Annotated in this window: 58 protein-coding genes and 1 pseudogene (2 of these 59 cut by a window edge); 30 read left to right on the forward strand and 29 right to left on the reverse strand. The window is 72.5% G+C overall.

Going from position 1 to position 56323, the window contains the following annotated elements; translation table 11 throughout:
- From ptsP to H0S66_RS14610, 5 genes are all read left to right on the forward strand, one after another.
- Nucleotides 1–75, forward strand: partial view of a phosphoenolpyruvate--protein phosphotransferase gene (ptsP, locus tag H0S66_RS14590; RefSeq protein ID WP_179616025.1) — the 3' portion only. 1617 nt of this gene lie to the left of the window's left edge; 75 of the gene's 1692 nt are visible here — the last part of the coding sequence; the start codon falls outside the window, past its left edge; the stop codon is at nt 73–75.
- Between the two features lie 136 nt (nt 76–211).
- Nucleotides 212–451 carry a DUF6458 family protein gene (locus tag H0S66_RS14595; protein ID WP_179616026.1) on the forward strand — a complete coding sequence of 80 codons (240 nt, stop codon included), beginning with the start codon at nt 212–214 and terminating at the stop codon, nt 449–451.
- A gap of 177 nt (nt 452–628) precedes the next feature.
- The gene (gene rpsO / locus H0S66_RS14600; RefSeq protein WP_179616027.1) at nt 629–904 is read left to right on the forward strand and encodes a 30S ribosomal protein S15; all 276 of its coding nucleotides are present in this window, start codon (nt 629–631) and stop codon (nt 902–904) included.
- A 288-nt stretch (nt 905–1192) separates the two neighbouring features.
- Nucleotides 1193–3430 carry a polyribonucleotide nucleotidyltransferase gene (locus H0S66_RS14605; RefSeq protein WP_218876333.1) on the forward strand — a complete coding sequence of 746 codons (2238 nt, stop codon included), beginning with the start codon at nt 1193–1195 and terminating at the stop codon, nt 3428–3430.
- Nucleotides 3431–3510: 80 nt separating this feature from the next.
- Nucleotides 3511–4845, forward strand: coding sequence for a M16 family metallopeptidase (locus H0S66_RS14610; RefSeq protein WP_338037210.1), 1335 nt, complete (start codon nt 3511–3513; stop codon nt 4843–4845).
- A 26-nt stretch (nt 4846–4871) separates the two neighbouring features.
- Here H0S66_RS14610 and H0S66_RS14615 read toward each other — a convergent pair whose 3' ends face one another.
- Entirely contained in the window at nt 4872–5597 is a 726-nt protein-coding gene (locus tag H0S66_RS14615) for an NADPH-dependent F420 reductase (RefSeq protein ID WP_179616028.1), read from the reverse strand.
- Nucleotides 5598–5667: 70 nt separating this feature from the next.
- Nucleotides 5668–6189, reverse strand: coding sequence for a class I SAM-dependent methyltransferase (locus tag H0S66_RS14620; protein ID WP_179616029.1), 522 nt, complete (start codon nt 6187–6189; stop codon nt 5668–5670).
- 154 nt (nt 6190–6343) lie between these two features.
- On the opposite strand from H0S66_RS14620, the gene dapB reads away from it, so the two are divergent.
- Together dapB and H0S66_RS14630 are read left to right on the forward strand one after the other, a co-directional pair.
- Complete coding sequence (gene dapB, locus H0S66_RS14625) at nt 6344–7093, forward strand: 4-hydroxy-tetrahydrodipicolinate reductase (RefSeq protein ID WP_219633718.1); 750 nt, start codon at nt 6344–6346, stop codon at nt 7091–7093.
- 158 nt (nt 7094–7251) lie between these two features.
- Nucleotides 7252–8940 (forward strand): M4 family metallopeptidase, encoded by a 1689-nt coding sequence (locus H0S66_RS14630; protein ID WP_179616031.1) that lies wholly within the window; start codon nt 7252–7254, stop codon nt 8938–8940.
- 78 nt (nt 8941–9018) lie between these two features.
- On the opposite strand, the gene H0S66_RS20850 is transcribed toward H0S66_RS14630, so the two are convergent.
- From H0S66_RS20850 to H0S66_RS14650, 4 genes and pseudogenes are all read right to left on the reverse strand, one after another.
- The gene (locus H0S66_RS20850; RefSeq protein ID WP_338037254.1) at nt 9019–9612 is read right to left on the reverse strand and encodes an AzlD domain-containing protein; all 594 of its coding nucleotides are present in this window, start codon (nt 9610–9612) and stop codon (nt 9019–9021) included.
- Between the two features lie 14 nt (nt 9613–9626).
- Nucleotides 9627–10061 (reverse strand): annotated as a pseudogene (locus tag H0S66_RS20620) (AzlC family ABC transporter permease); the annotation flags it as partial.
- A 10-nt stretch (nt 10062–10071) separates the two neighbouring features.
- Complete coding sequence (locus H0S66_RS14645) at nt 10072–10272, reverse strand: hypothetical protein (RefSeq protein ID WP_179616033.1); 201 nt, start codon at nt 10270–10272, stop codon at nt 10072–10074.
- 115 nt (nt 10273–10387) lie between these two features.
- Nucleotides 10388–10942 (reverse strand): GNAT family N-acetyltransferase, encoded by a 555-nt coding sequence (locus H0S66_RS14650; RefSeq protein WP_179616034.1) that lies wholly within the window; start codon nt 10940–10942, stop codon nt 10388–10390.
- Between the two features lie 61 nt (nt 10943–11003).
- Here H0S66_RS14650 and H0S66_RS14655 point away from each other — a divergent pair, with 61 nt between their 5' ends.
- Complete coding sequence (locus H0S66_RS14655; protein ID WP_179616035.1) at nt 11004–12011, forward strand: aldo/keto reductase family protein; 1008 nt, start codon at nt 11004–11006, stop codon at nt 12009–12011.
- On the opposite strand, the gene H0S66_RS14660 is transcribed toward H0S66_RS14655, so the two are convergent.
- Complete coding sequence (locus H0S66_RS14660) at nt 11985–12848, reverse strand: hypothetical protein (RefSeq protein WP_179616036.1); 864 nt, start codon at nt 12846–12848, stop codon at nt 11985–11987. The two genes, H0S66_RS14655 and H0S66_RS14660, sit on opposite strands and share 27 nt — an antisense overlap.
- A 9-nt stretch (nt 12849–12857) precedes the next feature.
- Nucleotides 12858–13463 (reverse strand): DUF3043 domain-containing protein, encoded by a 606-nt coding sequence (locus H0S66_RS14665; RefSeq protein WP_246305158.1) that lies wholly within the window; start codon nt 13461–13463, stop codon nt 12858–12860.
- Nucleotides 13464–13655: 192 nt separating this feature from the next.
- Here H0S66_RS14665 and H0S66_RS14670 point away from each other — a divergent pair, with 192 nt between their 5' ends.
- The 5 genes from H0S66_RS14670 (at nt 13656) to H0S66_RS14690 (ending at nt 17642) form a co-directional block, all read left to right on the forward strand.
- On the forward strand, nt 13656–14438 hold the full coding sequence (locus H0S66_RS14670; protein WP_179616037.1) for a PspA/IM30 family protein: 783 nt from the start codon (nt 13656–13658) through the stop codon (nt 14436–14438).
- Entirely contained in the window at nt 14435–14713 is a 279-nt protein-coding gene (gene pspAA / locus H0S66_RS14675) for a PspA-associated protein PspAA (RefSeq protein WP_179616038.1), read from the forward strand. Before H0S66_RS14670 ends, pspAA begins: the two co-directional genes overlap by 4 nt.
- Before the next feature lie 43 nt (nt 14714–14756).
- A complete protein-coding gene (gene htpX, locus H0S66_RS14680) occupies nt 14757–15680 on the forward strand; it encodes a zinc metalloprotease HtpX (protein WP_179616039.1) in 924 nt (307 codons plus the stop codon).
- Nucleotides 15681–15687: 7 nt separating this feature from the next.
- A complete protein-coding gene (gene pspAB, locus H0S66_RS14685; protein WP_179616040.1) occupies nt 15688–16266 on the forward strand; it encodes a PspA-associated protein PspAB in 579 nt (192 codons plus the stop codon).
- Between the two features lie 131 nt (nt 16267–16397).
- Nucleotides 16398–17642 carry a sensor histidine kinase gene (locus H0S66_RS14690; protein ID WP_218876334.1) on the forward strand — a complete coding sequence of 415 codons (1245 nt, stop codon included), beginning with the start codon at nt 16398–16400 and terminating at the stop codon, nt 17640–17642.
- Nucleotides 17643–17743: 101 nt separating this feature from the next.
- Here H0S66_RS14690 and nadA read toward each other — a convergent pair whose 3' ends face one another.
- Both nadA and H0S66_RS14700 read right to left on the reverse strand, forming a co-directional pair.
- Entirely contained in the window at nt 17744–18928 is a 1185-nt protein-coding gene (gene nadA / locus H0S66_RS14695) for a quinolinate synthase NadA (protein ID WP_179616041.1), read from the reverse strand.
- 22 nt (nt 18929–18950) lie between these two features.
- Nucleotides 18951–19844, reverse strand: a complete 894-nt coding sequence (locus tag H0S66_RS14700) for a GNAT family N-acetyltransferase (RefSeq protein ID WP_258016934.1) — start codon at nt 19842–19844, stop codon at nt 18951–18953.
- Nucleotides 19845–19894: 50 nt separating this feature from the next.
- On the opposite strand from H0S66_RS14700, the gene H0S66_RS14705 reads away from it, so the two are divergent.
- Nucleotides 19895–20986: a glycerate kinase family protein gene (locus H0S66_RS14705; RefSeq protein WP_179616042.1), complete on the forward strand. Its 1092-nt coding sequence runs from the start codon at nt 19895–19897 to the stop codon at nt 20984–20986.
- Nucleotides 20987–21089: 103 nt separating this feature from the next.
- Complete coding sequence (erpA, locus tag H0S66_RS14710; protein ID WP_218876335.1) at nt 21090–21452, forward strand: iron-sulfur cluster insertion protein ErpA; 363 nt, start codon at nt 21090–21092, stop codon at nt 21450–21452.
- Between the two features lie 198 nt (nt 21453–21650).
- On the opposite strand, the gene H0S66_RS14715 is transcribed toward erpA, so the two are convergent.
- On the reverse strand, nt 21651–21962 hold the full coding sequence (locus H0S66_RS14715) for a hypothetical protein (RefSeq protein WP_246305159.1): 312 nt from the start codon (nt 21960–21962) through the stop codon (nt 21651–21653).
- A gap of 150 nt (nt 21963–22112) precedes the next feature.
- On the opposite strand from H0S66_RS14715, the gene H0S66_RS14720 reads away from it, so the two are divergent.
- Entirely contained in the window at nt 22113–23054 is a 942-nt protein-coding gene (locus H0S66_RS14720) for a carbohydrate kinase family protein (RefSeq protein ID WP_179617431.1), read from the forward strand.
- On the opposite strand, the gene H0S66_RS14725 is transcribed toward H0S66_RS14720, so the two are convergent.
- Both H0S66_RS14725 and H0S66_RS14730 read right to left on the reverse strand, forming a co-directional pair.
- Nucleotides 23051–23293, reverse strand: a complete 243-nt coding sequence (locus H0S66_RS14725; RefSeq protein ID WP_219633578.1) for a sulfurtransferase TusA family protein — start codon at nt 23291–23293, stop codon at nt 23051–23053. The genes H0S66_RS14720 and H0S66_RS14725 overlap by 4 nt on opposite strands.
- A complete protein-coding gene (locus H0S66_RS14730) occupies nt 23290–24438 on the reverse strand; it encodes a cysteine desulfurase family protein (RefSeq protein ID WP_258016935.1) in 1149 nt (382 codons plus the stop codon). Before H0S66_RS14730 ends, H0S66_RS14725 begins: the two co-directional genes overlap by 4 nt.
- Nucleotides 24439–24522: 84 nt before the next feature.
- Between H0S66_RS14730 and ctaC the strand changes: the two genes are divergently transcribed.
- The 4 genes from ctaC (at nt 24523) to H0S66_RS14750 (ending at nt 28931) form a co-directional block, all read left to right on the forward strand.
- Nucleotides 24523–25455: an aa3-type cytochrome oxidase subunit II gene (gene ctaC, locus H0S66_RS14735; protein ID WP_258016936.1), complete on the forward strand. Its 933-nt coding sequence runs from the start codon at nt 24523–24525 to the stop codon at nt 25453–25455.
- A 44-nt stretch (nt 25456–25499) separates the two neighbouring features.
- Nucleotides 25500–27206 (forward strand): aa3-type cytochrome oxidase subunit I, encoded by a 1707-nt coding sequence (gene ctaD / locus H0S66_RS14740; RefSeq protein ID WP_179617434.1) that lies wholly within the window; start codon nt 25500–25502, stop codon nt 27204–27206.
- Nucleotides 27206–27622, forward strand: coding sequence for a cytochrome c oxidase subunit 4 (locus tag H0S66_RS14745; protein WP_179616044.1), 417 nt, complete (start codon nt 27206–27208; stop codon nt 27620–27622). Before ctaD ends, H0S66_RS14745 begins: the two co-directional genes overlap by 1 nt.
- 91 nt (nt 27623–27713) lie before the next feature.
- The gene (locus tag H0S66_RS14750; RefSeq protein WP_179616045.1) at nt 27714–28931 is read left to right on the forward strand and encodes a L,D-transpeptidase; all 1218 of its coding nucleotides are present in this window, start codon (nt 27714–27716) and stop codon (nt 28929–28931) included.
- A 60-nt stretch (nt 28932–28991) separates the two neighbouring features.
- On the opposite strand, the gene qcrB is transcribed toward H0S66_RS14750, so the two are convergent.
- From qcrB to ctaE, 4 genes are read right to left on the reverse strand one after another with little or no spacing between them, the layout of a single operon-like run.
- A complete protein-coding gene (gene qcrB, locus H0S66_RS14755) occupies nt 28992–30740 on the reverse strand; it encodes a cytochrome bc1 complex cytochrome b subunit (RefSeq protein WP_179616046.1) in 1749 nt (582 codons plus the stop codon).
- Nucleotides 30737–31858 (reverse strand): cytochrome bc1 complex Rieske iron-sulfur subunit, encoded by a 1122-nt coding sequence (gene qcrA / locus H0S66_RS14760; RefSeq protein WP_338037211.1) that lies wholly within the window; start codon nt 31856–31858, stop codon nt 30737–30739. The genes qcrB and qcrA overlap by 4 nt, the downstream gene beginning before the upstream one ends.
- Complete coding sequence (gene qcrC, locus H0S66_RS14765; protein ID WP_179616047.1) at nt 31855–32724, reverse strand: cytochrome bc1 complex diheme cytochrome c subunit; 870 nt, start codon at nt 32722–32724, stop codon at nt 31855–31857. The genes qcrA and qcrC overlap by 4 nt, the downstream gene beginning before the upstream one ends.
- 38 nt (nt 32725–32762) lie before the next feature.
- The gene (gene ctaE / locus H0S66_RS14770; protein ID WP_218876337.1) at nt 32763–33341 is read right to left on the reverse strand and encodes an aa3-type cytochrome oxidase subunit III; all 579 of its coding nucleotides are present in this window, start codon (nt 33339–33341) and stop codon (nt 32763–32765) included.
- A 134-nt stretch (nt 33342–33475) separates the two neighbouring features.
- Here ctaE and H0S66_RS14775 point away from each other — a divergent pair, with 134 nt between their 5' ends.
- Genes H0S66_RS14775 through trpD form a run of 3 tightly spaced genes read left to right on the forward strand, consistent with a single transcriptional unit; the run spans nt 33476 to nt 35908 of the window.
- The gene (locus tag H0S66_RS14775; protein ID WP_258016937.1) at nt 33476–34450 is read left to right on the forward strand and encodes a cytochrome c oxidase assembly protein; all 975 of its coding nucleotides are present in this window, start codon (nt 33476–33478) and stop codon (nt 34448–34450) included.
- Nucleotides 34451–34460: 10 nt separating this feature from the next.
- On the forward strand, nt 34461–34883 hold the full coding sequence (locus H0S66_RS14780) for an Rv3143 family two-component system response regulator (protein WP_179616050.1): 423 nt from the start codon (nt 34461–34463) through the stop codon (nt 34881–34883).
- Between the two features lie 2 nt (nt 34884–34885).
- Nucleotides 34886–35908 (forward strand): anthranilate phosphoribosyltransferase, encoded by a 1023-nt coding sequence (gene trpD / locus H0S66_RS14785; RefSeq protein WP_179616051.1) that lies wholly within the window; start codon nt 34886–34888, stop codon nt 35906–35908.
- A 213-nt stretch (nt 35909–36121) separates the two neighbouring features.
- Here the strand turns inward: trpD and H0S66_RS14790 are convergent, their stop codons facing one another.
- The 3 genes from H0S66_RS14790 to H0S66_RS14800 are packed head-to-tail and all read right to left on the reverse strand — an operon-like array spanning nt 36122 to nt 38864.
- Nucleotides 36122–36757: a hypothetical protein gene (locus tag H0S66_RS14790; protein WP_219633579.1), complete on the reverse strand. Its 636-nt coding sequence runs from the start codon at nt 36755–36757 to the stop codon at nt 36122–36124.
- An 8-nt stretch (nt 36758–36765) separates the two neighbouring features.
- Nucleotides 36766–37044: an Lrp/AsnC family transcriptional regulator gene (locus H0S66_RS14795; RefSeq protein WP_179616052.1), complete on the reverse strand. Its 279-nt coding sequence runs from the start codon at nt 37042–37044 to the stop codon at nt 36766–36768.
- Nucleotides 37045–37049: 5 nt separating this feature from the next.
- The gene (locus H0S66_RS14800) at nt 37050–38864 is read right to left on the reverse strand and encodes a DEDD exonuclease domain-containing protein (protein WP_179616053.1); all 1815 of its coding nucleotides are present in this window, start codon (nt 38862–38864) and stop codon (nt 37050–37052) included.
- Between the two features lie 118 nt (nt 38865–38982).
- Here H0S66_RS14800 and H0S66_RS14805 point away from each other — a divergent pair, with 118 nt between their 5' ends.
- The 5 genes from H0S66_RS14805 (at nt 38983) to H0S66_RS14825 (ending at nt 44439) form a co-directional block, all read left to right on the forward strand.
- Nucleotides 38983–40338, forward strand: a complete 1356-nt coding sequence (locus tag H0S66_RS14805; protein ID WP_179616054.1) for an NYN domain-containing protein — start codon at nt 38983–38985, stop codon at nt 40336–40338.
- Between the two features lie 96 nt (nt 40339–40434).
- Entirely contained in the window at nt 40435–40641 is a 207-nt protein-coding gene (locus H0S66_RS14810; protein ID WP_179616055.1) for a hypothetical protein, read from the forward strand.
- A gap of 291 nt (nt 40642–40932) precedes the next feature.
- Nucleotides 40933–41925 (forward strand): C40 family peptidase, encoded by a 993-nt coding sequence (locus H0S66_RS14815; RefSeq protein ID WP_258016938.1) that lies wholly within the window; start codon nt 40933–40935, stop codon nt 41923–41925.
- Nucleotides 41926–41974: 49 nt separating this feature from the next.
- Nucleotides 41975–43207: a hypothetical protein gene (locus H0S66_RS14820; protein ID WP_179616057.1), complete on the forward strand. Its 1233-nt coding sequence runs from the start codon at nt 41975–41977 to the stop codon at nt 43205–43207.
- A complete protein-coding gene (locus H0S66_RS14825) occupies nt 43204–44439 on the forward strand; it encodes a M48 family metalloprotease (protein WP_179616058.1) in 1236 nt (411 codons plus the stop codon). The genes H0S66_RS14820 and H0S66_RS14825 overlap by 4 nt, the downstream gene beginning before the upstream one ends.
- Before the next feature lie 19 nt (nt 44440–44458).
- On the opposite strand, the gene H0S66_RS14830 is transcribed toward H0S66_RS14825, so the two are convergent.
- The 9 genes from H0S66_RS14830 to H0S66_RS14870 form a co-directional block, all read right to left on the reverse strand.
- The gene (locus tag H0S66_RS14830) at nt 44459–44662 is read right to left on the reverse strand and encodes a Flp family type IVb pilin (protein ID WP_179616059.1); all 204 of its coding nucleotides are present in this window, start codon (nt 44660–44662) and stop codon (nt 44459–44461) included.
- 146 nt (nt 44663–44808) lie between these two features.
- A complete protein-coding gene (locus H0S66_RS14835) occupies nt 44809–45462 on the reverse strand; it encodes a response regulator transcription factor (RefSeq protein ID WP_179616060.1) in 654 nt (217 codons plus the stop codon).
- Nucleotides 45459–46697, reverse strand: coding sequence for a sensor histidine kinase (locus H0S66_RS14840; RefSeq protein ID WP_179616061.1), 1239 nt, complete (start codon nt 46695–46697; stop codon nt 45459–45461). The genes H0S66_RS14835 and H0S66_RS14840 overlap by 4 nt, the downstream gene beginning before the upstream one ends.
- A gap of 379 nt (nt 46698–47076) precedes the next feature.
- Complete coding sequence (locus tag H0S66_RS14845) at nt 47077–48003, reverse strand: type II secretion system F family protein (RefSeq protein ID WP_179616062.1); 927 nt, start codon at nt 48001–48003, stop codon at nt 47077–47079.
- 1 nt (nt 48004) lies between these two features.
- The gene (locus H0S66_RS14850) at nt 48005–49921 is read right to left on the reverse strand and encodes a type II secretion system F family protein (protein WP_179616063.1); all 1917 of its coding nucleotides are present in this window, start codon (nt 49919–49921) and stop codon (nt 48005–48007) included.
- Complete coding sequence (locus tag H0S66_RS14855; RefSeq protein ID WP_179616064.1) at nt 49921–51366, reverse strand: TadA family conjugal transfer-associated ATPase; 1446 nt, start codon at nt 51364–51366, stop codon at nt 49921–49923. The genes H0S66_RS14850 and H0S66_RS14855 overlap by 1 nt, the downstream gene beginning before the upstream one ends.
- A complete protein-coding gene (locus H0S66_RS14860; protein WP_179616065.1) occupies nt 51363–52592 on the reverse strand; it encodes a CpaE/TadZ family protein in 1230 nt (409 codons plus the stop codon). Before H0S66_RS14860 ends, H0S66_RS14855 begins: the two co-directional genes overlap by 4 nt.
- 5 nt (nt 52593–52597) lie before the next feature.
- Nucleotides 52598–53344 carry a Flp pilus assembly protein CpaB gene (gene cpaB / locus H0S66_RS14865; RefSeq protein WP_179616066.1) on the reverse strand — a complete coding sequence of 249 codons (747 nt, stop codon included), beginning with the start codon at nt 53342–53344 and terminating at the stop codon, nt 52598–52600.
- 190 nt (nt 53345–53534) lie between these two features.
- Nucleotides 53535–55337 (reverse strand): AMP-dependent synthetase/ligase, encoded by a 1803-nt coding sequence (locus H0S66_RS14870; protein ID WP_179616067.1) that lies wholly within the window; start codon nt 55335–55337, stop codon nt 53535–53537.
- 200 nt (nt 55338–55537) lie between these two features.
- On the opposite strand from H0S66_RS14870, the gene H0S66_RS14875 reads away from it, so the two are divergent.
- A complete protein-coding gene (locus H0S66_RS14875) occupies nt 55538–55987 on the forward strand; it encodes an SRPBCC family protein (RefSeq protein WP_179616068.1) in 450 nt (149 codons plus the stop codon).
- A 13-nt stretch (nt 55988–56000) separates the two neighbouring features.
- On the forward strand, nt 56001–56323 hold the 5' portion of the coding sequence (locus H0S66_RS14880) for an ArsA family ATPase (protein ID WP_179616069.1). 916 nt of this gene lie beyond the right edge of the window; 323 of the gene's 1239 nt are visible here — the first part of the coding sequence; it begins with the start codon at nt 56001–56003; the stop codon falls past the right edge of the window.

Consider the following 56323-nt stretch of genomic DNA (forward strand, 5'->3'; position numbering starts at 1 on the left):
GCGTCCGACCCGGCCGGTGCCCGCGCCGCGGTGCTCCAGGTGCTGGATGCCGGGGAGGGGTCCGCCCCGGCCTGAGGCCCGGGCCCACCCGCGTGGGGGTGGTCCGCTCCACCCGTGCGTAGGAGTTTGAGGGGCGGACCAGGTGGACACCATGGTCCGAGGCGCCCACGCTCCCTCCCCTGACCGGGCGCCACCGACGAAAGGACACACCATGGGTTACGGACTCGGAGCCTTCCTGCTGGCGGTCGGCCTCATCCTGGCGCTGGCCGTGCAGGACGCCGTCGACGGCGTCGACCTCCAGATGATCGGCTGGATCCTCACGATCGTCGGTCTCGGCGTCATCATCCTGTCCGCGGTGACGCTGAACTCGGGCCGTCGCAAGGGCACGGTCGCCACGACCACGCACGCCGACGGCTCGGTCACCGAGCGTCGCACCGAGCACGACGTGTGAGCACCTCCCGCTGAACCGGCCACGAGCGGCGCCCGACCCGGGATTTCGGGTTGGGCGCCGCTCGTCGCTATTGTTGCCCGGTTGCCGTAGAACGGCCGCGGACCAAGAGTGCCCGGGTGAACAGGCCCCGGCGCGCCGCGCAGCGAGAGCCCCAGCAGGGGCGAGAAGGGAGCCCGCATGTCGATCGGTACCGACGCGGAGACCAAGAAGAAGATCATTGCCGAGTACGCCGTCGCCGAGGGCGACACCGGCTCGCCCGAGGTCCAGATCGCGCTGCTGAGCCACCGCATCAGCCACCTCACCGAGCACCTCAAGCAGCACAAGCACGACCACCACAGCCGTCGTGGCCTGCTGCTCCTGGTGGGCCAGCGCCGCCGGCTGCTGAACTACCTGAACAAGTCCGACATCAACCGGTACCGCTCGATCATCGAGCGCCTCGGTCTGCGTCGCTGACCTCGCACCACTCGTGATGGGCGGAGCGGCTGCCCGACAGGGGCAGCCGCTTCGTCGCATTCCGGGCCCGGAGCACTAGGCTCGGGCCTGCACAACTGAAGAACCCACACCAGGAGCGACCCGCGCGCACCGGCCCGGTCCTCGGTAGTGGCCCTCAGCACCGCGAGCGAGCGGTCTGCGGGCCTCGATCGAAGACCGGCCCCCGCACCACCGGCGGGCCCTGGGCATCGCCCCCCGCCCCGCAGCGGGACGCGGCGGATCGCTCCGTGAGAAGGACAAGGATCCCTTTTGACTGAGAACAACACGGCCGAGCCCGTCATCTCCGCTGTCGAGACCGTCCTCGACAACGGCAAGTTCGGCACCCGCACCATCAAGTTCGAGACCGGGCTGCTGGCCCGCCAGGCGGCCGGTTCGGTCACCGCCTACCTCGACGACGACACGATGCTGCTCTCGGCGACCACCGCCGGCAAGCACCCCAAGGACCACTTCGACTTCTTCCCCCTGACGATCGACGTCGAGGAGCGGATGTACGCCGCGGGCCAGATCCCCGGCTCGTTCTTCCGCAGCGAGGGTCGCCCGGGCGAGGACGCCATCCTCACCTGCCGCCTCATCGACCGCCCGCTGCGCCCGACCTTCAAGAAGGGTCTGCGCAACGAGGTCCAGGTCGTCATCACCGTGATGGCGCTCGACCCCGACCAGCCCTACGACGTGCTCGCGATCAACGCGGCCTCGATCTCCACCCAGCTCTCCGGCCTGCCGTTCTCCGGCCCCGTCGGCGGCGTGCGCGTGGCGCTGATCGAGGGCCAGTGGGTCGCCTTCCCGACCCACAGCCAGCTCGAGGACGCCGTCTTCGACATGGTCGTGGCCGGTCGGGTCACCGACACCGGCGACGTGGCCATCATGATGGTCGAGGCCGAGGCCACCGAGCACGCCTGGACCCTGATCCAGGGCGGCGTCCAGGCGCCGACCGAGGAGGTCGTGGCCAGCGGTCTCGACGCCGCGAAGCCCTTCATCAAGCAGCTGTGCGAGGCCCAGGCCGAGCTGGCCAACGTGGCCGCCAAGCCGGTCCAGGACTTCCCGGTCTTCCTCGACTTCGAGGACGACGTCTACGAGGCCGTCACCAAGGCCGCCAAGGACGACCTGACCGCCGCGATGACCATCGGCGACAAGCAGGAGCGCGAGGCGCGCACCGACGAGCTCAAGGCCGGGCTGCTCGAGAAGCTGTCCGGTCAGTTCGAGGGCCGCGAGAAGGAGATCGGCGCCGCGTTCCGCGGGCTGAACAAGGAGGTCGTGCGCGAGCGCGTCCTGCGCGACAAGGTCCGCATCGACGGCCGTGGCCTCGCCGACATCCGCCCGCTGCACTCCGAGGTCGGCCTGATCCCGCGCGTGCACGGCTCGGCGCTCTTCGAGCGCGGCGAGACCCAGATCCTGGGTGTCACCACGCTCAACATGCTCAAGATGGAGCAGCAGCTCGACACCCTCTCCCCGGAGAAGTCGCGCCGCTACATGCACAAGTACGTCTTCCCGCCGTTCTCCACCGGCGAGACCGGTCGCGTGGGCTCGCCCAAGCGCCGCGAGGTCGGCCACGGTGCGCTCGCGCGCCGCGCGCTGCTGCCGGTGCTGCCCAGCCGCGAGGAGTTCCCCTACGCGATCCGCCAGCTCTCCGAGGCCATGGGCTCCAACGGCTCCACCTCGATGGGCTCGGTCTGCGCCTCCACGATGTCGCTGCTGCACGCGGGTGTCCCGCTGCGCGCCGCCGTCGCCGGCATCGCCATGGGCCTGATCTCCGGTGAGATCGACGGCCAGACGCAGTACGTCGCGCTCACCGACATCCTCGGTGCCGAGGACGCGTTCGGCGACATGGACTTCAAGGTCGCCGGCACCCGCGAGTTCGTCACCGCGCTGCAGCTCGACACCAAGCTCGACGGCATCCCCGCCGAGGTGCTGGCCGCCGCGCTGACCCAGGCCCGCGACGCGCGCCTGGCGATCCTCGACGTGATGGCCGAGGCCATCGACGAGCCCGAGGAGATGTCGCTGCACGCGCCGCGGATCATCACCGTCAAGGTGCCCGTGGACAAGATCGGCGAGGTCATCGGCCCCAAGGGCAAGGTGATCAACCAGATCCAGGACGACACCGGCGCCACGCTGTCGATCGAGGACGACGGCACCGTCTACATCGGTGCCACCAACGGCGAGGCCGCCGAGGCGGCCCGCTCGGCCGTCAACGCGATCGCCAACCCGACGATGCCCGAGGTCGGCGAGCGTTACCTCGGCACCGTCGTGAAGACGACGAACTTCGGTGCGTTCGTCTCGCTGATGCCGGGCAAGGACGGGCTGCTGCACATCAGCAAGCTGCGCGGCCTCGCCGGCGGCAAGCGCGTCGACTCCGTCGAGGACGTCGTCTCGGTCGGGCAGAAGCTCCAGGTCGAGATCGGTGAGATCGACGACCGCGGCAAGCTCTCGCTCGTCCCGGTGCTCGAGGAGGGCGCGGAGGACGCGGCCGAGGAGAGCACCGAGCAGGAGTGACCTCCCGCTGATCAGCTCCACCGGTCGACCCGCCCGAGTCCCTCGGGCGGGTCGACCGCTTTTTCCCCCAGGAGGACCCCGTGAGCCACACCCAGCACCTGAGCACCACCCCGGACCACGCGGCGCCGACCGCCGCCGGCGCCAGCCGCACCGAGGACCTGCCCGGCGCGCCCGGCGTACGCCGCAGCGTGCTGCCCTCGGGCCTGCGGGTGGTCACCGAGCACATGCCCGGCGTCCGCTCCGCGGCCGTGGGGGTCTGGGTGGGCGCGGGCTCGGTCGACGAGGACGACACGCTGCACGGCTGCTCGCACTTCCTCGAGCACCTGCTCTTCAAGGGCACCGGCTCGCGCTCGGCGCTGGACATCTCCATCGCGCTCGAAACGGTCGGCGGTGAGTTCAACGCCTTCACCGCCAAGGAGTACACCTGCTTCCACGCGCGGGTCCTCGACGAGGACCTGCCGCTGGCCGTGGACGTGCTCGGCGACATGATGACCGACAGCCTGCTGGAGGCGGCCGACGTCGAGGCCGAGCGCGAGGTCATCCTCGACGAGATCGCCATGCACGACGACGACCCCGACGACGTGGTGCACCAGCTCTTCGCCGAGCAGGCCTACGGGGCCAGCTCCGACCTGGGCCGCTCGATCGCCGGCACCGAGGCCAGCATCCGGGCGCTCACCCGCGAGCAGGTGCACGGCTTCTACCGCCGGCACTACCGCCCCGCGACGATGGTCGTCTCGGCGGCCGGCAACGTCGACCACGACGAGGTCGTGCGCCTCGTCGAGGCGGCCTTCGGTCGCGGTGGCTTCCTCGACGTGGTCGAGGAGCCGGTCCCGGTGACCGGCCGCGGCGTGGCGGTGCCGGTGACCCCGGGCCGCTCGAGCGAGACCCGGCCCTTCGAGCAGGTCAACGTGGTCCTCGGGATGGAGGGGCTGCGCCGTGACGACCCGCGCCGCTTCGCGCTCGGGGTGCTCAACACCGCGCTCGGCGGGGGCACCTCCAGCCGGCTCTTCCAGGAGGTCCGCGAGGTCCGGGGCCTGGCCTACTCGGTCTACTCCTTCGCCGGCCACCACGCCGACTCGGGCCTGGTGGGCGTCGGCGTCGGTTGCCTGCCCGGCAAGCTCGACGCCGTGCTCGAGGTGGTCCGCGGCGAGCTGGCCAAGGTGGCGGCCGAGGGCATCACCGAGGAGGAGCTGGGCCGCGGTCAGGGCCAGCTGCGCGGTGGGCTGGTCCTGGGCCTGGAGGACTCGGGCTCGCGGATGGCGCGCATCGGCAAGGCCGAGCTGGTGCACACCGAGCTGCTGGGCATCGAGGAGGTGCTGCGGCGCATCGACGCGGTCACCCTCGAGCAGGTGCGCGACGTGGCCGCGGTGGTCTTCGCCCGGCCCGAGGTCCTCGCGGTGGTCGGCCCGGCCTGAGGCCGGGCCGACCACCAGGGGGCTGCTCAGCCGCCGACGGGGCCCTCGTTGCGGGCGGCGTCGAGCACCCGGCGCACGTCCTGCGCCGGAGTCGGCGAGGACGGCGGCATGCCGACGGCCTGGCCGGGCTTGGCGGCCGAGGCGTCGGCCTCGGGGTCGAAGTAGACCGCGCCGTAGGCCGGGGTGCCCGGCTCGAAGCGCCAGCTCTCGGCGAGGTCGCCGGCCACGACGGTGTCGTAGCCCAGCGTGTCGAGGAACGCGGTGGCCTCGCGCAGCGCGGCCTCGTCGTCACCGGCGATCGGCAGCGCCGAGCGCTCCGGCGACCCGGTCGGACGGGCCAGCTCGGGCAGGTGGCCGTAGAAGATGTTGTTGAAGACCTTCACGACGCGGGCCTCGGGGAGGTGCTGCTGGACCCAGGCGCTGGTCGTGGTGCTGCGGTCGTCGAGCTCGGCGACGTTGCCGTCGCGCTGGGGGTAGTAGTTGCTGGTGTCGAGCACCAGGCGCCCGGCCAGCGCCTCGGCGGGGAGCGAGGGCACGGCCTTGAGGGGGACGGTGACGACGACGACGTCGCCGGCCTCCGCCGCCTCCTGGGCGGTGGCGGCCCGGGCCCGGGGGCCCAGCTCGGCCACCAGATCGGTGAGGGTCTCGGGCCCGCGCGAGTTGCTGAGGACCACGTCGTGGCCGGCGGCGACCGCCAGGCGGGCCACGCCGCTGCCGATGTTGCCGCTGCCGATGAGTGCGAGTGTTGTCATGTCAGGAGAGCGCCGAGGGCGCCCTGACGATTCCCTCCCGCCAGGAGGCGGAGGTCACTGCCGTGGGTGGTCAGCCGATGCGCTTGCCGATGATGCCGACCACGGCCGGCGCCTTGCGCTGGACCACCGAGACGCGGAACCCGCCCTGGGCCAGGGCTCCCGACGCCTTCTCGACGATCGTCGGCACCTGCTCGGGCCGGGTGGCCTCGAAGAACAGGTAGACCGCTCCGCCGGGCAGCACCCGCTCGTGCAGCAGCGCGATCTCGTCGGCGCAGTCGCGCACCCAGAAGAGGTTGACGTTGAAGGCGTAGACCTTCGTCAGGCGCTTGACCGGGACCCGCAGGGTGGCCAGGTCGATCTGGCGCACGGTGAGCCGCCCCGCCTCGACGTACTGCGCGCAGCGCCGCTTGGTGCGGTCGACGCCGGACTCGGACCGGTCGATCGCGAAGACCTTGCCGGCCGTCACCCGGCTGCAGATCAGCTCGGCACCGGCGCCCGGGCCGCAGCCGATCTCGAGGACGTGGTCGTTCGGCTGGAGGTCCATGATGTCGACCGCCCACCGGATCCGCGCCGGAATCGTCTGCAGTGCCATGGCAGCAGCCTGCCAGAAACTCCGCCTCCCGTGTCGCGGAGGTCCCCCCTGGACGCTCCCCGCGTGTCGCGGAGCACGTGTGGGAGGCTGGGTGATCGTGACGGACGACGTGCGTGGGCAGGGTGGCCGGGGCGACGAGAGCGGCCCCGAGGACGTGCTGGCGGTGGGCGTGCTGGGTGCCCGCGGCAAGGTCGGGCGCGAGGTGTGCCGGGCGGTCGAGGCGGCCGCCGACACCCGCCTGGTCGCCGAGATCGACGTCGACGACGACCTGGAGGCCCTGGTGCGCTCCGGGGCCCGGGCGGTGGTGGACTTCACCCACCCCGACGTGGTCATGGACAACCTGGAGTTCTGCGTCTCCCACGGCATCCACGCCGTCGTCGGCACCACCGGCTTCGACGAGTCGCGGCTGCGGACGCTGCGGGGCTGGTTGGCCGACTCGCCCGGCACCGGCGTGCTCATCGCCCCGAACTTCTCGATCGGCGCGGTGCTGATGATGCGCTTCGCGGCTGCGGCGGCGCCGTTCTACGAGTCGGTCGAGATCGTCGAGCTGCACCACCCCGACAAGGCCGACGCGCCCTCGGGCACCGCACGGCACACCGCCGAGCTGGTCGCGGCCGCCCGCCGCGAGGCGGGGTGCGCCCCGGTGCCCGACGCCACCTCGACCGCCCTCGAGGGGGCCCGCGGCGCCGACGTCGAGGGCATCCGGGTGCACGGGCTGCGCATCCGCGGGCTGGTCGCCCACCAGGAGGTCGTGCTGGGCGGGGTGGGGGAGACCCTCACCATCCGCCACGACTCGCTCGACCGTGCCTCCTTCACCCCCGGGGTGCTGACCGGCCTGCGTGCCATCGCCTCGCGACCGGGCCTGACCGTGGGCCTGGAGCACCTGCTCGACCTCGACGTCTGAGCCGGGCCGCATCGGTCGGCACCGTCTGCACCGGTCCGGCTCACCTTCCTGCAGCGCGAGAAGCTGAGGCACCCACACGGTTCCTCCGGCCCCCGGGCGTGCGACAGGGTCGGTGCCGCGGCGCCCGCTCGGAGGCGTCGCGGACGAGAGGGAACCGGATGAAGACCACGATGGGGCTGGCTACCGCCGCCGTCCTCGCCGTCGGCAGCCTCGGCGTCGCCACCGCAGCGACCAGCCAGGCAGCACCGACCGCGCCGACCACCACGACCGGCACCACGACCGCGCTGAGCGGCGTCCACGGGGCCGACGAGGCGCGGATCGCCGCGGCCGCCGTCGAGGCGCTGCGCGCCCACCCCCGCGCCGCCCGCGCCGGCGCCGGGCAGGAGGTCGAGGTGACCGACACGGTCGTCGACCCCGACGGCTCCACCCACGTGCGCATGGAGCGCACCTTCCGCGGCCTGCGGGTCCTCGGTGGCGACCTGGTCGTGCACCGGGGCGCCGGCGCCGCCCAGGACGCCGAGGGCGCCGAGGGCGCCGCGTGGGAGGGCGTCTCGCAGACCCTCGACGCCCCGCTCGCGCTGGGCACCACGCCCACGCTCGGCGCCGACGCCGCCGGCGCCCGCGCGCTGGCGCCGGCGAAGGAGCTGCGCGAGGTCGGCCGGCTGGAGCGGTCCGGCCGACCCACCCTGGTGGTCGACGCCCACGGCACCGAGCCGGTGCTGGCCTGGGAGGTCGTGACCACCGGGGTGCGCGAGGACGGGACCCCCAGCCGCCTGGCCAGCTACGTCGACGCCCGCACCGGCCGGGTGCTGCGCCGCGAGGAGCAGGTCCACACCGCCGACGGGCAGGGCGAGTCCCTCTACAGCGGCACCGTGCCGCTGCAGGTGACCCAGAAGGGCTCGGCCTACGAGCTGCGCGACGCCACCCGGGGCGGCAGCCACACCACCGACATGGGCGGGGCCACCGACGGCTTCGCCTGCTCGGCCTTCGGGTGGGGGTGCAAGAGCGGCACCATCGTGACCAGCCCCAGCACGACGTTCGGTGACGGCACCAACGCCGACCCCGACACCGCCGCCGCCGACGCCCAGTACGGCACCGCGGTGACCTGGGACTACTTCAAGGGCGAGCACGGCCGCGACGGGATCTTCGGCGACGGCTCGGGCTCCTACAACCGGGTGCACTACGGCCGCGACTACGTCAACGCCTTCTGGGACGGCCAGAAGATGACCTACGGCGACGGCGACGGCGTGAACTACGGTCCGCTGGTCTCCCTCGACGTCGCCGGTCACGAGATGACCCACGGCATCACCCAGAACACCGCGAACCTGACCTACTCGGGGGAGTCGGGCGGCCTCAACGAGGCCACCTCCGACATCTTCGGCACGATGGTGGAGTTCCACGCCGCCAACAGCGAGGACCCGGGCGACTACCTGGTGGGTGAGGAGTTCGACCTGCGCAACGGCCGGGGCTTCCGCCGGATGGACAACCCCATCGCCGACGGCAAGTCGCCCAACTGCTGGTCGAGCAACACCAAGAACCTCGACGTGCACTACTCCTCGGGCGTGGGCAACCACTTCTTCTACCTGCTGGCCGAGGGGTCGGGCGCGAAGACGTTCGGGGGCGTGGCGCACAGCTCCGCCACCTGCGACGGCTCGACCCTCACCGGCATCGGTCGCGAGGCGGCCGCCGACATCTGGTTCCGGGCGCTGAACGTCTACATGACCTCCGGCACCACCTACGCCCAGGCCCGCACCGCGACGATCGACGCGGCCACGGACCTCTACGGCGCGGGCAGCACCCAGGTGGGCGCCGTGGCCGCGGCCTGGAGCGCGGTCTCCGTCTCCTGACCCCGTGACGTGCCGGCGCGCGCCCGTGGGGGCGGGCGCCGGCGCGTGGGACGTACAGGCGCTCTCGAGCTCGGGGGCTCAGCCCACGAGCAGGCGCAGCACGGCGGCGGTCGCGGCCGCCCCGGCCACCACCAGCAGGAAGGGCGCCCGCAGCACCAGCAGCCCGACCGCGGCCCCCAGCCCGGCGGCCCGGGCGTCGAGGACCAGCCGCTGGTCGGTCGAGGCCACCTGCACCGCGACCAGCGCGGCCAGGAGCGCCACGGGTACCAGGTCGGCGGTACGGCGCACCCAGCCCCGTCCAGCACCGAGGTCGGCACCGCGAGGCCGGCCAGCTTGAGCAGGTAGCAGCCGACGCCACCGGCGAGGACGGCCAGCCACAGCCCGCTCACCGGGCCGCCCGTCCGTCGGGGCGCCGCCGCGCACCGCGGCGAGCGCCCCGGCGAGCAGCGCCACGCCGCCGGCGGCCAGCACGGGCCGCCGGCAGCGGTCAGGGGCACCAGCCCGAGAGCGGCGCCGGCTGCCAGCACGGCCACGGCCCGGTGCAGCGGGTCGGACAGACGGGGCCACAGCAGGGCCAGGAAGGCCGCGCCCACCGCGGCGTCGAGCCCGAAGGTCCTCGGGTCGCCGAGGACCGTGCCCCCGACGGCGCCCAGCAGGGTGAAGAGGTTCCACAGCACGAAGATGCCGCCCCCGGTGACCAGGAAGCCCAGCCTGGCCTGGGCGGTGGTCGGCCGGGTCACCGACATCGCGGTGGACTCGTCGATGAGCAGGTGGGCCGCCAGCACCCGCCGACGACCGCGCCAACCCAGCAGCGGCCCCAGGCGCAGGCCGTAGAGGGTGTTGCGGGTGCCCAGCAGCCAGGCGGTCGCCGCTGCCGAGAGCGGCGCACCGCCGGAGGCGACGACCCCCACGAGCGCGAACTGCGAGGCGCCGGTGAACATCACCAGCGACAGCACGCAGGTCTGGGCGACCGAGAGGCCGGAGGCGACCGAGACGGCGCCGAACGAGACGCCGTACGTGCCGGTGGCCAGGGCGACGCCGAGGCTGTCGCGCACCACGGCCCGGCGGGCGTCGGCGTCCGGCGGGACCGGGGACGAGGACGGGGGGAGCGGGCCGGTCACGCCAGGGACTCTAGGCCTGGTGCGGCTCCTGCGGCTGGGTGCCGTCGGCCAGCAGCGCCAGCAGCGCTCCGGTGCCGGCGCCGGCCAGCAGCCCGAGCGTCGCGGGCAGGGCGGCGGTGTCGAGGGCCACGAAGAGACCGGTCAGGGCGCCGAGGGCGACCAGGAGGCCGATGAGGAACGAGCGGTGCATCCGGGGAAGCGGTCCGAGCATGAGAGGTCCTTCGATCCGGTGCGACCACGGTGGCCGCGTTCATCCTCTTCACCTCTACCCCGCCCGCTCACGGGCAATCCCGCCCGAAGAGGTGGTCCTGGGTGGACCTGGGTGCTCAGGACAGGTCGGTGTGCAGGCGCACCTGCTTGAGGGTGACCGCGCCGGTGCCGTCGAGGTCGAGCTCGCGGTGCGCACCGTCGCTGTCCCACCCGGCGCCGACCAGGAAGGCCCGGGTGGCGTCGTCGGTGGCCACCAGCCAGGTGACGGCCCGGGTGAACCGGTCGGCCCGCAGCGTGTCGATCGCCGCCTGCTGCAGCCGCGAGCCGTGGCCCTTGCGACGCTCGTCGGGGTCGAGGACCAGCTCGGTCAGCTCGCCGTCGGAGACCGGGTCGCAGTCGGGGTCGGTCGCGGGCGTGGTGATCGCGAACCCGACCACGCGGTTGCGCTCCAGCGCCACCAGCGTGCGGTGCCGGGCGTCGGCAGGGCGCGCCAGCGCCTGGGCCCAGGCCGCGGTGACGGCCTCCAGCGCCTCGGGGCCCGAGGGCAGCGACTCCGCCGGCACCAGGCCGTCGTACATCACCGGCCAGGCGCGCAGCTGGAGCGCGGCGACGGCCGCGGCGTCCTCGGCCCAGGCCACGCGCACGGACACGTCGGCTGTCGGGCTGCTCATGCCCACGATCCTCTCAGGCGGGGGAGGAGAGGGGTGAGGCGGCGTGGGTAGTGTCGCCGGCATGGAGATCCGCAACCTCGGAAAGAGTGGCCTGAAGGTCTCGGCCATCTCGTACGGCAACTGGCTCACCCACGGTTCCCAGGTCGAGGAGGACGCCGCCACCGCGTGCGTGCGTCGCGCCCTCGACGAGGGCATCACCACCTTCGACACCGCCGACGTCTACGCCAACACGGCCGCGGAGACGGTCCTGGGCAAGGCCCTGGCCGGCGAGCGCCGCGAGGGCCTGGAGATCTTCACCAAGGTCTACTGGCCCACCGGTCCCGGGGCGCACAACGACCACGGCCTGTCGCGCAAGCACATCATGGAGTCGATCGACGCCTCGCTGCGACGCCTCCAGACCGACCACGTCGACCTCTACCAGGCCCACCGCTACGACCACGAGACGCCGCTGGAGGAGACGATGGAGGCCTTCGCCGACGTCGTGCGCGCCGGCAAGGCGCACTACATCGGGGTCTCGGAGTGGCGTGCGGAGGAGATCCGCGAGGCCCACGCGCTGGCGCGCGAGCTGCACATCCCGCTGGTCTCGAACCAGCCGCAGTACAACCTGCTGTGGCGGGTGATCGAGTCCGAGGTGGTGCCTGCCTGCGAGGAGCTCGGCATGGGCCAGGTCGTCTGGTCGCCGATCGCGCAAGGCGTGCTGACCGGCAAGTACCGCGTCGGCCAGGAGCACCCGGCCGGCTCGCGGGCCACCGACGAGAAGGGCGGCGACAAGATGATCAGCCGCTGGCTGCAGGACGACGTGCTGCGCCGCGTCGAGCTGCTCGAGCCGCTCGCCGAGCAGGCCGGGCTGTCGATGGCCCAGCTCGCCGTGGCCTGGGTGCTGCAGAACCCCAACGTCTCGTCGGCGATCATCGGTGCCAGCCGGCCCGAGCAGGTCACCGACAACGTCAAGGCCGCCGGGGTGCGCCTCGACGACGACCTGATGGCCGCTATCGACGAGGCCGTCGCGCCGGTCGTCGAGCGCGACCCGGCGAAGACGACCTCACCGGCTCGGCGCGAGTTCGGCTGAGCCGGCCCCCGTGGGGCGGTGCGGCCGGGCCAGGTCCGCCGCGCGGCCCAGCCGCACCGCTCCCCAGGTCGAGAGCACCAGACCGAGCAGCACCACCCACCACCAGCCCGGACGCACCGTGTCACCCAGCAGCGCCACGCCCACGGCGGCGGGCACGAACGTCTGCCCGACGTTCATCGGGGCGGTGGCCCAGGACACCGACGCCCGGTCCATGCCCAGCGAGTAGAGCCAGAAGGCCACCAGGCTGAAGGACGGCACCGCCAGGGCGCACACCACCGCCCAGGCGCCCAGCGGCAGCTCCACCCCGCGCACCGCCACGGCCGAGCCGGCGTACCCCAGGCCCGCGAGCGTGCCGAGCCCGGCCGCCCCGACGTGGTGGCGCAGCGCGCTGGCCAGGCCCAGCAGGGCCGCGCCCGCCACCAGGGACGACGCCAGCACCGGCTCGGCGCGGGCCGCGCCGGCGCTGCCGGAGCCCGCGGCCAGCAGCACCAGCCCCAGCACCACGAGACCCACCGAGCCCCAGTGGGCGCGCCCCAGCGGCTCCTCGACGTGGCGCTGGGCCAGCGCCGCCACCGGCAGTGCCATCGCGACCGTGGCCTGGGTTAGGTAGAGCGGCAGCAGCCAGATCGCCGCCGCGTGCAGCACGAACCCGCCGAGGTAGGCGCTCAGCACCAGCCAGGTCCACGGGTCGCGCACCGAGCGCGCGACGAAGGCGCCGAGGTGGACCGGCGGGGTGGGGTGGCGTCGTACGCCGTGGGCCTGCGCGACCGCGCCGACACCGAACAGCACGGCCCCGAGGAGTCCTGCGGCCAGTCCGCCGAGCTCGAGCGGGCCCACGACCCCGGCCTAGCGGTAGTGCTCGGGCAGGGTCTGCCCGATCTTGACCTGCGTCTTCGGCAGGCGCATGAAGCGCATCTGCATCGCGCGGGTGATGGCGTAGTAGGTGGTGCCCTTGTGCGACTCGTCGGGGAAGCGCGCGGTCAGCTCGCGGCGCAGCCGGAAGCGCAGCAGCACCATGTCCATGACCACCAGCAGCATCGTGAGCAGCAGGACCGAGCTGCCGAAGCTGGCCAGGCCCGGGTTGCCGGAGTAGCTCAGCACCATCGTCACCAGCAGGATCGGGATCATCAGCTCGACGAAGGAGAAGCGGGCGTCGACGAAGTCACGGGTGAAGCGACGCACCGGGCCCTTGTCGCGCGCCATCAGGTAGCGCTCCTCGCCGGCCTTCATCCCGGCCTTGACCCGCGCCGTCGACTCGCCCCGCGCCGAGCGCTGGGCCTGGGCGATCTCACGACGGGTGCGCGGGGGCTTGGCCCGGGCCCGGGCCATCGCCTCGGCCTCCTTGCGCGTCGGGGTGGGTCGCCCCTTCGCGCCGGGGCGCTCGGACTCGGGGGCGCCGGTGGGGGACGCGGAGGTGTCCGCGAGGGGCTCGCTCTTGCTGCGACGGAACAACGTGGGCCTTCTGGTGGGGGACGCCGTGGCGGCGTACGGGGCGTGGGGACTGGCCCTCCAGCCTACCGGCGAAGGGGCCCGACCCCCTCGCGGCACCTTGCCGTCCCGCCGTAGGGTGAGGTGAGGGTCGTCGGCGCCGCCGGCGTCTCGACGACCGACGCCCAGACCGACCGGAAGAGGGACCGCACCACCATGAGCCTCTGGAAGCGCATGACCTTGATCTTCCGCTCGAAGGCCAACACGGCCCTCGACCGTGCCGAGGACCCCCGCGAGACCCTCGACTACAGCTACCAGCGCCAGCTGGACCTGCTCTCGAAGGTGCGCCGCGGCGTCGCCGACGTCGCCACCTCGCGCAAGCGGGTCGAGCTGCAGATGAACCAGCTGCAGCAGCAGTCCGACAAGCTCCAGGCCCAGGCCCAGAAGGCGATCTCGGTCGACCGCGAGGACCTGGCCCGCGAGGCGCTGACCCGCAAGTCGGCGCTGAGCCAGCAGATCGAGGACCTGCGCACCCAGCACGCGCAGCTGCAGGGCGAGGAGGAGAAGCTCACCCTGGCCCAGCAGCGCCTGCAGGCCAAGGTCGAGTCCTTCCGCACCCGCAAGGAGACGATCAAGGCGACGTACACCGCCGCCGAGGCCCAGACCCGCATCAACGAGGCCATGTCGGGCATCGGCGAGGAGATGGGCGACGTGGGCCTGGCCATCCAGCGCGCCGAGGACAAGACGGCCAACATGCAGGCCCGCGCCGGCGCGATCGACGAGCTGATCGCCTCGGGCGCGCTCGACGACGCCAGCTCGCTCAACCGCGGCGACGACATCTCGCGCGAGCTCGACGCGATGAGCAGCCACTCCGACGTCGAGGCCGAGCTGGCCCGGCTCAAGGGCTCCTCGCAGCCCTCGGCGATCGAGGGCGGCGACATCCTCAGCCCCGAGGCCGAGAAGGCCGCGGAGCAGGAGCGCCCGGAGGGCCGGTCGTGATCGTCCGAATCCTCGGCGAGGGTCAGCTCGACCTGCCCGACGAGGCGCTGGAGCGGCTCAACGCGCTCGACGCGAAGGTCGAGGCCGCGGTGGAGGCCGGCGACGAGACCGCCTTCGCGTCCGCCCTGGCGGGGCTGCTCGACGCGGTGCGCGCCGAGGCGTCGCCCCACGAGCTCGACAGCCTCGACGAGTCCGACCTGATCCTGCCGCCGGCCGACGCCACGATGGCCGAGGTCGCGCAGATGCTCTCCGACGACGGGCTCCTCCCCGGCTGAGCCTGCCGCGGGCCCGCTTGGCGCGACAGGGGAGGATGAGGACATGGCACGCACCCGTTTCGTCGGCGACGCCGGGCTGACCGCCCGGATGACGCTGGTCATGTTCCTGCTCGGCCTGCTGTTCGTCGTGCTGGTCGGCTCCCTGATGGCGATCTTCGCGCAGAGCTCGCCGGGCATCGCGGTGCTCATCGGCCTGGCCGGCATCGGCGTCGCGGTCTACCAGTGGTGGAGCAGCGACACCGTGGCCATGAAGGCCATGCGGGCACGCGAGGTGAGCCCGGAGCAGGCGCCCGAGCTGCACGGCATGATCGACCGGCTCTGCGCGATGGCCGACATGCCCAAGCCCCGGGTCGGCGTGGCCGACTCCCGCATCCCCAACGCCTTCGCCACCGGCCGGTCGCCGGACCGCTCGGTCGTGGTCGTCACCACTGGCATCATGCAGACCCTGAACGCCGAGGAGCTCGAGGGCGTGCTCGCCCACGAGCTGTCCCACGTCGCCCACCGCGACGTGCTGGTCATGACCGTGGCCTCCTCGGCCGGCATCGCCGCCGGGATGCTCACCTCGGGCGCCCGCTACGGGATGCTCTTCGGCGGCAACCGCCGTGACAACAACAACGCGCTCCCGGTCTGGCTGCTGGTCCTGCTGGTCAGCGTCGTCGTCTACGCCGTCAGCTTCGTGCTGCTCAAGCTGCTCTCGCGCTACCGCGAGATGGCCGCCGACCGGGCGGGGGCGTACCTGACGATGAAGCCCCAGGCCCTGGCCTCGGCGCTGCAGAAGATCACCGGAGAGATGGACTCGGTCCCGCAGAAGGACCTGCGTGCCAGCGCGGCCATGAACGCCTTCTTCATCGCCCCGGCGATCAAGGGGGTCTCGATGCGCAGCCTCACCTCCACCCACCCCAGCCTCGAGCAGCGACTCGAGCAGCTGGCGAAGATCCAGGCCGAGCTCGGCCGCCCGACGGGCTGAGGCGGCAGTGGGCTTCCTCGACTCCATCCTGGGCCGCAGCCGGCCCAAGCAGGCCGACCTCGACGCGCTGTTCCTCGTGCCGAGCGCGGCCATCACCCTCCAGGCGTCGCTGGGGCTGCGGCCGACCGGGCGCGGCTCGGTCTGCTACCGCGCCGCCGGGGGAGCGGCCTTCGCCGAGACCGAGGCCGACATCCTCACCCTGCTGCGCGACGCCCCCGACGCCCCCGAGGTGAGCACCAGCCACGACGAGTTCGGCTACACGTGGCTGGTGGTCGACGACGACCCCGACGACGTGGCCGGGCTGTGCACCGACCTGCACGCCGTCAACACGACGCTGGAGGCGCAGGGTTTCGGCCCCGGGCTGCTGTGCTCGCTGGTGCCCTTCGAGGACGCCGCCGGACGACGGGTGGGTCTGGTCTACCTCTACAAGCAGGGCACCTTCTACCCCTTCGCACCGCAGCCGGGTGGGGCGCACCAGCGCGACAGCCTGCTGGAGATCAACCTGCGCGAGACGCTGAGCGGCGAGCTGCCCGTGGAGCAGCAGACCTCGCGGTGGCTGGCCCTGTGGGGCGCTCCCGGCCTCTAGGTCTGCGCCTGCCCGACCCTGCCTGCGGGTTCGCCTGCGGGTGCTCAGGAACCCTCCCTAGACTGGCGCCCGTCCCGGCCGCGGCGCCCCCCTCGTGCCCCCGAGCCCCTGCCGGACCACAGGAGGAACGTGTGCTGAGCCCAATGGGCCCGCTGGTCGACCAGGCCACCGTCGAGGTGGACCGCCGACGCGTGGTGGAGATCGACCGCTACCAGGTGCTGCTCGACCCGCCGCGCAGCGACCTGGTCGCGCTGGTCGACATCGCAGCCCAGGTGGCCGACGTCCCGCTCGCCACGATCAACCTCATCACCGACGTCGCGCAGCACCAGATCGCCACCAAGGGCTTCGACGCCTCGGTGTGCTCGCGCGAGGACTCGATGTGCAACGTGGTGCTGCACGAGGGCGCCCCGGTCGTGGTCGCCGACGCCTCGAAGGACCCCCGCTTCGCCGACAACCCGTTCGTGACGGGGGAGATCGGTGAGGTCCGCTTCTACGCCACCCACCAGCTGGTCAGCCCGCAGGGCGTGGTCATCGGCACCCTGTGCGTCTTCGACACCGTCCCCCGGGAGATCACCGACGACCAGGAGCGCGCACTCGTGGAGCTGGCCGAGCGGGTGGTCGACCTGCTCGAGCTCGAGCTGCGCACCCGCGAGCTGGCGGCCTCCGTGGCCGAGCTCGAGCGCGCCCGCGACGAGCTGCAGCGCTCCAACAGCCAGCTCACGGCCTTCGCCGGCCAGGTCAGCCACGACCTGCGCAACCCGCTGACGACGGTGCGGATGTCGCTGTCGATGCTCGCTGAGGAGTCCGAGGAGGGTGCGCCCGACCCGGCGACCAGCACCTACCTGCTCTCGCGCGCCGAGCGGGGCACCGAGCGGATGCAGGCCCTCATCGACGACCTGCTGGCCTACGCCCGCATCGGCGGGCGGATCGCCAGCAAGCCCGTCGACCTGGGGCTCGTGGCGGCCGCCGTGCGCGACGACCTCGCCGAGGCGCTGAGCGGGGCCACGCTCGAGGTCGGCGAGCTGCCGGTCGTCACGGGCGACCCGGTGCAGCTGCGGGCGGTGCTGCAGAACCTGGTGGCCAACGCCGCGAAGTTCGTGCCCGCCGGTGAGCCCGCGCGCATCCGCGTCGCCTCGCGCCGGGTCGAGGCGGGCTGGCGCATCGAGGTCGTCGACCACGGCCTGGGGATCGCGCCCGAGGACCGCGAGCGGGTCTTCGAGCCGCTCACGCGCACCCACGAGCAGGTACCCGGCTCGGGCATCGGCCTGGCCACCGTGCGCCGGGTCGTCGACGCGCACGCCGGCTCCATCGGCATCGAGGAGACGCCCGGCGGCGGTACGACCGTCTGGGTCGAGCTCCCGGTCCCGCCCGAGTAGTCCCAGCCGACCGGTCACTTCTGAACCATCGACCAGTCACTTCTGCCCCCACGTGGGTGCGAAAGTGACCGGTCGATGGTTCAGAAGTGACTGCTCGGCCGTCAGTCCTTGGCGGTCTTGCCGGGCAGGGCGAGCATCCGCTCGAGCGCGACCAGGGCCTGCTGCTCGGTGGCGGGGTCGACCTCGATCCCGTTGACGACGGTGCCGGCGACCAGCGACTCCAGCGCCCACACGAGGTGGGGCAGGTCGATGCGGTTCATCGTCGAGCAGTAGCAGACCGTGCGGTCGAGGAAGGCGATCGACTTGTCGGGGTGGCTGTCGGCGAGGCGCTTGACCAGGTTGAGCTCGGTGCCGATCGCCCACGACGACCCGGCTGGCGCGGCCTCGATCGTCTGGATGATGAACTCGGTGGAGCCGACCAGGTCGGCCTTGAGCACGACCTCGTGGCGGCACTCGGGGTGCACCAGGATCTGGATCTCGGGGTCCTTGGCGCGCAGCTCGTCGACGACGTCGGGGGAGAAGCGGCCGTGCACCGAGCAGTGGCCCTTCCACAGGATCATCTTCGCGTCGCGCAGCTGCTCGGGGGTCAGGCCGCCGCTGGGGCGGTGCGGGTCCCAGACGACGCAGTCGTCGAGCGAGAGACCCATCTGCAGCACCGCGGTGTTGCGCCCGAGGTGCTGGTCGGGCAGGAACAGCACCTTGGCGCCGCCCTCGACGTCCGGCTTCTGGTCGTAGGCCCACTCGAGGGCGACCTCGGCGTTGCTGGAGGTGCAGACCACGCCGCCGTTGCGGCCGCAGAAGGCCTTGATGTCGGCGCTGGAGTTCATGTAGGTCACCGGGACGACGGCGTCCTGGATGCCCGCCTCGGCCATGGCGTCCCAGGCGGTCTCGACCTGCTGGAGACGGGCCATGTCGGCCATCGAGCAGCCGGCCGCGAGGTCGGGCAGCACGACCTGCTGGTCGGGGGAGGTGAGGATGTCGGCCGACTCGGCCATGAAGTGCACGCCGCAGAAGACGATGAACTCGGCGTCGGGACGGGCCGCGGCCTCCCGGGCGAGCTTGAAGGAGTCGCCGGTGACGTCGGCGAACTGGATGACCTCGTCGCGCTGGTAGTGGTGGCCCAGCACGAAGACGCGCTCGCCCAGCGCCTCCTTCGCCGCGCGGGCGCGCGCGACCAGGTCGGGGTCGGACGCCGCCGGCAGGTCACCGGGGCACTCGACCCCGCGCTCGGACTGCAGGTCGGTGCCACGGCCCAGCGGCAGCAGCGGGAGGTCGACGGTCGTCATGCCTCCATCGTAGGCGCCCCGCTCACAGCAGCGAGCCGTGGTGCAGGTACGGCGCCGGCGGGCGCATCCCGCGCAGCGCGAGGTAGCCGACCGTCCACACCTCCAGCCGCGCGGCCAGGCCGATGTCGAGGGCCCACTCGTTGGCGGCGGTGACGTGCGCGACCTCGGTCTGCGCCGGACCGTCGGCCAGCGCGGCCCACAGCAGCCGCCCCGCCGTACGACGGTTGGTCGCGGCTAGCAGCGCCACCGCGCCGTCGGGGTAGGCGTAGGCGTAGCCGGAGCCGGTGGAGGTCTCCGAGACCAGCAGCCGCGACTGCTCCACCAGCAGCGCGTGGTCGGGCCCGTGGGCGCTGCCGCGCGCCTGGCGGTCCACCGAGTCGAGCAGGTCGACGTCGCCCGGGGTGCCCTCGCGGACCTTGTCGCCGGTGCCCAGCGGGATCGCCGAGCGGTCGACGGTGCCGCGCAGCACCATCTGAGGGTGCAGGGACAGCCCGGCCTGGCGGTAGACCCGCGCCGCCCGCGGGTCCGCCGAGCTGCAGATCATCCCGCGCAGCGCGCCGCGGCCGTGGTGCAGCGCCGCCGCGAGCAGCGGCTTGCCCGCGCCCCGGCCCTGGTGGCCCGGCCGGACGGCGTACGACGAGAGGATCCAGGTGCCCTCGCGCACCAGGGAGGTGGCGACCCCGACCATCCGCCCGTCCTCCTCCGCGACCCAGCAGCCACCGGGGTCGGTCCGCAGGAGGTGCTGGGTGCGCGCCTGCCACGAGCGGCTGCGCCCCGGCTCGCGCGGCTCGGGGTCGGGCCAGGCCCGGGGCAGCGTGAGCCGGTCGAGGGCGTGGAAGCTCTCCGAGGTGACCTGCTCGGCCTCCGCCACGTCGGCGGGACGCATCGGGCGGATGGCGGCGGTCGGGCTGGGCACGCCCCCACCGTAGGGGCGGACCGGCGCGGGCCGCCTGCGAGGATGCGCGCATGCGAGTCCTCGTCGCCCCCGACAAGTTCGCCGGCACCCTCACCGCGGTCGAGGCCGCCGAGGCGATCGCCGCCGGCTGGCGTCGCCACGCCCCCGACGACGAGCTCGACCTGGCGCCGATGTCGGACGGCGGGCCCGGCTTCGTCGACGTGCTGCACGCGACCCTGGGCGGCGAGCTGCTGGTGGCCACCGTCGAGGGACCGCACGGCGAGGAGGTGCCGGCGACCGTGCTGCTGGTCGGCGACACCGCCTACGTCGAGAGCGCCCAGGCCTGCGGGCGCCAGCTCGTCACCCAGGGCGGGGCGGAGTTCGCCACCACCGTCGGCGTGGGCGAGCTGCTCGTGGCCGCGCTCGGCACCGGCGCCGCCACGGTCGTGGTCGGCCTGGGCGGCAGCGGCACCAACGACGGGGGAGCGGGCCTGCTGGACGCCCTCGGCGCCCGGCCCGACGCCGGCCAGCTCGACGGCGGGCCGGTCCTCTTCGGCGACCTGGGCCGGGTCGACCTGGCGCCCGCGCGCGCCCTGGTCGCAGGGCGACGGCTGGTGGCAGCCACCGACGTCGACAACCCCCTGACCGGGCTCTTCGGCGCCACCAAGACCTACGGCCCGCAGAAGGGCATCGGCGAGGACCGGATCGCCGAGGTCGACGGCTGGCTCGAGCAGCTGGCCGAGGCCACCGACCGGCGTACGTCGCTGGGCAAGGGCGCGGGGGCCGCCGGCGGCCTGGGCCACGCACTGCTGTGCCTGGGCGCGGTCCGCGAGCCCGGCATCGCCCTCGTCGCCGAGGCGGTCGGGCTGGCCTCCCGGGCGCGGGCCGCCGACCTCGTGGTGACCGGCGAGGGTGCCTTCGACTTCTCCAGCCGCTCGGGCAAGGTGCCCTACGGCGTCGCCGAGATCGCGGGCGAGGCGCTGCGGCCCTGCGTGGCCCTGGCCGGGCAGGTGCTCGTCGGCTCGCGCGAGATGCGCGCGCTCGGCGTGGAGTCGGCGTACTCGCTGGTCGACCTCGTCGGTGAGCAGCGGGCCTTCGAGGACCCGGTCGGCAGCCTCGAGGCGCTCGCGGAGCGCGTCGCCCGGACGTGGTCGAGGGAATAACCCCGGGTGGCCTACCCTTGACCCAGGGACCGCTGCTCGTCGTCGACGTGCCGGCGGCCCGCACCAGACCACGCACCACGCAACCCATGTTGGGAGCACAGACATGACCGAGCAGGTGGAGACCACTCCTGAGCGTCGCACCGACAGCATCAACCTGAGCCCGGTGGCGGCCGAGAAGGTGCAGAGCCTGCTGAGCCAGGAGGGCCGCGACGACCTCGCGCTGCGCATCTCCGTCCAGCCCGGTGGCTGCTCGGGCCTGCGCTACCAGCTCTTCTTCGACGAGCGCACCCTCGACGGCGACGTCGTCACCGACTTCGACGGCGTCAGCGTCGTCGTCGACCGGATGAGCGTGCCCTACCTCAACGGCGCGATGATCGACTTCGTCGACACCATCGAGAAGCAGGGCTTCACGATCGACAACCCCAACGCCACCGGCTCCTGCGCCTGCGGCGACAGCTTCAACTGAGCAAGGACGCGCCAGCGGACTTGCTGTTGGTGGTCGAGCAAGCGGCGCGACCGAGCCTGCGAGGTCGCGACCCGCGTGTCGAGACCCGGTGACGGGCGGGACCACCCCAACCACGCCACCAGCCCAGAGCAACAGCGAAGCCCCCGGACCAACCAGGTCCGGGGGCTTCGTCGTGTGCTCAGCGTGTGAGCACCTGCATCAGTCCAGGTGCAGCGACAGCGCGTTGGCCAGCCGCTGCGCGGCCTCGCCGACCTCGATGTCGCGCTTGCGCACCTCGCGCGGGAAGTCGTCGAAGCGGATGCTGGGGACGGGGCGGCGTGCGGCCCGGGCCACCGAGGCGGCGGCAGCGGCCTCGCGGCCCACCACGAGGTGCAGGGCGCGGCCGGCGGCCTCGCAGTCGGCACCCATGTCGCTGACGCAGGCCAGGTCGTCGTAGGGCAGCCGGGCGCGGGAGCCGCGGGCGCCGACGGGGCCCGATGAGGGCGTCGAGGAGGGAGTCGAGGGGGTCATGCTCGCGACGCTAGGGGCTACTGGGGGGTACTCCCAGCACTACCCGCAGGTAGTGTTCGCGCCGTGCCCGACACCACTTCTGCGCCCGTGACCGACGCCGTGCCCGGCGGACCGCTGCTGGTGGCCGGGTCGATCGCGACCGACCACCTGATGAGCTTCGCCGGCAGGTTCGAGGACTCGCTGGTGGTCGAGCAGCTGCACAAGCTGTCGGTCTCCTTCCTGGTCGACGACCTCGAGATCCGCCGCGGCGGGGTGGCGCCCAACATGTGCTTCGGGATGGCCCGCCTGGGCCTGTCGCCGGTGCTGGTCGGCTCGGCCGGCGAGGACTTCGCCGACTACCGCTCCTGGCTGGAGCGCCACGGTGTCGACTGCGACCACGTGCACATCTCGGAGACGCTGCACACCGCCCGCTTCGTGTGCACCACCGACTCCACGATGGCCCAGTTCGCCTCGTTCTACCCCGGTGCGATGAAGGAGGCGCGGCTCATCGAGCTGGCCCCCATCGTGGCCAGGGTCGGCCAGCCCTCGTTCGTGCTGATCGGCGCCGACGACCCCGACGGGATGCTGCGCCACACCCAGGAGTGCCTGCAGCGCGGCTACCCCTTCATCGCCGACCCCAGCCAGCAGCTGGCCTTCGGCGAGGGCGGCCTGATCCGCCAGCTCGTGGAGGGCGCCGCGATCCTCTTCAGCAACGAGTACGAGTCGCACCTGATCGAGCAGAAGACCGGCTGGTCCTCCGAGGACGTGCTGGCCAGGGTCGGCGTCCAGGTGACCACGCTGGGCGCCGAGGGCGTACGGGTGTGCCGCGCCGGCGAGGAGGACATCGTGGTGCCGGCCGCCAAGAACGTCACCGCCGTCGAGCCGACGGGTGTCGGCGACGCGTTCCGCGCCGGCTACCTCGCCGCGACCGCGTGGGGCCTCGACCTGACCCGCAGCGCCCAGGTGGGCTGCGTGCTGGCGGCGTACGTCGTGGAGACCGTGGGCACCCAGGAGTACACCTTCACCCCCGAGCAGTTCCTGGGTCGCGTCGAGGAGTCGTACGGCGCCGAGGCGGCCGCCGACGTCGCGCCGCACCTGGCCTCGGTGCGCTAGGTCCTGCGCCGCACCAGGTAGCGCGGCAAGCCGTCGTCGGCGGTGTCCTCGCCGACGTACTCCTGGTCGCGCATGCGGCACCAGGCGGGGACGTCGACGCGCGCGGCAGCGTCGTCGGCGACGACCGCCAGCACCGCGCCGACCTCGAGGCCCGGCAGCGCCCGGGCGAGGTCGATGATCGGCAGCGGGCACAGCCGGCCGCGGCAGTCGAGCTCGAGCGCCACCGGTGCCGGGCTCACATGCCCACCCGGGCGCGCAGGTCGGCGACCACGCCGGGCAGCACCGCCAGCAGCCGCTCGACGTCGTCGGCACCGGTGTCGCGGTGCAGCGAGACGCGGGCGTTGCCGTGGGTGAGCGCGCCCATCGCGGCCAGCACGTGGCTGGGCTCGAACGACGACGAGGTGCAGGCCGAGCCGCTGGCCACCCCGAAGCCGTGCCGGTCGAGCTCGTGGACCAGCGCCTCGCCGTCGACGTAGAGGAACGAGAAGGTCACCAGGTGCGGCAGCCGCTCGACCGGGTCGCCGACCACGTCGACGTCGGGGATGGTCGCGACCCCCTCCCGCAACCGGTCGACCAGGGCGTGCTGGCGGGCCGCGACCTCCTCGCGCTCGGCCTCCACCGCCTGCAGGGCCGCAGCGGCCGCCAGGGCCGCCGGCACGTTCTCGAAGCCGCTGGTGCGCTCGTCGACGCGGTCGTCGCCGGGGAAGGGCGAGGCCCAGCGGGCGCCCTTGCGCACCAGCAGGACCCCCACGCCGGGCGGGCCGCCCCACTTGTGGGCCGAGGCGGCGGCCGCGTCCCACCCGGTCGGCAGCGGCAGGCGACCCGCGCTGGCGCAGGCGTCGACGAAGAGCGGCACCCGGGCCTCCAGGCGCGCCGCGACCGCGGCGACGGGCTGGACCGTGCCGACCTCGTGGTTCGCGGCCTGCACCGCGACCACCCCGGTGGTGGGGGAGAGGAGGTCCTCGACCGCGTCGGGCGAGACCCGGCCGAGCCGGTCGGCGGGGACCACGGCGCCGGGCTCGCCGCTGCGCCGGGCCGCCCACGCCGCGGCGTGCCCGACCGCCGAGTGCTCCACGGCACTGACCAGGGTGGCCTCGCGCCCGTCGGCACGGCCCTCGAGGAGGCCCAGCAGCCCGCGGTGGACGGCCTCGGTGCCGGAGCCGGTGAAGCTGACCTCCTCGCGGCGCACGCCCAGGCAGCCGGCGACCACCTCACGGGCGTTGTCGAGCAGGAGCCGGGCGTCGCGACCGCTGTGGTGCAGCCGTCGCGGATCGCCCCAGCCCCGCTCGTGGGCCGCGGCGAGCACGTCGCGGGCGGCGGGGTGCAGCGGCTCCCCGGAGGCGGCGTCGAGGTCGACCGGCGCGGCATATGTCACAACCGCCACGGTAGGCCACCCTGTGCGCCCCGACCGGTGGCGGGCGGGGTACTCTGGCGCCAACTTCTGATCGCTTGAGAGGAAGGCTCGTTCGTGAGTCTGCAGCTCCCCCAGATGGCACCAGGACGTCGGTGGGCCTCGGCCCGTCGTGCGGGCCTGGGCGCCACGCTCGGCCTCGGCCTCGTGCTGCTCGCCGGCTGTTCGTCGGAGTCCCGCGGTGAGTGGGAGCGCCTGGCCATGCCAGAGCCCATCACCGAGCAGGGCGAGGCCACCCTGAACCTGTGGCAGGGGGCGTGGATCGCTGCCCTCATCACCGGTGTCGTGGTCTGGGGCCTCATCGCCTGGGTCGTGGTGGCCTACCGCCGTCGCAGCGACGACGAGATCCCCGTCCAGACGCGCTACAACCTGCCGCTGGAGATCTTCTACACGGTCGCGCCGATCATGATGGTCGTGGTGTTCTTCGCCCACACCATCCGGGTCCAGGACATCGTGCTCGAGGAGTCCCCGGCCCCCGACAACATCGTCGAGGTCACCGCGCAGAAGTGGTCGTGGACCTTCAACCACGGCGTCGGCGCGGTCGACGTCGCGGCCAACGAGGACAACGAGGACGACGAGTACCCCTATGAGGGCTACGCCTACGTCGCCGGCACCCTGACCGACGTGCCCACCCTGGTGCTGCCCGTCGGGCAGACCACCCGCTTCAACCTGCACTCGCCCGACGTCATCCACGACTTCGGCGTGCCCGGCTTCCTCATCAAGATGGACGTCATCCCCGGTCGCGTGAACTCCTTCGAGGTCACCCCCAAGACCGAGGGCACCTTCAAGGGCAAGTGCTACGAGCTCTGCGGTGCCTACCACTCGCGGATGCTGTTCAACGTCGACGTCGTCAGCGCCGAGGAGTACGACGCCCACGTCGCCTCGCTGGCCGCGGCCGGTGCCGAGTCGGCCCTGCCGATCCTGGGCCGCGACGACACCCGTACCCAGGTGGGCCTCGCGTCCGCCGAGACCGAGGGGGAGGGCCAGTGAGCGCCGCTTCGACGCCCGCCGCGGCCCGCAAGCCGCTGGGCCAGATGGTCGTCCGCATGCTGACGACCACCGATCACAAGCTGATCGGCAAGATGTACCTGGTCACCTCGTTCGCCTGGTTCCTCGTCGGCGGCGTGATGGCCCTGCTGATCCGTTCCGAGCTGGCCTACCCGGGCCAGCAGGTCGTCAACGAGGAGCTGTACAACCAGCTCTTCACGATGCACGGCACGATCATGCTGCTGCTCTTCGCGACCCCGCTGTTCTTCGGCTTCGCCAACGTGATCATGCCGATCCAGATCGGCTCGCCCGACGTGGCGTTCCCGCGGCTGAACATGTTCAGCTACTGGCTGTTCCTCTTCGGCGGCCTGATCGCCGCCTCCGGCTTCCTGACCCCGCAGGGCGCGGCCTCCTTCGGGTGGTTCGCCTACACCCCGCTCTCCGACGCCATCAACAGCCCCGGCGTCGGCGGCGACCTGTGGATCATGGGCCTGTGGATGGCCGGCCTGGGCTCGATCCTGGGTGCGGTCAACTTCATCACCACGATCATCTGCATGCGCGCGCCCGGCATGACCATGTTCCGGATGCCGCTGTTCGTGTGGAACACGCTGGTCACCAGCCTGCTCGTGCTCGTCGCCTTCCCGGTGCTGGCCGGCGCGCTGCTGTCCCTGGAGGCCGACCGCATCCTGGGCGCGCACGTCTTCGACACCGCCCACGGCGGCGCCATCCTGTGGCAGCACCTGTTCTGGTTCTTCGGCCACCCCGAGGTCTACATCATCGCGCTGCCGTTCTTCGGCATCGTGACCGAGATCTTCCCGGTCTTCAGCCGCAAGCCGCTCTTCGGCTACGTCGGCCTGGTCGGGGCGACGCTGGGCATCGCGATCCTCTCGGTCGCGGTGTGGGCGCACCACATGTTCGTCACCGGCGCGGTGGATCTGCCGTTCTTCTCGGGCATGACGTTCCTGATCGCGGTGCCGACCGGAGTGAAGTTCTTCAACTGGATCGGCACGATGTGGGGCGGCTCGCTGTCCTTCGACACCCCGATGCTGTGGTCGATCGGCTTCCTGACCACCTTCCTGTTCGGTGGCCTGACCGGCATCATCCTGGCCAGCCCGCCGCTGGACTTCCACGTCTCGGACTCCTACTTCGTGGTGGCCCACTTCCACTACGTGGTCTTCGGCACCGTGGTGTTCGCGATGTTCGCCGGCTTCTACTTCTGGTGGCCCAAGTTCACCGGGCGGATGCTCGACGAGCGGCTCGGCAAGCTGCACTTCTGGATCCTCTTCATCGGCTTCCACCTGACCTTCCTGGTCCAGCACTGGCTGGGTGTCGAGGGGATGCCGCGCCGCTACGCCGACTACCTGCCCGACGACGGGTTCACCCTGCTCAACCAGGTCTCCACGGTGGGTGCCTTCCTGCTGAGCCTGTCGATGCTGCCGTTCTTCTACAACGTGTGGGTCTCGCGCAACGCGCCGCTCGTCGAGGTCGACGACCCGTGGGGCTGGGGCCGTTCGCTGGAGTGGGCCACCTCGTGCCCGCCGCCGCGCCACAACTTCGTGACCATCCCGCGCATCCGCTCGGAGTCGCCGGCCTTCGACCTGCACCACCCGGAGATCGCCGCCATCGAGCTCGAGGAGAACGACGCGGCGCGCAACGGTGACTTCGCGGACGCCCCCGACATGGCCGGGCGCGAGCAGGTCGTCGGCGAGCGCACCGGCACCCGCACCAGCACCGACGAGGGGCAGGACAGCTGATGAAGGCCGAAGCGATGATCTTCGCGATCTGCACCGCGTTCCTGGTGCTGGTCACCCCGGCGTACTGGTTCATCACCAGCGCCGGCGACACCGGTGGCGACTGGACCGGCACATCCGCGCTGACGATGACCACGCTGCTGACCATGATGGTCACCTTCTACCTCGGCTTCCACGCCAAGAAGATGGAGCCGCGGCCCGAGGACCGCAAGGACGCCGAGATCGCCGACGGCGCCGGCGAGCTGGGCTTCTTCCCGCCCTACTCCTGGTGGCCGCTGTGGGCGGCGCTGACCCTGGGCACGATCGTGCTCGGGCTGGCGATGACCGCCTGGTGGCTCGCCATCATCGGTGGCGTCCTGGGCGCCGTGGCCACCTCCGGGCTGGTCTACGAGTACTACCGCGGGGAGCACGCTCACTGAGCGGGAGCCCCACCCGGCTCCACCACGACGACTCCGCCGCCTCTGGGCCGCGGAGTCGTCGCGCGTCAGGAGCCCCCTTTACCCTGGCTGCATGACACCAGCGCTCACCGGTGCCTCCCGTCACCGCCGTCGTCTCGCGTCCCTGGCCGCCCTGGCGCTCTCCCTGGGCGTGCTGAGCGCCTGCGAGAGCGGCCCTGGGACCTCCACCGAGCAGAGCGACGCCGTGGGCGGTGCCGGGGACTCCTCGGCCGCGCAGGCGCCCCGGGTGGTGGTGCGCAGCAACGTGCGCAAGGGAGCCCAGGACGTGCCCGTCGACACCCTGCTCGAGGTGGGCGCCGACCACGGTGACCTGCTGGGCGTCGAGGTCTCCTCGCCGCAGGGACGGCTGCCCGGCCGCCGGCGCGGCGACGGCACCTGGCGCGCCGCCGAGCGGCTCGAGCCGGGCACGGCGTACGTCGTGCGGGCACGGGTCAGCGGCCCGGACGGCCCCCAGGTGCGCGAACGTCGCTTCAGCACCGTCGAGCTGTCCCTGGCCCAGCAGACCTACGCCTCCGTCGCCCCGCTCGCCGGCGAGACCGTCGGGGTCGGGATGCCGGTCGTCGTGCAGTTCGACGTGCCGGTCACCGACCGCGCCGCCATGGAGCGCGAGATGCACGTCGAGGCCACCCCGGCCCAGGTCGGGAGCTGGCACTGGCTCAGCGACACCGAGGTGCACTACCGGCCCCGGGACTACTGGGAGGCCGGCAGCGAGGTCGTCGTCGACCTCGACGTCAACGGTGTCGCCGCCGGGGGCGGGGTCTACGGCCAGGAGAGCCGCGAGGTGGCCTTCACGGTGGGGGAGTCCCACGTCTACCGGGTCGACGCCCGGGCCCACACCATGCAGGTGCTCTCCGGTGGCGAGCTGCTGCGCACCATCCCGATCACCACCGGCAAGGCCGGCTTCACCACCCGCTCGGGCACCAAGGTGGTGATGGAGAAGTACGAGTCGAAGCGGATGGACTCCGAGACCGTCGGCATCGGCGGCGACGAGGCCTACGACATCGCCGACGTGCAGTGGGCGATGCGGCTGACGAGCTCGGGGGAGTTCATCCACGCAGCCCCCTGGTCGGTCGGCAGCCAGGGCAGCGCCAACGTCTCGCACGGGTGCACCGGCATGAGCACCGAGCAGGCCGCCTGGCTCTACGCCATGACGCGCCGCGGCGACGTGGTCGAGTACACCGGCACCGACCGGCCGATGACCCTCGACAACGGCTTCGGCGACTGGAACGCGACCTGGCGCGAGTACCGGGCCGGCTCCGCGCTCGGCTGAGACGCAGAAGGCCCCCACCCGATCGCTCGGGTGGGGGCCTTCGTCGTGGAGCTGAGGTGCTCAGTGGCTCCCGCGCAGCGTCTCGCCCTCGACGGCGTGGTGGCCGTCGAACTGGTGGCCGTCGGCGGAGTGGCCCTCCATCGGCGCCTGCAGCTCGTGCTCGTGCTCGGCGTGGTGGTGCGCCTCCTCGAGCTCGGCCGCGGTGGGCTTCTGGACGTTGTCGGCGTACCAGAGCTTGTTGAGCCTGGCCCGCAGACCGCTGAGGCGACCGCCGGGGGTGCGGACCCCGTTCTCGTCGGTCTCCGCCTCCGGCGTCCACATCTCGTCGCGGTCGCGAGCAGTGAGGGTGTACGCCGACGACGGCGCGATCGGCAGGTGCCGCTCGCTGTAGCCGCCCTCGGGGGAGCGCATGATCACGCCGGTCTCGTAGCCGTGGAGCAGCTTCTCCTGGTCGTGACGCTGCAGGGAGATGCACCAGCGGCGAGCGATCATGAAGGCGATGACCGGGCCCACGAAGACCGCCACCCGCATGAAGTAGGTGATCTGGTTGATGCTCAGGTTGAGCTTGATCGCGATGATGTCGTTGCCGCCCGCGGCCCACATCAGGCCGTAGAAGGTCATCAGGGCCACCATCAGCGCGGTGCGCGTCGGCGCGTTGCGCGGACGCTCCAGCAGGTGGTGGTCGCGCTTGTCGCCGGTGATCCAGGACTCGATGAACGGCAGCAGCAGCAGGATCGTGAACATCAGGCCGGGCAGCACGATGATCGGCAGGAAGACGTTCCAGGCCATCGTGTAGCCGAACAGGTGGGTCTCCCAGCCGGGCATGATGCGCAGCGCGCCGTCGGGCCAGCCCATGTACCAGTCGGGCTGCGAGCCGGCCGTGACCTTGGTCGGGTCGTAGGGGCCGAGCTTCCAGACCGGGTTGATGTTGAGCAGTGCACCCATCACCGCGGTGACGCCGAAGACGATGAAGAAGAAGCCACCGGCCTTGGCGGCGTACACGGGGAGCATCGGGAAGCCGACGACGTTCTCCTCGGTGCGGCCGGGACCAGGCCACTGCGTGTGCTTGTGGTAGACGAGCAGCAGCATGTGGGCCGCGATCAGCGCCAGGAGCAGGCCCGGCAGCAGCAGCACGTGGATGGTGTAGAGGCGCGGGATGATCGAGTCACCCGGGAACTCGCCACCGAAGAGGAAGAACGACATGTAGCTGCCGACCACCGGGACCGACTTCATGAAGCCGTCGGCGGCACGGATGCCGGTGCCCGAGAGCAGGTCGTCGGGCAGCGAGTAGCCGGTGAAGCCCTCGAGCGTGCCGAGCAGCAGCAGCAGCGAGCCGATGACCCAGTTGAGCTCACGGGGCTTGCGGAACGCGCCGGTGAAGTAGACGCGCAGCAGGTGGATCATCATCGAGGCGATGAAGATGTTGGCCGCCCAGTGGTGCATCTGGCGCATCAGCAGGCCGCCGCGGACGTCGAAGCTGATGTTGAGCGTGGAGGCCATCGCCTCCGACATGTGCAGCCCGCGCAGCTGGTCGTAGGAGCCCATGTAGGTCACCTCGGCCATGCTCGGCCGGTACCAGAACGTGAGGAACACGCCGGTCAGCAGCAGCACGACGAAGCTCCACAGAGCGATCTCGCCGAGCATGAAGGACCAGTGGTCGGGGAAGACCTTGCGCAGGTTCTTCTTCATGGCCGTGCCCAGGCCCAGGCGCTCGTCGGCCCAGTTGGCCACGACGCCGGCCTTGCCCGGCTTCTTGGCCGTCGCGGCCGAGCTGTTGCTCGTCGCGGTCTTGCTGGTGTCGATGCTCACAGCTCCGCCTCACCCTGGTCGCCGATGTCCTTGTGGTCACGCGTCCAGTAGCTGGGCCCCACCGGCTCGGTGAAGTCGCTCTGGGCCACCAGGAAGCCCTCGGCGTCGACGGCCAGCGGCAGCTGGGGCAGGTGCCGGGCAGCCGGGCCGAAGACGACGCGACCGGAGTCGGCGAGGTCGAAGGTCGACTGGTGGCACGGGCACAGCAGGTGGTGCGTGGTGCGCTCGTAGAGCGAGATCGGGCACCCGACGTGGGTGCAGATCTTGGAGTAGCAGACGATGCCGTCGACCGACCAGTTGTCGCGTCCCTCGCCGGGGATGACGTCGTCGGGGTCCATGCGGACCACGACCACCGCGGCCTTCGACTTCGCGACGTGCAGCTCGACACCCTCGATCTCGGGGTAGCCGTTCTCCTCGGTCGGGAAGATCGCCTCCGGCTCGGCGTTGACCAGGTCACCGACCTCGAGGTCGGAGGCCCGGATCGGGGTGCCGATGACGTCGCGCACGACGCGCATGTCGGGCTTCCAGATCGTGTTCTCCAGACCCGCGTTCGGGCCCGCGGCAGCGGCCTGGCTCGGGGTCGGGCCGAGGTCGCGGAAGAGCACGACGGCCGGGGCCAGCAGCAGGGTCACCGAGCCCAGCAGCGAGTTGCGGATCAGCGGCCGGCGGGTGATGCCGGACTCCGCGACACCCGCGTCGAGCGCGGCCAGCGTCGCGGTGCGGTCCTCGTCGGAGGAGCGGGCGGGGTGGCGCATCTCGACCATCTCGTGGTCGGCCATCAGCTTGCGGGCCCACTGGATGATGCCCACGCCGATGAGCAGCAGCGCCATGCCCAGGGTCAGGCCCAGGGCGAGGTTCGAGGCGCCGTACCCGCCGAAGGTCTGCCAGTTGTCGCCCACGTCGAGGGTGAAGTAGGCGACCAGGAACAGGATGGCGAAGACGGAGGAGAGGCCGAACATCGCGGCGACCTGGCGCTCGGCGCGCTGGGCGGCCTTGTCGTCGATGTCGGTGGGACGCCAGGTGTGCTCGGGCAGGCCCGGGTTGGCGATCGGCTCCTCGGTGGTGGCCGGGAGGTTCTGGTGGGACGCGCCGTGCGTGTCGTGCTGGATGTCGCTCACGGCGCCACCTTCTTCTTCGTCGAACGGGTCGTGTGAGCAGCGATCCAGATGGCGAAGGCGACCAGGCCGCCCATGCCGACCACCCAGGCGAACAGCCCGTCGGTCACCGGGCCGAGACCGCCCATGCCGAAGCCGCCGTAGGAGGGCTGCTCCTCGAGGGACTTCAGGTACGCGATGACGTCGCGCTTCTCCTCGGGGGAGATGTTGCCGTTGCTGAAGCTCGGCATGTTCTGGGGACCGGTGAGCAGGGCCTCGTAGATGTACTTCTCCTCGACACCGTGCAGCGTGGGGGCGTAGCCGCCGCGGGGCATGGCGCCGCCGGCACCCTCGAAGTTGTGGCAGGCGGTGCAGTTGGTGAGGAAGATCTGGCCACCGCGCACGACGGCGGCCTCCTTCGCGTCGTCGTCGAGACCCTCGATGGAGTAGTCCGACTCGTCGGGGATCGCGGGGCCGGGGCCCAGCGAGGCGACGTACGCCGCCAGCTGGGCGGTCTCCTCGTCGGAGTACGTGGCGGGCTTGCGGGGCGCCTGGGCGCCCGGCTGTGCCATCGGCATCCGGCCGGTGCCGACCTGGAAGTCGACGGCGGCGGCGCCGACCCCGACCAGCGAGGGGCCGAGGACGTTGCCGTTGATGGTGCTGACGCCCTCGCCGTTGAGGCCGTGGCAGCTCGAGCAGCCCACGAGGAACAGCTCGCGGCCCTTCTCGACCTCGATGGCCAGGGTGTCGGAGTCCTGCGCCTGGGCCGGGGCCAGGGCGGTGTAGAGACCGCCGGCGGTCACGAGACCGACCAGCAGCAGGACGAGGCCGGCCAACGGCCCGCGACGGTGTCGGGAGAGGCGACCGGCGGAGCGGTTCACGAAGCGCACTGGGGATCCTTGGGTTCGGGGTGCAGCGTCTCGGGGCGTTACTTCACAAGATAGATCGTGGCGAAAAGACCGATCCAGACGACGTCGACGAAGTGCCAGTAGTACGAGACGACGATGGCGCTGACTGCCTGCTCGTGGGTGAACTTGCGAGCCAGGTAGGTGCGGCCCAGCACGAGGAGGAAGGCGATGAGACCGCCGACCACGTGGATGCCGTGGAAGCCGGTGGTCAGGTAGAACATCGTGCCGTAGGCGGAGTCCTGGATGGTCACGCCCTCCTGGATCAAGGTGGCGTACTCGACGGCCTGGCCGGCCACGAAGATCGCACCCATGACGTAGGTCAGGATGAACCACTCGCGCAGGCCCCACAGCTTGAACTGCAGCAGCGACCCGGTGCGCCCGGCCTGACCGCGCTCGGCGGCGAAGACGCCGAGCTGGCAGGTCAGCGAGGACAGCACCAGGATCGTGGTGTTGGTCAACGCGAAGGGCACGTCGAGGAGCTGGGTGTTCTGCTCCCACAGGTCGGGACTGACCGAGCGGATCGTGAAGTACGACGCGAAGAGCGCCGCGAAGAACATCAGCTCGCTCGAAAGCCAGATGATGGTCCCGACACTGACCATGCTGGGTCGGTCGTGGTGCCCGTGCAGACGGGATGCTGGGAGGGTTGCCGCTGTCGCCACACGAGCATTATGGCCTGCGATCTCGCAGAGGCCACCACGACCCCCGGTTAGTGCCGGGTCATAAAGTTCACAGTGTGCAGATTCCCGCGTTCCCCGCCGATCTGGCCGCTCCCGTGGTGGTCGCGCTGACGGCCGACCCGGACCTCCCGGCCTTCTCCCTGGGCCAGGTCCTGGGCCAGTGGTCGCTCTCCCCGGTGCCCACGGTCGCGACGGTCTGGGTGGTCGGCCTCTACCTCTACGGGATCTCGAGGCTGCGCGCCCGCGGCGACCGCTGGCCCGTGGGGCGCACGGTGGCGTTCGTCGGCGTGGGCATGGGTTCCTTCTACTTCGCGACCGCCTCGGGGCTGGCGGCGTACGACACGACGCTGCTGAGCGTGCACATGGTCCAGCACATGATCCTGTCGATGCTGGTGCCGCTCGCGCTGGCGCTGGGCGCCCCCGTGACCCTGGCGCTGCGCACGCTGCCGCAGCGCCCGCGCGGTTGGCTGCTGGCGCTGCTGCACTCGCGGCTGGCCAAGGTGCTGTCCTTCGCCCCCCTGGCCTTCGTGCTCTACATCGTCTCGCCGTGGGCGCTCTACTTCACAGACTGGTACCGCGCCTCGCTGGAGTCGGTCTTCGTGCACGAGATGATGCACGTGCACCTGGTGGCGGTGGGCGCGCTGTTCTTCTGGCCGTTGATGGGCATCGACCCGCTGCCGGGCCGCCTGGGCTACCCGTTCCGGATGCTGCTGACGGTGCTGACGCTGCCCTTCCACGCCTTCCTCGGCGTCACGATCATGGGCCAGTCGACCCTGCTGGGCGGCGACTACTACCCACGCCTGGGCGAGGGGCCGATGGGCTCGTGGCTGCCCGACCCCTTCGACGACCAGCACCTGGCCGGCGGCATCCTGTGGGGCTCGGGCGACCTGATCGCCCTCAGCTTCTTCGGGGTGCTCTTCGTGCAGTGGGTGCGCTCGTCGATGGCCGAGGCCAGGCGCGAGGACCGGCGCCTGGACCGGTTGGAGGCCCGGGAGCGGGCCGCGGCGTCCGCCGGCAGCGGCGACGGGTAGCATCGCGGCCGTGAGCGACACCACTGCCTCCCGCGCGCCGTTGAAGGTGCTCGTCTACAGCGACGACGTCAACACCCGCAAGCAGGTCATCCTGGCGCTGGGCCGACGCCCGCACCCGGACCTGCCGGAGCTGGAGTACGTCGAGGTCGCGACCGAGCCGGTCGTCATCCAGAACATGGACGCCGGCCACATCGACCTGGCGATCCTCGACGGCGAGGCCGTGCCCGCCGGCGGGATGGGCATCGCCAAGCAGCTCAAGGACGAGATCCACCGCTGCCCCCCGGTCCTGGTGCTGACCGGCCGCCCCCAGGACGCCTGGTTGGCCACCTGGTCGCGCGCCGAGGCCGCGGTGCCGCACCCGCTCGACCCGATCCAGCTCGCCGAGACGGTCGTGGCGCTGCTGCGCGCCCGCGTGCCGGCGACCAGCGCCTGAGCGTGGCCAGCTGGCCCGAGGTGCTCGGCGCCCTGGTCGCCGGGGAGGACCTCTCCGCCGAGCAGACCGGCTGGGCGATGGGCGAGATCCTCGCCGGGCAGGCCACCGACGCCCAGGTCGCCGGCTTCGCCGTCGCGCTGCGCGCCAAGGGCGAGAGCATCGAGGAGGTCCTCGGGCTGGTCGAGGCGATGTACGCCGTCGCCACACCGCTGAGCGTGCCCGGGCGCAACCTCGACGTGGTCGGCACCGGCGGTGACCGGTCGATGTCGGTCAACATCTCCACGATGGCGGCGATCGTGGCCGCCGGCGCCGGGGCCCGCGTCGTCAAGCACGGCAACCGCTCGGCCTCCTCGACCTCCGGCACGGCCGACGTGCTCGAGGTGCTCGGCGTGCGCCTCGACCTGCCGCCCGCGCGGGTGGCCGAGGTCGCCCAGGAGGCCGGCATCACCTTCTGCTTCGCCTCCGCCTTCCACCCGGCGCTGCGCCACGCCGCGGTGCCGCGCCGCGAGCTGGGCATCGGCACCACCTTCAACCTGCTCGGCCCGCTCGCCAACCCCTCGCGCCCCGCGGCCCAGGCCATCGGCTGCGCCTACGCAGGCAAGCCGCCCCTGATGGCCGGCGTCTTCGCCCGCCGCGGCGTCGACGCGTGGGTCTTCCGCGGCGACGACGGGCTCGACGAGCTGACCACGACCACCACCTCCTCGCTGTGGGTCGTCCACGACGGCGAGGTCCGCGAGGCCACCGTCGACCCGGCCGCGCTCGGCCTGGCCCCGGCGACCACCGACGACCTGCGCGGCGGCGACGCGGCCCACAACGCCGACGTCGTACGACGGGTGCTGGCGGGGGAGCGCGGACCCGTGCGCGAGGCGGTGCTGCTCAACGCCGGCGCCGCCCTGGCCGTGCACGACGAGCCGGCCGCCGACCCGCTGACGGCCCTGGCCGCCGGCATCCGGCGCGCCGCCGAGTCGGTCGACTCCGGCGCCGCCGCCTCGACCCTGCAGCGCTGGGTCGAGGTCTCGCGCTGACCCGGCGCAAATCTCACACCGACCCGGCGCAAACCTCACACTGACCCGGCGCAGATCTCGCGCTGACCCGGCGCGGATCTCGCGCTGACCCGGCTTAGATGTCCCACTCACCGCCCGGCGCACCTGGGTGCGTACGACGGGGTCGGATCGGGTCGGCTCACTGCGAGATGTGCGACGCCTCAGCGCGACATTTGCGACGTCTCGGCGTGGTGGTCAGCTGGGCGCGAGGTCGAGCACGTAGGCCTCGCCGTCGCGGCGGAAGCCCAGGTGGTCGTAGTAGGCGCCGACCATGCGGGGGGCGGTGACGACGCGGGTGAAGCCGAGCTCGCGCAGCGCGTCGCTGCGGCGCCACACGAACTCGCCGGGGGTGAAGTCGCGGAAGCGCGGGGTGACGTAGTCGAGGCGCACGTGGGCCACGTCGCCCTCCCGGCGCACCACCACGACACCGACGGTCTCGTCGCCGCGCTGCACCAGGAACGCGTGGTCGTCGACCGGGTCGGGGCGGCCGTCGAAGTCGGGCTGGAAGCGGGCGATGTCGGCGCGGTGGGTGCGCAGCACGTGGTGGAGGTAGACGTCGTCGGCGCCGACCTCGAGCACCTCGAAGACGTGGTCGTCGTGGCGCTGGCCCACCAGCTTGAGGAGGAACCAGACGTTGATCGCGCTGGTGACCGCGTTGAGCCCGACCATCGGCCAGACCTCGATCAGCGCGTTGAACAGCAGCAGGGCCAGGCCGGCCGCCAGGTTGAGCACCCGGAAGCGCAGCACCCGCTGCTGCATCAACGAGAAGACCAGCAGCGCGCTGCCGCCCCACCCGAGGACGTCGAGCCAGTGCTCGGCCAGGAGGTCCACGACCGACCTCAGTCGAGACCGAGGGAGAAGGCGCTCTCGAGGTCGTGGCGGGAGTAGGCCCGGAAGGCGATGTGGGTCTCGGTCGAGGTCACGCCGGGCACCTTGTTGAGCGTGTCGGCGACGACCGAGGCGACCTCGTCGTGGTCGCGGACCCGGACCAGGGCGATGAGGTCGATCTGGCCGGTGACGGAGTAGACCTCCGAGACGCCGTCGAGGGCGGCGATCTGCTCGGCCACCTCGGGGATGCGGGCGACGTCGGCCTTGACGAAGACGATGGCGGTGATCACGGCAGTCACGGTAGCGCCTCGACGCGGGGGCGTCGCGAGGTGGCGAGCGGACGGCGCTCGGCGGCGGGCGTCAGCTCGCGCCGCGACTGCGCCACCGCGTCGTGCACGGCGAGGTGGCGGGTCGCGCCGGCCACCGGGCAGGCCCACTCGCCGGTCACCTCGACCAGCCGGACGTGGTCGGACTCCAGCCAGCGCAGGATCTTCTCGGTCTCCTCGGCGCTGGCCGCCGGCACCGGACCCGGCGCGGGCCGCACCGTCTCGGCCGCGGCGCGCAGCTGGGCGACGTAGGCGTGGGCGTCGTGCCCGGACGGGATCACGCCCGCGGCGGCCAGCCGGCCGTGGCGCACCACGTGGACCGCCCAGCGACCGTCGTCCTCGCGGCGTGCGGCCACCACCTCGGGGCAGCCGGTCAGCGCGCCGAGCCGCTGGGTGCGGGCGGCCGCGCGCACGAAGGAGGCGAGCCGGTCGCGGTGGGCGCCGGCCTCCTCGAAGCGCTCCTCGGCGGCCAGCAGGCCCATGCGGTGGTTGATCGTCTCGACCACGTCGTCGGGGCGGCGCAGCAGCGCGTCGCGCAGCTGGCGCACCAGGGCGGCGTACGACGCCTCGTCGACGCTGCCGTCGCAGGGCGCGAGGCACTTGCCCATCTCGGCCAGCACGCAGGCGCTGCGCGACGGGCGCCGCGCCAGCCGGTCGGTGCACTGGCGCACCGGGAAGGTCTCGTGGAGCGCCGAGAGGCAGCTCTCGGCGGCGCGCTTGGAGGAGAAGGGGCCCAGGTAGTCGGCGTCGTCCTCGAGCACCCGCGTCACCAGCGAGAGCCGTGGCCACGGCTCGCGGGTCAGCTTGATGAAGTGCATCTTCTCGGGGAAGCGCGAGCGGCGGTTGTAGCGCGGCTTGTGCTCGGCGATCAGCCGCAGCTCGCGCACCTGCGCCTCGAGCGGGGTGGCGCACTCGACGTGGTCGACGCGGTCGGCCAGGCGCACCATCTCGCCCATCCGCGAGCGGGTCTCGGAGGCGGTGAAGTAGGAGCGCACGCGGGTGCGCAGGTCGCGCGAGGTGCCGACGTAGAGCACCCGCTCGTGGTCGTCGCGGAAGAGGTAGACGCCGGGGGCGTGCGGCAGCTGCTCGGCCAGGTGGCGCTTCTTGCGCTGGGCGGCACTGACCCGCGCCGAGAACGTCTGCAGCTCCTCGAGGGTCTGCACACCGACGCTGCCCAGTCGCCCGAAGAGCCCGTGGAGCACGTCGACGGTCGCGCGCGCGTCAGCCAGGGCGCGGTGGTTGGGCGTGGTCTCGGCCCCGAAGAGCCGCGCCAGCGAGGACAGCTTGCAGTTGGGGGCGTCGTCGCGGGTGATGACGCGGCGCGCGATCTTGGCGGTGTCGACGACCTCGAAGCGCGGCCAGGGCCGCTGCTGCTCGGCGGCGAAGTGCTGCAGGAAGCCGACGTCGAAGGGGGCGTTGTGGGCCACCAGGACGCAGCCGGCCGCGAACTCCAGGAAGGCCGGCAGGGCTGACTCGATGCCGGGGGAGTCGGCGACCATCGAGTTGGTGATGCCGGTGAGCACCGAGATGAACGGTGGGATCGTGGTGTGCGGGTTGACCAGGGTCTGGAACTCCCCGAGCACCTCCCCGCCGCGCACCTTGACCGCCCCGATCTCGGTGATCATCGAACCCTGGGCCGCCGACCCGCCGGTCGTCTCGAGATCGACCACGCAGAAGGTGAGGTCGCGCAGCGGCCGGCCGAGCTCGTCGAAGCTCAGCTGGGCCTCGCGCTGGACCGCCCCCGGAGGGGTGCTGGTGACGGTCTGCGCGCTGGCCCTGCTCATGGGAGTGACGCTAGGTGGCGGCACCGACAGCGTGCGGTAGGCGCGCGCCCATAGGGTGGAGCCGGGAGCGACCGGCGGACGTGAGGACCGGTCCCCAACCAGCGAGCGAGGAGGCGGCGTGGGCGAGCACGAGCGCGCCGTCGGCCCGGCTGCCGGGGACGGCGACCACGTCGACCACGATGAGGGCGGCGAGGCGGACGTCGCGCTGGACGCCCTCCCGGTCGCGGTGCGCACCCGGGTCGTGGGCATCGTCGCCGCGGTGCTGCCCGAGGTGAGCGGCCTGCCGCCGGCCCTGCGCCGGGTGGCGGGCTTCGCGCCGGCGCGCCGCGCCCGGCTGGGCGGTACGGCGATCGCGGCCGCGCTGGCCGACCCCGACCTGCGAGAGCGCGCCGCCCACCAGGTCGCGACCCAGCGCGCCGCCGAGGTGCAGGCGCTGCGCGAGGGCGGCTCGGGTGACGCGCTCGAGGACGCGGCGCTCGGCTGGCTGCTGCGCCCCCGCGGCTGGACCCGGCGCCTCGACGACGCCGTCAGCACCGTGGCCGCCCGCGAGGAGAGCGCCGAGCGGGCGCGCGAGACCCGGTTGGGCGAGCGCGCCGAGCAGGCCGAGCAGGCGCTGCGCGAGGCGCGGGCGTCGTACCGCGCCCAGGTGGAGGAGCAGAAGTCGGAGATCGCCTCGCTGCGCCGCCGGCTGGGCGAGACCCGCGCCGCCGAGCGCACCGCCCGCGAGGAGCTGGAGCGCGCGCAGGGCGAGGTCGAGCAGGCCCGCGCCCGCGAGCAGGCGGCGCTGACCGCCCAGGACAAGGAGCTGCGCCGGCTCCGGGCCCGCGTCGAGGAGCTGGAGGCCCAGGCGCAGTCGCAGCGGCGCGCCGGGCGCACCGAGCGCGAGGACGCCAGCGCGCGGGCGCGGGTGCTGCTCGAGACGGTCATCGACGCGGCGTCCGGGCTGCGCCGCGAGCTGGGCCTGCCGACCGGGTCGACCTCGCCGGGGGAGTCGGTCGAGCAGCAGGTCGAGGACGACGCGGCGCGCGACGACGCCTCGGGCCGCACCTCCAGCCCCCCGATCACCGCGTCGGTGCTCGAGCAGCACCTCTCGCTGCCGCACGCGCGGCTGGTCGTCGACGGCTACAACGTCAGCAAGGCGGTCTGGTCGTCCTCGTCGTTGGAGACCCAGCGCACCCGGCTGCTGGCGCTCCTGGCGCCGCTGGCGGCGCGCACGCGCGCGGAGACCACCGTCGTCTTCGACGCCGCCGAGGTCGACCTGCGCCCGGCTGTGTCGGCGCCGCGGGGCGTCAAGGTGCTCTTCAGCCCGTACGGCGTCATCGCCGACCGCGTCATCGAGGACCTGGTCGCCGCCGAGCCCGAGGGGCGCGTGGTCCTCGTGGTCACCGACGACCAGGAGCTGCGCGCCCGGACCCGCGGCCGGGGTGTGCGGCACGTGGGCTCGCGGGTGCTGCTGGACCTGCTGGCGCGCTGAGCGGGCGGCCGACCGGCGGCCCGACCGGCGGCGCGACACGCCGCGGCGAGCCCGTCCGGGGGCCGGTTGTCGGTGGGCCCTGCCAACGTCACGCCCATGACGACGAGAATCGACTGCGACACCTGTGTGGTGCGAGGCCTGTCCTGCCACGACTGCGTGGTCACCGTGCTGCTGGGGCCGCCGCCCGAGCTGACCATCGACGACGACGAGAGGCGGGCGCTCGACGCGCTGGCCGCCGGCGGCCTGGTGCCGCCGCTGCGGCTGGTGGAGCCGGTCACCGGCCCCGAGGCCGAGTCGGCCTGACTGGTCCAGGGGCTCGCCGGCCGTGTCCTGTGGGGTCCCTGTGACGTGAGTGGCTCCTGAGGCGCGCAGATACACAATTTGTGGTTCGACGCGCGCCGCATGATTGGCCTCGGCGCCGTGCAGCGATTACCGTCCATGGCTGGTGTCCGTGGGAGTGGATCGTCCTGGTCCGCGCGGACACCGCGTCGAGTCCGGGGTGCCCGCACCCCGGAGCCGGGGAACCATCGGTCGTGGGGTCGCACCCTCCTGCTCACCCGGCAGACGTCGATAGCTGAGGGAGACCGCCCACTCGTGCTTCACGGTCACAAGCGCCTGACCACGGCCTTCGCCGGTGCCCTGCTCGTCGGAGCGGTGGCCTTCGTCCCCGCCAGCCCGGCCCTGGCCGAGCCCGACATCGACGACGTGCAGGCACGCGTCGACCGGCTCTACCACGAGGCCGAGCAGGCCTCGGAGCGCCACAACGACGCCCGCATCGAGCTCGAGGAGCTCCAGCGCGAGCTCGACGCCGTGCGCGCCGACCAGGAGCGCCAGGACGAGCAGATGAGCGCGGTCCGCGAGCAGGTGCGCGACTCGATCGTGCGCACCTACCAGGGCCAGAACCTCTCGGCCGTCGGCCGGGTCGTCGTCGCCGACGACCCCAGCGCCTTCCTGGCCCAGATGTCGACCCTGAGCGCCTACGACGGCCTGCAGGACCAGCTCTTCGACACCTACTCCACCGAGGTCAAGGCCCTCGACATCCGTCGTCAGGCGACCGCGGCCCAGGCCGCCGAGCTCGCCGACGTCGAGGCCGAGCTCGCCGAGGAGAAGGCGACCATCGACGAGAAGGTCGACGAGGCCGAGGCGCTGCTCTCGCGCCTGGAGACCGAGGCCCGCGAGGCGGTCGTCTCGCGCGACGCCTCGCGCACCGAGACCGCGCCGGTCTCCGTGCCCGCCTCGGGCCGCGCCGCGGCCGCGGTGCAGTACGCGCTGGCCCAGGTCGGCAAGAGCTACGTCTACGGCGCCGCCGGCCCCAGCTCCTTCGACTGCTCGGGCCTGACGATGATGGCCTGGCGCCAGGCCGGCGTCTCGCTGCCGCACTCCTCGAGCGCCCAGTACGGCGGCGGCACCAAGGTCTCGACCTCGGCGCTGCAGCCCGGCGACCTGGTCTACTACTACAGCCCGATCAGCCACGTCGGCATCTACATCGGCAACGGCCAGATCGTGCACGCCGCCAACCCCAGCACCGGTGTCCAGATCACCGGCGTCCGCTCGATGCCCCTCGTCGGGGCCACCCGACCCGGCTGATCCGCTGGCCAGCACCGCACGCCGAGAGGCCGGTCGCCCACGATGGTGGGTGGTCGGCCTCTCGCTGTCCCTGCTGCTGGTCGTGGTCGGGCTCGCCTGGCGCGCCCTCGACGACCCGTACGTCGCCACGCCCGGCGGCAGCGCGGCCCCGACCGCGCGCCCCGGCCAGGCGGCGCTGGCGCTCGCCGACCTCGAGGCCGCGATCGAGCGCGGTGACGCCGCCGCCGCCGCCGCGCTCGCCCCGAGCGGCGACGCCGACGCAGCGGACCGGCTGCGCGCCGTGGTCGAGAACGCCGAGGACCTGGGCCTCGAGGGCGTCACGCTGCGCTACGTCGACCAGGACGGCGGCACCGACCCGACCGGCGCCTGGCAGGCCGTCGTCGACGTGACCTGGCAGATCGCCGGCTTCGACCCCGCGCCGGCGCGCAGCGAGGTGCTCTTCGCGCTGCGCAACGTCACCGAGCCGACCGGCGACAGGGTCGCCGTCACCGCGGCCGGGGCCGCCGGGGGCCGCGCCCCGCTGTGGCTGAGCGACGACCTGCGGGTGCGGCGTACGGACTCACGGGTGGTGGCCGTGGCCGGCAGCCAGCGCGACCTGGCCCGCTACGACCGCCTGGCCCGCCTAGCGCTGCCGGTGGTCCGCGAGGTGCTGCCCGAGGTCGAGCGCCGGCTGGTGGTCGAGGTCCCGCGCACCGCCGCCGGCCTCGACGCCGCGCTCGACGCCGACGAGGGCACCTACGCCGACATCGCGGCGGTGACGACCAGCCCCGACGGCGAGGTCCGGGAGGCAGGGCCGCTGCACGTGCTGGTCAACCCGTCGGAGATGGGCCGGCTCAAACAGGTCGGGGCCCAGGTGGTGATGAGCCACGAGGCGGCGCACGCGCTGAGCGACGCACCGATGAGCCGGGCCCCGCTGTGGCTGGTGGAGGGGTTCGCCGACTACGTGGCCCTGCGCGACGTCGACCTGCCCGACACCGAGGTGGCCGCACAGCTCGCCGATCAGGTGCAGGAGAACGGGCTGCCCGACGACCTGCCCGGCCCCGCCGAGCTCGGCGTGGGGGCGCCGTACCTCGGGGCGTCGTACGAGGCCGCCTGGCTGGCCACCCGCGAGCTGGCCCGCGCGGGCGGCGAGGACGCGCTCGTCGAGCTCTACCGGTCGGTCGGGGCCGGCGACGACCTCGATGCGGCACTGCGCGACGTCGTCGGCCTCAGCCGTGACGAGCTGGTCGCGCGCTGGCGTGACGCGATGCGCTCGCTCGCCGAGCAGGCGGACGCGGCGTGACCGAGCAGGAGCGGGCCGGCGAGCACCGGCAGGGCGCGCACACGCGGACGGCGTGGCTGGTGCTGCTGGTCGCGGGGTCCCTCTTCGCGCTGCTGGCCTGGTGGCTGGTGCCCTGGGACCCGGTGCCGGGCGGCCGCCCCGACCCGGTCGACCCGGAGGACTACTTCACCGCCGCCCACATCGCGCGTGCCGAGTCCTTCTCCGACTGGGTGCGCACCTGGAGCCTCTCGTCGCTCGGCCTGTCGCTGTTGGTGGCGGCGGTCGCGGGGTTCACCTCGCTCGGCCGGCGGCTGGTGGCGCGGCTGCCTGGACCCTGGTGGGCGCAGGTGGTGCTCGTCGTGGCGCTGCTCGAGGTGGCCGGTCGGGTGCTCACCCTGCCCTTCGCGGTGCTGGTGCGTCGGCGCGTCCTGGAGGAGGGGCTGTCCACCCAGTCGTGGTGGGGCTTCGCCCGCGACCTCGCGGTCCGCGAGGGGCTGACCGTGGTCGTGACCTCGCTGGGGCTGCTGGCGCTGATGGTCTGCGCGCGGCGCTTCCCGCGGCGCTGGCCCGCGGTGGCCGGGGGAGTGCTCGGCGTGCTCGTGCTCCTCGGCTCGTTCGTCTACCCGCTGCTCGTCGAACCGCTCTTCAACGACTTCGAACCGCTTGAGAACGGGTCGCTGCGCAGCAGCGTGCTGGCACTGGCCGAGACCGAGGGGGTCGAGGTCGACGAGGTGCTCGTCGCCGACGCGTCACGGCGTACGACGACCCTCAACGCCTACGTCTCCGGCTTCGGCCAGACCCGCCGGGTGGTGCTCTACGACACGCTGGTGCGCGACCTGCCCGAGGACCAGGCACTGTCGGTGGTCGCACACGAGCTGGTGCACGCCAAGCACGACGACGTGCTCGTCGGCTCGGTGCTGGGCGCGGTGGGCGTGGCGGCCGCGGTGGGCCTGGCCGGGGTGCTGCTGCGCCGGCGAGACGTCCGGCAGGCGGGCACCTTGCCGCTCGTGCTGGCGATGCTGGCGATCGGGACGGTGCTCGCCGCGCCGATCCAGAACGGCATCAGCCGGACCGTGGAGACCCGAGCAGACGTTGAAGCCCTCCGGGCCACGGGGGACCCGGAGGGCTTCGTCGAGCTGCAGCGTCAGTTGGCGGTGCGGTCGTTGAGCGATCCCAATCCATCAACTATCTACGCTGTGTGGTTCTACAGCCATCCGCCCTTACACGACCGCTTAACGAGCGCCACGAACTGAGCGGTTGTGGAAGGGATTATCAGCCGGCGGTGCCGCCGATGCCGTCGATCTGGTCGCTGGTGTCGGTGAAGGCGTCATTGATCTGCCCGCCGAGCGTGATGACGATAGCGACGATGACCGCCGCGATACCCGCGACAAGAAGGCCGTACTCGACGGCGGAGGCGCCGCGCTCGTCCATCTTGGCCTTCTGGCCGGCAATCATGGTCATAAGAAACTGAATCATGCTGATCTCCCTCGAATCAGTCGGTCCCGGACAGGGGGTGGGACCTGATGCCTCAAGGATGCCGAGGAAGGACCTGTCGCGGATCGGGAGAAGGTGCGCGGTCGGCGTAGTCCATTCGGACTACGCCGCGTCGCGCCAGGCCAGCGCTACCTCGGGTTGCGCTGAACCGAGGACAGCAGTCCGACCCGCATGGCAGTCACCAGGGCCTGGGCCCGGTTGGCGGCACCGAGCTTCTGGTAGATCTTGGCGATGTGCGACTTGGCGGTCGACTCGCTCATGTAGAGCTTGTCGCCGATGGCCGCTGCACCCAGCCCGTCGGCGAGCAGCACCAGCACCTCGTGCTCGCGGTCGGTCAGTCGCGACGACTCCGCGGCCCCGCGGCGCATCATCGCGCCGACGAGACCCGAGCAGATGAAAGAGCGAGGTGACACCTTGGCGTGGCGGGCGGCCTTGACCACCTCGTCGGAGGGGGCGTCCTTGCCGACGAACCCGGAGGCGCCGGCCTCCATGGCAGCGAAGATCTGGTCGTCGCCGGAGTGCATGGTCAGCACCACCAGCCCGACCTCGGGGTGGTCGCGACGCAGGGCGCGCACGATGTCGAGGCCGGTGCCGTCCTGGAGCTGGAGGTCGGTGACCACAACCTCGGGGCGGTGCTCGGCGAAGAGGGCGAGGGCCTCGGTGACGGAGCCGGCCGTGCCGACGACCGTCATGTCGGCGTGCATCTCGAAGACGCCGCCGAGGCCGTCGCGGATCAGCTGGTGGTCGTCGACCAGCATCACCCTCGTCTGCGACTCGCTCATGTCGTCACCTGGACCTCTCGGGGGGACTCGCTCTCGTGCCCGGGGGTGGGGGCCCGGTGACCGGACGGTACCGCGACCGCCACCCGCAGCCCGCCGCCGGGCGGCTCCTCGATGTCGAGCTGGGCGCCGATCAGGGCGGCCCGCTCGCGCATGATGCCCAGGCCGTAGGAGTCGGCGCGCGCGTCGAGCGGCAGCCCGATGTCGCCGAGGCCGCGTCCGTTGTCGGTCACAGCGATGCTGGCGGCAGGAGCGTCGACGTGGCAGTGCACCCGGATCAGCGTGCACTGGGCGTGCTTGACGGCGTTGTTGAGCGCCTCCTGGGTGATCCGGAAGAGCTCGGCCTCGACCTCGCCGCGCAGCCGCTGGGACTTCTCGTCGAGAGTGACCTCGATGACCACGCCGGAGAGCTGGCTGAGGTTGCGGGCCAGCGAGCCGATGGCGGCGCCGAGGCTCTCGCTCTCGCCGACGGTGGTGCGCAGGGTGATGACCGAGCGGCGCACCTCGGCGACGACCTCGGTGACCCGCTCGCGCAGCATCGCGAAGCGGTCGGCCTGCTCGGGCGAGGTGGCGCCGGCGGCCAGCGCGTCGACCAGGTAGCCGAGCGAGGCGATCTCCTGCGCCACGCCGTCGTGCATCTCGCGGGAGAGCCGACGGCGCTCGTCGGCGGTCGCGGCGTCGCGGAAGGCGGTGAAGAGCAGCGCGGTCTCGAGGTGCACGGTGCTGACCTCGAGCTGACGGGTCAGCCGACGCACCGTGCGTGGCAGGTCGAGCGCGCCCGGGTCGAGCCGGTCGGAGAAGACGCCGGCGACGATACCGGGCTGGGGCGACTCAGGCCGCAGCGGGAACGCGAAGCTCTGGCCGTCGGTCTCGAGCCTGCCCGAGCGCTGCGCCAGCCGCGCCAGCAACGCGGTGTGGGCCGAGCCTGAGTCGTCGAGCGTACGGCTCAGCAACGGCGTCAGCTCGTCGTCGCCGACGTAGAGCACCAGGTCGGCGGTCGGCAGCTCGTCTCGGACCGCGCTGAGGATGGCGCCGCCTAGGCTGCGTGGTTCCAATCCCGAGCTGAGCCCCTCGGAGAGCTGGTTGAGCTCGTGCAGCAGCTCGCTGGCGTGTCGGTAGGGCAACAGCGGGTCTGGCTCGCTGAGGGCGGAGCGCAGGAAGGAGGCAACCATCCCCAGTCCCAACCCCATGGTCAGCCAGGTGAACGCGGCGAGCAATTCGTCCTGATCGAGCGTCACCTGCGTCAAACCCAGCACCAGCCCCGCAGCAGCGACGACGATGCCGAGTGCCGTCAGCACCCCCCGGGCGCCGCAGCGCAGCCCGGCAACGAAAGGAGGCGCCGCCAGTGCGCCAAGGATGGCAGGCGAGTCGCCAAGCGCGAGCAGACAGGTAATGGTCACCGCCGTCGCCTCGACCACGGTCAGAACGATTGGGTGCCTCTGTGATCGGCGCTCGATCAGGAAGAGTGCGATCCAGAGCGCCCCCAGCACGCTGAGGCCTACCAACCCTTCGCGGTCGCGCCCCCAGAGCAGCGGTCCGCCGATGGCCAGCAGCACGAAGGCGCGGGCGGCGGCGTTGATGCGTAGGGCCTGACGATGGGCTAGGAGCACGGTGGGATCATCCCAGACCGCCGTCCATGATGCTTATCGCGGCAGGGCCCATCACCGCCACGAACAGGCACGGCAGGATGAAGAAGATCAGCGGCACGGTGATCTTCACCGGCACCTGCTGGGCCTTCTCCTCCGCGCGCTGTCGCCGCTTGACCCGCATCTCGCCGCCCTGCACCCGCAGCACCTGAGCCACCGGGATGCCGAACGAGTCGGCCTGCACCATCGCGCTGACGAAGGACTTGAGGTCGGCGACGTCGGTGCGATCGGCCATCGCGCGCAGCGCGGCGGAGCGCCCCTGCCCGATCTGCATCTCGCGCAGCACCCGGGCGAACTCGTCGGCTACCGGCCCCTGAGTGTTACGGGCCACCTGCTGCACCGCGGCGTCGAATCCAAGACCCGACTCGACACTGATGGTCATCAGGTCGATCGCGTCGGGCAGGTCCTTGGTGATGCGCTGGGTGCGGTCGTAGGCCTGCTGGTAGAGGTACAGCCCGGGCGCGAGGAAGCCCAGCGCCAGCCCTGCCGCCACCGCTGCCACCAGCGCGGGCGTGGACAGGCCGAGCAGCAGCCCCAGCACGAGTCCGGCAGCCAGACCAGCGACGGCGCCGATGACCTTGCCGGAGACGACCCGGTCGACGTCCCATCCGGCGGGGTTGCCGGCCAGGTCGAGCTTGCGGCGGATCCGGTCGGCCGAGTCGCCCCCCGACAGCCGGCGACCCACACCCAGGGCCCTGGCCTGCAGCGGCTCGAGCACCCGCTCGGAGAACGGGCGGTCGACCTCGGTGGTCAGCTCCTTGGGGGCGTCGGTCATCGCCTGCAGGACCGCCAAGGAACGACCGACCCCGCTCGCCTCGGCGTCGGTGGTCGTGGCAGCGGCTAGCAGCACCAGCGCCGAGACGATGAGGACGACGCCCAGGAGCAGCAGCATCACCATCTCAGACCTCCACCTTGATGAGCTTGCTCATCCAGAACGCCCCGACTCCCAGCCAGAGCCCGGCGCCAACGAGCATGATCAATCCGCGCGGGTCGGTGAACAGGACCATCACGTAGTCGCGCTGCGTGAAGAACAGGTAGAGCAGGAACAGCGGAGGCAGACCGCCGAGCACGTACGCCGACAGCTTGCCCTCGGCGGCCAGAGCAGCGACCTGCCGCTTGATGTAGGCCCGTTCGCGCATCGTGCCGGCCACGGTGTCGAGCAGCTCGGCGAGGTTGCCGCCGACCTGGCGCTGGATGCGGATCGCCATCACCACCCACTCGAAGTCCTTGCTGTCGAACCGCTCGGCGACGCCCTCGAGCGCCTCCTCGAGCGTGACGCCCAGCCGGGTCTCGGCCAGCACCCGGCGGAACTCGCCTGCGATCGGCTCCTGCCCCTCGCGCACCACGGTGTCGACGGACTGGCTCAGCGACAGGCCGGCCGACAGCGAGCCGGAGATGAGACCGAGGGTCTCGGGCAGCAGCTCGTCGAACTTCTTGCGCCGCCGCGAGCGGCGTACGCCGAGGTAGAGCCACGGGCCGAGGGCGCCCAGCGCCAGCAGCACCAGTGCGACGCCGATCGACCCGCCGCCGAGCAGCAGCCCGAGAAGGCCGGTGCCGACGATGATGCCGACGTGGACCAGCAGCCACTCGGGTGCCTTGAGCTCGCTGCCGGCGGCCTCGAGGCGTGCGGCGATGCGGGCCTCGAGCCCGCGGTTGCGGCGCAGGACCTGGCCGGCGGCCTGCTTGGCCTGGGCCAGCGCCTGCTCGGGGTCGACCCGGGTCGGCGCGACGACGGGGGTGCCGGGGCGCATCGTGGCGGCGGCGTAGGCATCGACGCGCTCGGCGGGGCCGGGCGCGGCCTGGCGGCGCGGCACCAGCAGCACGGCGAGAGCGACCAGACCGACGCCGAGGGCGGCCCCGCCCACCCAGATCGTCCAGCCGGGGGCGCTCCAGCCGTTGTCGGTGGCGACCAGGTCGTCGACGCCGGTGCCGCCGGCGACCGACTGGGCCACCGGCACGAACGCCTCGGCGACCACGGGGCCGCCGGGGGAGTCGAGGGTGACGCGCACGGTCTGCTCGGTGGCGTCGAGGTCGGCCGGCAGCGCGGCGGTGACGAGCAGCTGGCGCTCGAGCTCCTCGGCCTCGGCGGCGAAGGCGGCCGCGAGCGCCTCGCTGGTGGCGGGTACGACGCGGCCGTCGCCGGCGGCGGCCAGCTCGCGCAGCCGCGCGTCGGCACCCCGGAGCGAGATCACGTCGAGCCCGACCTCGGCGGCCGCGACCGCCGCGGCGGCCTCGTCGAGCGGGGTCGAGGTGGTGTCGGCGCCGTCGGAGAGCACCAGCACGGTGCGCTGGCCCTCCGTGCCGGCCAGCTCGACGGCCGCCAGGACGGCCTCGTGCAGGGCGGTGCCGCGGCTCAGGGTCAACGAGTCGATGACGGCGCGGGCGGCGTCACGGTCGGCGGTGAGCACCTGGGGGGTGGCGACCTCGCCGGCGAAGGTGACCACGCCGACCAGCACGTCGTCGGGGGCCTGGGCCAGGAAGTCGCGGGCCGCCTGCTGGGCCGCCTCGAACCGTTCACCGGCCATCGAGTTGCTGGTGTCGATCGCGAGCACCGCGCTGCGCTGCACGGTGCTGGCCGACCCGGCCGAGCCGGCCGCCTCGGCCCGGGCCGACACGTCCTGGCCGCCGATGGTGACCGCGACCGAGGCCGGGTCGACGTCGGCGCCGGCGGGCACCGAGACCAGCAGCGACACGCCCTCGGCGGTGGGTTCGGCGTACGCGATGCTCGCCTCGCCGCCGGTGCCCGCGGCGGCGGCCGGTCCGGCCCCGAGCAGGACCAGCAGGAGCAGGAGGAGGGGCAGCGACCGGGGGCGCATCAGATCCGGTCCGTGGCGAAGAGCAGCGGGTCGACGGTCACGTTGGCGTAGGCCATCTTCTCGAGGAACTTCGGGCGCAGCCCGGTGGCGCGCAGCCGCCCGAGCGACCGGCCGTCGCGGTCGAAGCCGAGCGAGGAGTCGAAGACGAAGATGTCCTGGAGCGTGATGACGTCGCCCTCCATCCGCTCCACCTCGGTGATGTGGGTGATGCGGCGGGTGCCGTCCTTGAAGCGGGTCTGGTGGACGATCAGATCGACCGCGGAGGCCACCTGCTCGCGGATCGCGCGCACCGGCAGGTCCATGCCGGCCATCAGCACCATCGTCTCCATCCGCGACAGGGTGTCGCGCGGGCCGTTGGAGTGCAGGGTGCAGATGGAGCCGTCGTGGCCGGTGTTCATGGCCTGGAGCATGTCGAGCGCCGAGGCGTCGCGGACCTCACCGACGATGATCCGGTCGGGACGCATCCGCAGGCTGTTCTTGACCAGGTCGCGGATCGAGACCGCGCCCTTGCCCTCGATGTTGGCCGGGCGCGACTCCAGGCGCACCACGTGGTCCTGCTTGAGCTGCAGCTCGGCGGCGTCCTCGATGGTCACGATCCGCTCGTCGCCGGGGATGAAGGAGCTGAGCACGTTGAGCGTGGTCGTCTTGCCGGCGCCGGTGGAGCCGGAGACGATCACGTTGAGCCGCCCGCGCACGCAGGCGTCGAGGAAGTCGGCGGTCTGGTCGGACAGCGAGCCGAACCTGATCAGGTCGGCCACGGTCAGCGGGTCGGCGGCGAACTTGCGGATCGTCAGCGCCGAGCCGTCGACGGCCAGCGGCGGCACGACCGCGTTGACGCGGCTGCCGTCGGGCAGCCGGGCGTCGACCATCGGCGAGGACTCGTCGACGCGACGACCGATGCGCGAGACGATCTTGTCGATGGTGCGGCGCAGGTGGTCCTCGTCGGCGAACTTCGCCGCGGCGGGCACCAGCCGGCCGCTCTTCTCCAGCCAGATCGAGTCGTGGCCGTTGACCATCACCTCGGAGACGTCGGGGTCGCGCAGGAACGGCTCGATCGGCCCGTAGCCCAGGATGTCGTCGCTGATCTCCTGCGAGACCCGGTGGCGGTCGCTGCTGGAGAGCGGACGGTCCTGCTTGCCGAGCACCTCGGCCAGCACCGAGCGGACCCGCTGGTCGAGCTCGTCGGTGTCCATGTCGGCGTCGTAGAGGTGCGGGCCGAGCTGCTTGACCAGCTCGACGTGGACGCTGGCCTTGAGCTGCTCGAGCCGGTCGTCCTCGCGCCCGCCTAGGGTGCGCCGGGGCGTGGCGAGGGCCGCCTCCACCGGTGCCGGTACGACGCCGCTGGAGGCGCCGGCGCCGGCGCCGGCGTCGAGGCTGTCGGGCAGCTCGGTGGGGTCGAGGTCGGCGCGGCGGGCCGCGGCCAGCCGGTCGGAGAGGCTGCTCATCCTGGTCTCCTCATCCGGAAGCGGGATCGGCCGCGGCCGGCGGCGTCGGGCTGGCCCGGCTGGCCGGCCTGGCCCGGGTCGGCGGACGGCTGCTCGCCGGTGGCGCCGGTGGGCGCGGGCAGGCTGTCACCCGACAGGGTCGCGGCCAGCGCGCGCAGTGCCGCGCTGCTGGTGTGGTCGGGGGAGTCGACGACGATCGGCACCCCGGAGTTGGTGGAGGCCGCGATCTCGATCGACGAGCCCACCTGGGTGGCGATCGGCATGCCGAGGATCGCCTCGACCTTCTCGGGGCCGATCCCGACCGCGTCGTCGGCGCGGTTGAGCAGCAGGTGCCGGTGCCCGCGCGCGATGTCGAGCATGTCGAGGGTCTCCAGCGCCACCTTGACGTTCTTGAGCGTGGGCACGTCGAGGGTGGCCACGATGACGCACTCGTCGGTCTCGTCGAGGGCGGTCAGCACCTGCTCGTCGAAGGCGGGCGCGGTGTCGACGACCACGTGGTCGAACGACTCGCGCAGGGTGCGCAGCACCCGGGTGACCAGCGCCGGGGTGACCCGCTCGCGGGCGTCGGGGTGGGCCGGCGCGGCCAGCACCATCAGCGACTGGGCGTGGCGGGTCAGCAGCCCGTCGAGCTGCTCGACGTCGAGGTCCTGCTCCGAGCCGATCGCGTGCTCGATGGAGTGCGTCGGGAAGAGCTGCATGGTGATCGCCACGTCGCCGAAGGCCAGGTCGAGGTCGACCAGGCACACGCGCCGGGCGCCCCCGTCGGAGAGCGCCAGCGCCAGGTTGACCGCCATCGTGGTCTTGCCGACGCCGCCCTTGGGGGAGAAGACGGTGACCACGCGACCGACCTGGTGGGCGCCCGCCGGCCCGCGCAGGGCGACGTGCAGCTCGTGGGCGCGCCCGACCGACGACGCGAGCCCGGGCAGGTCGCCCTCGGGCACCACGTCGCGGGCACCCGCCTGCATCGCCCGGGTCAGCACGCCGGTGTCGAGCTCGGAGCGCACCAGCACCACGCTGACGGTGGGGCGGGTGGTGCGCAGGTCCTCGCAGACCTTCAGCGCGTCGTCGAGGTCGAGGTGGGGGCCCAGGACGACGACGTACTCGTCGGGGTGCAGGTCGAGCCAGGCACGCATGCGCTCGACCGAGTCGACGCCCTGGCTGCCGGGGGGCAGGACGTCGAGCAGGGCGGTGACCACTGCGTCCTCGGTGTCGGCGACGACAGGCACGGCACTCAGCCCTGGAAGAGGTTCTGCGGGGTGGTGGGCGGCGCGACCTTGACCTTGGAGTCCTCGGTGAGCAGCGCGAAGGACAGCTCGCCCTGGCTCTGGCCGAGCAGCACCCGCTGCATCTGCGGCTGGCTGACCGAGAGCGTGATGAGGGTGCGGGGCAGGGTCTCGGCGACCTGCTCGCCGTCCTGGCCCTCGGTGGTGGTCGTGGTGGTGATCGGGGTGGTCGAGCCGACGGCGATCACCGTGACCCGGGTCAGCAGCACCCGGCTGTAGGGCTGGCCGGTGGTCGCGTCGGTGCCGTTGACGAAGACCGCGACCTCGGAGCCGGGGTTGACGAAGCCGGCGACCCGGGCGGGGTCGGTGAGGTTGATCGACATGGCCATGTCGCCCTCGTCGGGGATCTGCAGGCGGGTCTCCTCGACCGCGCTGGCGCCCAGCTTCTGCGGCACGACCTGCTCACCGGGGTAGATCGTGGTCATCGCGACCGACTGCTCGACCCCCTCGGTGGTGGTCAGCGCGCCGGGCAGCAGCTGCCCGCGGGCGACCGGCTCGAGGGCCAGCTTGCCGCCGGCCGCGGCGGTCGCGACGCTCTCGCCGCGCTCGATCTGCTGGGTGACCACCAGGACCTCGGTGGTCTCGTACGCGTCGCGGGCGCGGTTGTCGGCCCCCTGCGCGTAGACCAGCACCAGCACGGTGCCCAGTGCTGCGACGAGCGCAGCGGCGATGAGCAGTACTCGTCGACGATCCATCAGTGCATTCCTCCCCGTTGGCGGTCGCACTGACGCGAGGTCCCCATGCTCCGCCCGTCGACCCGGGTGCACAGGTGCACCCGCCTCCGTACCCAATGCTAGGTACGGCGCCCGGACCCCGTGGCGGGTTTCGGGAACCGTTCGGGTAAAGGATGTGGCAGGTGTGACTAGGCCTTCCCCGCCGAACGGGTCAGGCGGGGGGAGCGGCGAAGAGCTCCTCGACGCGGGCGCGCTGCTCGCGCATCACCACCGAGCGCTTGAGCTTCAGGCTCGGGGTGAGCTGGCCGCCCTCCTCGGTCCACTCGTCGGGCAGCACCACGAACCTGCGGATCGACTCGGCCTTCGAGACCGCCTTGTTGGCGTCGTCGACGGCCTTCTCGATCTCGGCGCGCAGGTCGGGGTCGTCGACGAGCGCGGCGGGGTCGGTGGGCTTGCCGTGGGACTGCGCCCAGCCGGGCAGCACCTCGCGGTCGAGGGTCACCAGCGCCGCGATGTAGGGCTGGCCGTCGCCGACGACCACGCACTGGTCGACCAGGGCGTGCGCACGCAGGCGGTCCTCGAGGACCGCGGGGGCGACGTTCTTGCCGCCGGCGGTCACCAGGATCTCCTTCTTGCGCCCGGTGATGCGCACGAAGCCCTCGTCGTCGACCTCGCCGACGTCGCCGCTGTGGAACCAGCCGTCCGACTCCAGCGCCTCGGCGGTGGCCTGCTCGTTGTCCCAGTAGCCGGCGAAGACCTGGCCGCCGCGGAAGAGCAGCTCGCCGTCGTCGGCCACGCGCACCGCGGTGCCGGGCATCGGGCGGCCCACCGTGCCCATGCGGGTGGCCTCCGGGGTGTTCACGCACAGCGCCGCGGTGGTCTCGGTCAGGCCGTAGCCCTCGAGCACGTGGACGCCGATGCCGCGGTAGAAGTGGCCCAGCCGCTCACCGAGCGGCGCGCCACCGGAGACGGCGTACGCGCACTGGCCGCCGAGGGCGTCGCGCAGCTTGGCGTAGACCAGCCGCGAGAACACCGCGTGGGCCGCGCGCACCCGCAGCGGCACCCGTCCCTTGTCCTGGGCGCGCGACCAGGCGATCGCGGTCTCGGCGGCCTTGTCGAAGATCGCGCCGCGACCCTCGGCGGTGGCCTTCTGCGAGGCGGTGTTGAAGACCTTCTCGAAGACCCGGGGCACCGCGAGGATGAAGGTCGGGCGGAAGACCTGGAAGTCGGCCAGCAGGTTCTTGATGTCGCAGCTGTGGCCCAGCCGCACGCGCTTCTTGACCGCGCCGATCTGGATGATGCGCGCGAAGACGTGGGCCAGCGGCAGGAACAGCAGGGTGGCCGCGCCCTCGGACTCGAAGAGCGCGTCGAGCTCGTCGGTGGCCACGGTCAGCTCGAACATGAAGTTGCCGTGGGTGAGCATGCAGCCCTTGGGACGACCGGTGGTGCCGGAGGTGTAGATCAGCGTCGCCAGGTCGAGCGGCGTGGCGCCGGTACGACGCTTCTCCAGCTCGCCGTCGGAGATGTCCTCGCCGAGGCGGGTCAGCACGTCGATCGCGTTGTCGGCGAAGGACCACAGGTGGTTGAGCTCGCTCAGCTCGCCGCGCACCGCGGCGACCCGGGCGACGTGCTCGGGGCCCTCGGCGACCACGGCGCGGGCACCGGAGTCGCGCAGGATCCACCCGACCTGCTCCTGGGAGGAGGTCTCGTAGACCGGCACGGTGACGGCGCCGGCGAACCAGATCGCGTAGTCGAGCAGCGTCCACTCGTAGCGGGTCTTGGAGATCAGGGCGACGCGGTCGCCGGCCTCGACGCCCGCGGCGACCAGGCCCTTGGCCACGCCGGTGACCTCGGCCAGGAACGCGGCGGCGGTGACGTCCTGCCAGTCCCCGTCGGGGCCGGGCCGGCTGAAGACGACCGCGTCGGGCGCCTGCTCGGCGTTGGTGACGACGTCGTCGGTCAGGTTGCCGGTCGCGGGGACCTCGATGGTCAGGGGCGTGGAGAACTCACGCACGTCTGTCTCCTTCATGCTCACGAATCCGGTCCGGTCGAGCGCGCGGTCATGCCCGCCTCGGCGAGCACGCCCGCCGCGGCTCGGGGCGGGACGCGCACGGCACGTTACCGCCGCCGCGAGGTGGCGGCCCATCCGGTACAGTCGCCGCGCACTCCGGGGCGAGACCCGGGTCACCACCCGGAGGGACAGGGGGCAGCCAGATGGCCGAGCAGACCACCTCGTCGATCGTGATCGACGCCACGGCAGCGCAGGTCATGGCGGTGATCGCCGACTTCCCGGCGTACCCCGCCTGGGCCAAGGGTGTGCAGACCGCCGAGGTGCGCTCCACCATCGACTCCGGCCCCGACGCCGGCCGGGCCCGCGAGGTGTTCTTCTCCCTCGACGTCTCGCCCATCAAGGACGAGTACACGCTGGCCTACGAGTGGGACGGCGACCGCCAGGTCACCTGGACCCTCGTCGAGGGCAAGATGCTGCGCGCGCTCGACGGCGCCTACGTGCTGCGCGAGCGGGACGGCGCGACCGAGGTGACCTACCGGCTCGCGCTCGACGTCTCGATCCCGCTCATCGGCATGCTCAAGCGCAAGGGCGAGAAGATCCTCATCGACACGGCGCTGAAGGGCTTGAAGAAGCGCGTCGAGTCGCTCGGCTGAGCGGGGCCGCTGCGTGCGCATCCTGCTGTTCACCGGCAAGGGCGGGGTCGGCAAGTCGACCGTCGCCGCGGGCACCGCGGCGCTCGCCGCGGCCGCGGGGCACCGCACCCTGGTGCTCTCCACCGACGCCGCGCACTCCCTGGCCGACGCCTTCGGCGTGACCGCGGGCCCCGAGCCCACGCCGGTCGCGCCCGACCTCTTCGTGCAGCAGGTCGACGCGCAGCGCAAGCTGCAGCAGTCCTGGACCGAGGTGCAGCACTACCTGCTCTCGGTGCTCGACGTCGCAGGCGTCGACCCCGTCGCCGCCGAGGAGCTCACGGTGCTGCCGGGCGCCGA

The sequence above is a fragment of the Nocardioides marinisabuli genome (assembly GCF_013466785.1).
Taxonomy (GTDB): domain Bacteria; phylum Actinomycetota; class Actinomycetes; order Propionibacteriales; family Nocardioidaceae; genus Nocardioides; species Nocardioides marinisabuli.

Coding starts and splice junctions, on each gene's coding strand:
- H0S66_RS14875 (WP_179616068.1), top strand. CDS start 55,538: ATGGCCGAGCAGACCACCTCGTCGATCGTGATCGACGCCACGGCAGCG.
- htpX (WP_179616039.1), top strand. CDS start 14,757: ATGGCACGCACCCGTTTCGTCGGCGACGCCGGGCTGACCGCCCGGATG.
- H0S66_RS14630 (WP_179616031.1), top strand. CDS start 7,252: ATGAAGACCACGATGGGGCTGGCTACCGCCGCCGTCCTCGCCGTCGGC.
- H0S66_RS14650 (WP_179616034.1), bottom strand. CDS start 10,942: ATGAGCAGCCCGACAGCCGACGTGTCCGTGCGCGTGGCCTGGGCCGAG.
- H0S66_RS14855 (WP_179616064.1), bottom strand. CDS start 51,366: ATGAGCAGCCTCTCCGACCGGCTGGCCGCGGCCCGCCGCGCCGACCTC.
- H0S66_RS14670 (WP_179616037.1), top strand. CDS start 13,656: ATGAGCCTCTGGAAGCGCATGACCTTGATCTTCCGCTCGAAGGCCAAC.
- H0S66_RS14620 (WP_179616029.1), bottom strand. CDS start 6,189: ATGGCACTGCAGACGATTCCGGCGCGGATCCGGTGGGCGGTCGACATC.
- ctaE (WP_218876337.1), bottom strand. CDS start 33,341: ATGGTCAGTGTCGGGACCATCATCTGGCTTTCGAGCGAGCTGATGTTC.
- H0S66_RS14800 (WP_179616053.1), bottom strand. CDS start 38,864: ATGAGCAGGGCCAGCGCGCAGACCGTCACCAGCACCCCTCCGGGGGCG.
- H0S66_RS14655 (WP_179616035.1), top strand. CDS start 11,004: ATGGAGATCCGCAACCTCGGAAAGAGTGGCCTGAAGGTCTCGGCCATC.
- H0S66_RS14750 (WP_179616045.1), top strand. CDS start 27,714: ATGACACCAGCGCTCACCGGTGCCTCCCGTCACCGCCGTCGTCTCGCG.
- ctaD (WP_179617434.1), top strand. CDS start 25,500: ATGGTCGTCCGCATGCTGACGACCACCGATCACAAGCTGATCGGCAAG.
- H0S66_RS14615 (WP_179616028.1), bottom strand. CDS start 5,597: ATGACAACACTCGCACTCATCGGCAGCGGCAACATCGGCAGCGGCGTG.
- H0S66_RS14850 (WP_179616063.1), bottom strand. CDS start 49,921: ATGCGCCCCCGGTCGCTGCCCCTCCTCCTGCTCCTGCTGGTCCTGCTC.
- H0S66_RS14595 (WP_179616026.1), top strand. CDS start 212: ATGGGTTACGGACTCGGAGCCTTCCTGCTGGCGGTCGGCCTCATCCTG.
- rpsO (WP_179616027.1), top strand. CDS start 629: ATGTCGATCGGTACCGACGCGGAGACCAAGAAGAAGATCATTGCCGAG.
- H0S66_RS14845 (WP_179616062.1), bottom strand. CDS start 48,003: ATGGTGATGCTGCTGCTCCTGGGCGTCGTCCTCATCGTCTCGGCGCTG.
- erpA (WP_218876335.1), top strand. CDS start 21,090: ATGACCGAGCAGGTGGAGACCACTCCTGAGCGTCGCACCGACAGCATC.
- H0S66_RS14830 (WP_179616059.1), bottom strand. CDS start 44,662: ATGATTCAGTTTCTTATGACCATGATTGCCGGCCAGAAGGCCAAGATG.
- H0S66_RS14745 (WP_179616044.1), top strand. CDS start 27,206: ATGAAGGCCGAAGCGATGATCTTCGCGATCTGCACCGCGTTCCTGGTG.
- H0S66_RS14720 (WP_179617431.1), top strand. CDS start 22,113: ATGAGCTTCGCCGGCAGGTTCGAGGACTCGCTGGTGGTCGAGCAGCTG.
- nadA (WP_179616041.1), bottom strand. CDS start 18,928: ATGACGACCGTCGACCTCCCGCTGCTGCCGCTGGGCCGTGGCACCGAC.
- H0S66_RS14715 (WP_246305159.1), bottom strand. CDS start 21,962: ATGACCCCCTCGACTCCCTCCTCGACGCCCTCATCGGGCCCCGTCGGC.
- H0S66_RS14645 (WP_179616033.1), bottom strand. CDS start 10,272: ATGCTCGGACCGCTTCCCCGGATGCACCGCTCGTTCCTCATCGGCCTC.
- H0S66_RS14835 (WP_179616060.1), bottom strand. CDS start 45,462: ATGAGCGAGTCGCAGACGAGGGTGATGCTGGTCGACGACCACCAGCTG.
- H0S66_RS14705 (WP_179616042.1), top strand. CDS start 19,895: ATGCGAGTCCTCGTCGCCCCCGACAAGTTCGCCGGCACCCTCACCGCG.
- cpaB (WP_179616066.1), bottom strand. CDS start 53,344: ATGGATCGTCGACGAGTACTGCTCATCGCCGCTGCGCTCGTCGCAGCA.
- H0S66_RS14810 (WP_179616055.1), top strand. CDS start 40,435: ATGACGACGAGAATCGACTGCGACACCTGTGTGGTGCGAGGCCTGTCC.